This is a genomic window from Thermus sp. LT1-2-5 (genome assembly GCF_040363165.1).
In the GTDB taxonomy this organism is placed as follows: Bacteria; Deinococcota; Deinococci; order Deinococcales; family Thermaceae; genus Thermus.
Genome location: NZ_BSRG01000011.1, coordinates 1 through 56541, shown reverse-complemented (window position 1 = coordinate 56541; position 56541 = coordinate 1). Strand labels below are relative to the sequence as shown.

Annotated in this window: 49 protein-coding genes and 3 pseudogenes; 34 read left to right on the top strand and 18 right to left on the bottom strand. The window is 68.6% G+C overall.

All coding sequences use genetic code 11. The features are described from left to right. Positions 1-929: 929 nt before the first annotated feature. Positions 930-2588 (top strand): hypothetical protein, encoded by a 1659-nt coding sequence (locus tag ABXG85_RS09930; RefSeq protein WP_353513472.1) that lies wholly within the window; start codon positions 930-932, stop codon positions 2586-2588. 54 nt (positions 2589-2642) lie between these two features. Here ABXG85_RS09930 and ABXG85_RS09925 read toward each other — a convergent pair whose 3' ends face one another. Beyond that, on the bottom strand, positions 2643-2858 hold the full coding sequence (locus tag ABXG85_RS09925) for a DUF433 domain-containing protein (protein ID WP_353513471.1): 216 nt from the start codon (positions 2856-2858) through the stop codon (positions 2643-2645). 565 nt (positions 2859-3423) lie between these two features. Here ABXG85_RS09925 and ABXG85_RS09915 point away from each other — a divergent pair. Next, a pseudogene (locus tag ABXG85_RS09915) lies at positions 3424-4071 on the top strand (transposase); the annotation flags it as partial. Between the two features lie 510 nt (positions 4072-4581). On the opposite strand, the gene ABXG85_RS09910 reads toward ABXG85_RS09915, so the two are convergent. The 4 genes from ABXG85_RS09910 to ABXG85_RS09895 are packed head-to-tail and all read right to left on the bottom strand — an operon-like array spanning position 4582 to position 10757. Continuing rightward, the gene (locus ABXG85_RS09910; protein WP_353513469.1) at positions 4582-5421 is read right to left on the bottom strand and encodes a DUF7281 domain-containing protein; all 840 of its coding nucleotides are present in this window, start codon (positions 5419-5421) and stop codon (positions 4582-4584) included. After that, positions 5363-6625 (bottom strand): AAA family ATPase, encoded by a 1263-nt coding sequence (locus tag ABXG85_RS09905; protein WP_353513468.1) that lies wholly within the window; start codon positions 6623-6625, stop codon positions 5363-5365. Before ABXG85_RS09905 ends, ABXG85_RS09910 begins: the two co-directional genes overlap by 59 nt. 2 nt (positions 6626-6627) lie before the next feature. Continuing rightward, the gene (locus ABXG85_RS09900) at positions 6628-7224 is read right to left on the bottom strand and encodes a hypothetical protein (RefSeq protein WP_353513467.1); all 597 of its coding nucleotides are present in this window, start codon (positions 7222-7224) and stop codon (positions 6628-6630) included. Continuing rightward, a complete protein-coding gene (locus ABXG85_RS09895; protein WP_353513466.1) occupies positions 7221-10757 on the bottom strand; it encodes an ATP-binding protein in 3537 nt (1178 codons plus the stop codon). The genes ABXG85_RS09900 and ABXG85_RS09895 overlap by 4 nt, the downstream gene beginning before the upstream one ends. A 159-nt stretch (positions 10758-10916) precedes the next feature. Between ABXG85_RS09895 and ABXG85_RS09890 the strand changes: the two genes are divergently transcribed. Both ABXG85_RS09890 and ABXG85_RS09885 read left to right on the top strand, forming a co-directional pair. Then, positions 10917-11069: a hypothetical protein gene (locus ABXG85_RS09890; protein WP_353513465.1), complete on the top strand. Its 153-nt coding sequence runs from the start codon at positions 10917-10919 to the stop codon at positions 11067-11069. An 886-nt stretch (positions 11070-11955) separates the two neighbouring features. Further along, positions 11956-12642, top strand: a complete 687-nt coding sequence (locus tag ABXG85_RS09885) for a gamma-glutamyl-gamma-aminobutyrate hydrolase family protein (RefSeq protein ID WP_353513464.1) — start codon at positions 11956-11958, stop codon at positions 12640-12642. Positions 12643-12647: 5 nt separating this feature from the next. On the opposite strand, the gene lysA is transcribed toward ABXG85_RS09885, so the two are convergent. From lysA to ABXG85_RS09850, 7 genes are read right to left on the bottom strand one after another with little or no spacing between them, the layout of a single operon-like run. Further along, positions 12648-13802, bottom strand: a complete 1155-nt coding sequence (lysA, locus tag ABXG85_RS09880) for a diaminopimelate decarboxylase (protein WP_353513476.1) — start codon at positions 13800-13802, stop codon at positions 12648-12650. Between the two features lie 5 nt (positions 13803-13807). Further along, complete coding sequence (locus tag ABXG85_RS09875; RefSeq protein ID WP_353513463.1) at positions 13808-14635, bottom strand: carbohydrate ABC transporter permease; 828 nt, start codon at positions 14633-14635, stop codon at positions 13808-13810. Then, positions 14632-15594, bottom strand: coding sequence for a carbohydrate ABC transporter permease (locus tag ABXG85_RS09870; RefSeq protein WP_353513462.1), 963 nt, complete (start codon positions 15592-15594; stop codon positions 14632-14634). Before ABXG85_RS09870 ends, ABXG85_RS09875 begins: the two co-directional genes overlap by 4 nt. A gap of 21 nt (positions 15595-15615) precedes the next feature. Beyond that, entirely contained in the window at positions 15616-16887 is a 1272-nt protein-coding gene (locus ABXG85_RS09865) for an ABC transporter substrate-binding protein (RefSeq protein ID WP_353513461.1), read from the bottom strand. After that, entirely contained in the window at positions 16884-18398 is a 1515-nt protein-coding gene (locus ABXG85_RS09860) for a glycoside hydrolase family 3 N-terminal domain-containing protein (RefSeq protein WP_353513460.1), read from the bottom strand. Before ABXG85_RS09860 ends, ABXG85_RS09865 begins: the two co-directional genes overlap by 4 nt. Beyond that, entirely contained in the window at positions 18395-19255 is an 861-nt protein-coding gene (locus ABXG85_RS09855; RefSeq protein WP_353513459.1) for an N-acetylmuramic acid 6-phosphate etherase, read from the bottom strand. The genes ABXG85_RS09860 and ABXG85_RS09855 overlap by 4 nt, the downstream gene beginning before the upstream one ends. Further along, entirely contained in the window at positions 19252-20235 is a 984-nt protein-coding gene (locus ABXG85_RS09850; protein WP_353513458.1) for a serine hydrolase domain-containing protein, read from the bottom strand. The genes ABXG85_RS09855 and ABXG85_RS09850 overlap by 4 nt, the downstream gene beginning before the upstream one ends. A 126-nt stretch (positions 20236-20361) precedes the next feature. Between ABXG85_RS09850 and ABXG85_RS09845 the strand changes: the two genes are divergently transcribed. From ABXG85_RS09845 to nagA, 3 genes are read left to right on the top strand one after another with little or no spacing between them, the layout of a single operon-like run. Continuing rightward, positions 20362-21042 (top strand): GntR family transcriptional regulator, encoded by a 681-nt coding sequence (locus tag ABXG85_RS09845; protein WP_353513457.1) that lies wholly within the window; start codon positions 20362-20364, stop codon positions 21040-21042. Further along, on the top strand, positions 21039-22094 hold the full coding sequence (locus ABXG85_RS09840) for an anhydro-N-acetylmuramic acid kinase (RefSeq protein WP_353513456.1): 1056 nt from the start codon (positions 21039-21041) through the stop codon (positions 22092-22094). The genes ABXG85_RS09845 and ABXG85_RS09840 overlap by 4 nt, the downstream gene beginning before the upstream one ends. Next, a complete protein-coding gene (nagA, locus tag ABXG85_RS09835) occupies positions 22088-23155 on the top strand; it encodes an N-acetylglucosamine-6-phosphate deacetylase (protein WP_353513455.1) in 1068 nt (355 codons plus the stop codon). The genes ABXG85_RS09840 and nagA overlap by 7 nt, the downstream gene beginning before the upstream one ends. On the opposite strand, the gene nikC is transcribed toward nagA, so the two are convergent. From nikC to ABXG85_RS09815, 4 genes and pseudogenes are all read right to left on the bottom strand, one after another. Beyond that, positions 23152-23976: a nickel transporter permease gene (nikC, locus tag ABXG85_RS09830; RefSeq protein ID WP_353513454.1), complete on the bottom strand. Its 825-nt coding sequence runs from the start codon at positions 23974-23976 to the stop codon at positions 23152-23154. The genes nagA and nikC overlap by 4 nt on opposite strands. Further along, positions 23969-24976, bottom strand: a complete 1008-nt coding sequence (locus ABXG85_RS09825) for an ABC transporter permease (protein WP_353513453.1) — start codon at positions 24974-24976, stop codon at positions 23969-23971. Before ABXG85_RS09825 ends, nikC begins: the two co-directional genes overlap by 8 nt. Positions 24977-25025: 49 nt before the next feature. After that, positions 25026-26588 carry an ABC transporter substrate-binding protein gene (locus ABXG85_RS09820; protein WP_353513452.1) on the bottom strand — a complete coding sequence of 521 codons (1563 nt, stop codon included), beginning with the start codon at positions 26586-26588 and terminating at the stop codon, positions 25026-25028. A gap of 79 nt (positions 26589-26667) precedes the next feature. Next, a pseudogene (locus ABXG85_RS09815) lies at positions 26668-26889 on the bottom strand (hypothetical protein); the annotation flags it as partial. Between the two features lie 303 nt (positions 26890-27192). On the opposite strand from ABXG85_RS09815, the gene ABXG85_RS09810 reads away from it, so the two are divergent. Then, entirely contained in the window at positions 27193-27912 is a 720-nt protein-coding gene (locus tag ABXG85_RS09810) for a cupin domain-containing protein (protein ID WP_353513451.1), read from the top strand. A 582-nt stretch (positions 27913-28494) separates the two neighbouring features. Here ABXG85_RS09810 and ABXG85_RS09805 read toward each other — a convergent pair. Next, entirely contained in the window at positions 28495-29286 is a 792-nt protein-coding gene (locus ABXG85_RS09805) for an SDR family NAD(P)-dependent oxidoreductase (protein ID WP_353513450.1), read from the bottom strand. A 157-nt stretch (positions 29287-29443) separates the two neighbouring features. Here ABXG85_RS09805 and ABXG85_RS09800 point away from each other — a divergent pair, with 157 nt between their 5' ends. The 14 genes from ABXG85_RS09800 to ABXG85_RS09735 all read left to right on the top strand — a co-directional run bounded on the left by ABXG85_RS09800 (position 29444) and on the right by ABXG85_RS09735 (position 47624). Then, positions 29444-30601, top strand: a complete 1158-nt coding sequence (locus ABXG85_RS09800) for a M20 family metallopeptidase (protein ID WP_353513449.1) — start codon at positions 29444-29446, stop codon at positions 30599-30601. 49 nt (positions 30602-30650) lie between these two features. After that, positions 30651-31211 carry a LemA family protein gene (locus ABXG85_RS09795; protein WP_353513448.1) on the top strand — a complete coding sequence of 187 codons (561 nt, stop codon included), beginning with the start codon at positions 30651-30653 and terminating at the stop codon, positions 31209-31211. A 31-nt stretch (positions 31212-31242) separates the two neighbouring features. Then, positions 31243-32343 (top strand): DUF3137 domain-containing protein, encoded by a 1101-nt coding sequence (locus tag ABXG85_RS09790; RefSeq protein WP_353513447.1) that lies wholly within the window; start codon positions 31243-31245, stop codon positions 32341-32343. Between the two features lie 25 nt (positions 32344-32368). Then, on the top strand, positions 32369-33850 hold the full coding sequence (locus ABXG85_RS09785) for an ABC transporter substrate-binding protein (protein ID WP_353513446.1): 1482 nt from the start codon (positions 32369-32371) through the stop codon (positions 33848-33850). Next, on the top strand, positions 33851-34786 hold the full coding sequence (locus ABXG85_RS09780) for an ABC transporter permease (protein WP_353513445.1): 936 nt from the start codon (positions 33851-33853) through the stop codon (positions 34784-34786). Then, positions 34779-35576 (top strand): ABC transporter permease, encoded by a 798-nt coding sequence (locus ABXG85_RS09775; protein WP_353513444.1) that lies wholly within the window; start codon positions 34779-34781, stop codon positions 35574-35576. Before ABXG85_RS09780 ends, ABXG85_RS09775 begins: the two co-directional genes overlap by 8 nt. 17 nt (positions 35577-35593) lie before the next feature. Further along, positions 35594-36979, top strand: coding sequence for a hypothetical protein (locus ABXG85_RS09770; protein WP_353513443.1), 1386 nt, complete (start codon positions 35594-35596; stop codon positions 36977-36979). Positions 36980-37223: 244 nt separating this feature from the next. Then, complete coding sequence (locus ABXG85_RS09765; RefSeq protein ID WP_353513442.1) at positions 37224-39431, top strand: dockerin type I repeat-containing protein; 2208 nt, start codon at positions 37224-37226, stop codon at positions 39429-39431. Positions 39432-39442: 11 nt separating this feature from the next. Then, positions 39443-40201, top strand: a complete 759-nt coding sequence (locus ABXG85_RS09760) for a hypothetical protein (protein ID WP_353513441.1) — start codon at positions 39443-39445, stop codon at positions 40199-40201. Between the two features lie 11 nt (positions 40202-40212). Beyond that, a complete protein-coding gene (locus ABXG85_RS09755) occupies positions 40213-42165 on the top strand; it encodes a hypothetical protein (RefSeq protein ID WP_353513440.1) in 1953 nt (650 codons plus the stop codon). Positions 42166-42169: 4 nt separating this feature from the next. Next, a complete protein-coding gene (locus ABXG85_RS09750; protein WP_353513439.1) occupies positions 42170-44281 on the top strand; it encodes an Agd3-related carbohydrate-binding protein in 2112 nt (703 codons plus the stop codon). Then, positions 44262-45683: a GT4 family glycosyltransferase PelF gene (gene pelF, locus ABXG85_RS09745; RefSeq protein ID WP_353513438.1), complete on the top strand. Its 1422-nt coding sequence runs from the start codon at positions 44262-44264 to the stop codon at positions 45681-45683. Before ABXG85_RS09750 ends, pelF begins: the two co-directional genes overlap by 20 nt. Next, a complete protein-coding gene (locus tag ABXG85_RS09740) occupies positions 45680-46942 on the top strand; it encodes a hypothetical protein (protein WP_353513437.1) in 1263 nt (420 codons plus the stop codon). Before pelF ends, ABXG85_RS09740 begins: the two co-directional genes overlap by 4 nt. Further along, positions 46923-47624, top strand: a complete 702-nt coding sequence (locus ABXG85_RS09735; protein WP_353513436.1) for a hypothetical protein — start codon at positions 46923-46925, stop codon at positions 47622-47624. Before ABXG85_RS09740 ends, ABXG85_RS09735 begins: the two co-directional genes overlap by 20 nt. Here the strand turns inward: ABXG85_RS09735 and ABXG85_RS09730 are convergent. Continuing rightward, positions 47605-48390: a glycoside hydrolase family 191 protein gene (locus ABXG85_RS09730; protein WP_353513475.1), complete on the bottom strand. Its 786-nt coding sequence runs from the start codon at positions 48388-48390 to the stop codon at positions 47605-47607. The genes ABXG85_RS09735 and ABXG85_RS09730 overlap by 20 nt on opposite strands. Positions 48391-48783: 393 nt before the next feature. Between ABXG85_RS09730 and ABXG85_RS09725 the strand changes: the two genes are divergently transcribed. From ABXG85_RS09725 to ABXG85_RS09670, 12 genes and pseudogenes are all read left to right on the top strand, one after another. After that, positions 48784-49593 carry a cyclase family protein gene (locus tag ABXG85_RS09725; RefSeq protein ID WP_353513435.1) on the top strand — a complete coding sequence of 270 codons (810 nt, stop codon included), beginning with the start codon at positions 48784-48786 and terminating at the stop codon, positions 49591-49593. Continuing rightward, positions 49587-50135, top strand: a complete 549-nt coding sequence (locus tag ABXG85_RS09720) for a peroxidase-related enzyme (protein ID WP_353513434.1) — start codon at positions 49587-49589, stop codon at positions 50133-50135. Before ABXG85_RS09725 ends, ABXG85_RS09720 begins: the two co-directional genes overlap by 7 nt. Continuing rightward, positions 50132-50905 (top strand): ABC transporter ATP-binding protein, encoded by a 774-nt coding sequence (locus tag ABXG85_RS09715; RefSeq protein WP_353513433.1) that lies wholly within the window; start codon positions 50132-50134, stop codon positions 50903-50905. Before ABXG85_RS09720 ends, ABXG85_RS09715 begins: the two co-directional genes overlap by 4 nt. Next, entirely contained in the window at positions 50892-51662 is a 771-nt protein-coding gene (locus tag ABXG85_RS09710; RefSeq protein ID WP_353513432.1) for an ABC transporter permease, read from the top strand. Before ABXG85_RS09715 ends, ABXG85_RS09710 begins: the two co-directional genes overlap by 14 nt. Further along, a complete protein-coding gene (locus ABXG85_RS09705; RefSeq protein WP_353513431.1) occupies positions 51659-52648 on the top strand; it encodes an ABC transporter substrate-binding protein in 990 nt (329 codons plus the stop codon). Before ABXG85_RS09710 ends, ABXG85_RS09705 begins: the two co-directional genes overlap by 4 nt. Positions 52649-52673: 25 nt before the next feature. Beyond that, positions 52674-53630, top strand: a complete 957-nt coding sequence (locus ABXG85_RS09700; protein WP_353513430.1) for a TRAP transporter substrate-binding protein — start codon at positions 52674-52676, stop codon at positions 53628-53630. Then, a complete protein-coding gene (locus ABXG85_RS09695; protein ID WP_353513429.1) occupies positions 53627-54088 on the top strand; it encodes a TRAP transporter small permease in 462 nt (153 codons plus the stop codon). The genes ABXG85_RS09700 and ABXG85_RS09695 overlap by 4 nt, the downstream gene beginning before the upstream one ends. Then, the gene (locus tag ABXG85_RS09690) at positions 54085-55386 is read left to right on the top strand and encodes a TRAP transporter large permease (protein ID WP_353513428.1); all 1302 of its coding nucleotides are present in this window, start codon (positions 54085-54087) and stop codon (positions 55384-55386) included. Before ABXG85_RS09695 ends, ABXG85_RS09690 begins: the two co-directional genes overlap by 4 nt. Positions 55387-55444: 58 nt before the next feature. Continuing rightward, positions 55445-55810, top strand: coding sequence for a hypothetical protein (locus ABXG85_RS09685; RefSeq protein WP_353513477.1), 366 nt, complete (start codon positions 55445-55447; stop codon positions 55808-55810). Further along, positions 55726-55965, top strand: coding sequence for a hypothetical protein (locus tag ABXG85_RS09680; protein ID WP_353513474.1), 240 nt, complete (start codon positions 55726-55728; stop codon positions 55963-55965). Before ABXG85_RS09685 ends, ABXG85_RS09680 begins: the two co-directional genes overlap by 85 nt. Positions 55966-55979: 14 nt before the next feature. Then, positions 55980-56339 (top strand): hypothetical protein, encoded by a 360-nt coding sequence (locus ABXG85_RS09675; RefSeq protein WP_353513427.1) that lies wholly within the window; start codon positions 55980-55982, stop codon positions 56337-56339. 57 nt (positions 56340-56396) lie between these two features. Further along, a pseudogene (locus ABXG85_RS09670) lies at positions 56397-56541 on the top strand (helix-turn-helix domain-containing protein); the annotation flags it as partial.

Below are 56541 nucleotides of genomic sequence, written 5' to 3'. Positions count from 1 at the left end.
GAAGCGAGCGTTCTACCACCCCCTCTTGGCCTGGGAACGCCAAGCCCAACCGTTGTGCCAGTTGGTGCGCACCGGGGGACTTCAAAGAGATCGTGGGCTTTCCATCTTCACTCAAGTTGCGCCCTTCAGCCCTGACCTCGGCCATCGTGGCCCTTCCGCAAGCCTCCCTCAAAGCCTTCCTCCTCCTTCTCCGCCAAAGCACCGCCAAGGCCGGGCCCCAGCACAGTCCCACCCAATCCCTTGTTGCCCTCTCCCGCTCCTTCAACCGTTACCCCTGGCGCACCCGGACCCTAGCCCGCCTCGCCCACAAGGAGGGGGAAAATCCCGGGATAAGGCCGGGCAGCAACGAGGCTCCAAGCCCGGGCTCCAGGCGGTCCTGGACCTGGTCTCCCTGGATCAGCCCCGTAGGGGCCATCTGGAGAGGCGGGGCCGCTTTAAGCCTTTGCTCCCCTCCTTCTTCCACAGGAAGTGGGGCCGCCGCTTGGTAGGGGTCTACCGGGTCTACGGAAATTTTCTCATCCCTTGGACCTACCGCCTCTGACGGGGCGCGGGGGAGAAGGCCTTCTCCCTCCTCGCTCTCCGATGCCATCGTTCCTTGGCTCCGCAAAGCCTTCCGCTTCCTGGTGACGGCGGATGCCGCCTTCAGTACCCTTCCCTTCCCAGATGGGGCAAGAGCCATGGGGTTTGAGGGGATCGTGGGAACGCGGTGGGACCACAAGACGGTGGGGGACTTCTCCTCTCCCGGTTGCGCCGCCAAAGGAGCCGGGTGTACCTCAGGGGGTTGCGCTTTCCCGTGTCCGTGTCCTGGTTTCGCTACCCGTTCCCCGAAGGTGGGTAGGGGCGGCGGTAAGGGGCGCTACCTTTCCCCTCTCGGGTACGCCATGGATACAATAGATACGGGGGACCCCCCACGCTATGGAGGTGAAGCGATGCATGGACGTTTGACCCTTCTCGGTGTAGCCCTGGCCCTCGTCCTCGCCGCCTGCGGGGGCCAGGGGGGCACGGGCTCGGGCGGCAGTGGGGGTGGCGGTGGAAGCGGTGGGGGCGGGGGCGGCGGGGGGACGGCCAGCTACACCCTCCAGCCGGCCCAAAGCGCCCTTACCGTGGTTCAGGGGGGCCAGGGACAGGTGGAGGTCGCCGTTGTCCGGCAGAACTTCACGGGGGCGGTTACCCTCTCTGTGGAGGGGAACGCGCCCCTGGCCACGGGCCCGGCTCCGGACAAGATCGCCTGGTCCTTCAACCCGAACCCCGCCGCGGGGAACAGCAGCGCCCTGACCCTGCAGGTGGGGGCGCAGGTGCCCGCGGGGCAGTACAGTCTGACCCTCAAGGGGCGGGCCCAGGGGCAGCCGGATAGGACCGCCACCCTGACCCTCACGGTGCAGGGGGGCGGGGGCGGCGGCAGCGCCACCGTCACCGTGACCCTGGTGGACCCCCAGGGCACCCTCCAGGGGGCCTTCTACCGGGTGGGCTCGGGAAGCTGGCAGGCCCTGAACTTCACAAACGGCCAGGCCACCTTCCAGGCGAGCGGGGAGTACCAGGTGGTGGCCCGGTGCAGGGACGCCTTGTACCAGGACGCCCTTTACCACGTCAAGGCTAACCCCGCGCAGCTGAGCCGGGTGCCGCTCACCTGCTACGCTCCCCAGACCAGCAACTACGTTTCCGCTAGCTTCGTCGTTCAAGTGCCTGCCACCATCGGGAACACCACGGTGCAGGACGGGGACATCGTGGCGCTTAGCTTCAATAGCATGAGGCCGCTGTCTGGAGGCCAAACCACCATCAACGCCTACCACCCGGCTGGCTCCCAAGACCTGGTCTTCACCGTCCACCGGGTGACCGTTGTCAATAACACACCCACGGACGTCCTGCCCCTAGGGTGGAAGCGGGTGAACCTCAACGTGCAGGGCGGGCAGACTTACACCGTGGACAACCAAGGCTGGCAACCCTTCGACGCCGTCCGGGCCATCAGCGCCACCCTCCCCCAGGGAGCCCAGGGTTGGGCCTATGTGCTCTACTTCAAGAACGGCATGAAGGATGCGGCCTTCATGGGGGGCATCAACCGCTACGGAACCCTTTCCAGCGCTGAAGGAGGGGTGTACGTGGGCCTGTTCTCCGCCGAGATCAGCGCTACAGGCGGGGGACAGAACCTGTTCGCCCTCAAGGACACGGGTGGGCAGGACTGGAACGTCGCCGTGCCCCAGCCTTGGCCCTCTGGCTCCCTGAGCGTTTCCGGCTCCACCTTCACCCTGAACCACCCAGACGCTCGCCTCTACGCCCTTCAGGCTTGGGGCTTCCTGAAGGACGCCACCACGGGAGGCTCGATCGTCCTCTACGCCACCTTCTTCCCCGGAAGCAACGGCACCACCTACGCCCCTCCCGATGCGGGCGCACAGCTCGGTTACCAGGAGGACACCACGGCTTCCTCCAGGAGGGTAGCGGCTACGGCCCTGATTCGCAACGCCACGAACTTCGCTTGGGAAGAGCTTTTCATGGGTGGGGTTCTTCCTTCTGAAAGCGCCCTCCAGGGCGTGGACCTCGCCCTGGCAAACGTGGAGGTCAACGGCCTGGGCAACAGCTACACCCTTCCCTAGCCGCCATCGGACGTAAGCCCCCGGCTTGATGACCGGGGGCTTTTCCTTTTGCCCTCAGGAAGCTCGCAGTAGCCCGCCTAGGACCTCCGCCCCACACAAGAGGGCCGCCCGTAGCCCCTCCGGGGTGAGCCGGGGGGGGGCCTCGAGGATCTCCTCAGGGCCCTCCCCAGCGGCCAAGCGGCGGAGGATCTCTTCCACGGTAATGCGGGTGCCCGCCACCACGGCCTTGCCGAGCATGACCTCGGGGTCGGCGGCGATGAGCTCCCTCATGGCCTTCATTCTATCCTCGAGCCCCCGTGACGATGAAAGGGCTAAGCCCCCCCAAACAGGGAGGGGCGTGTAAGGGCAAAGCCTGTGTCCTATTCCTGACGGTAATCGATGTAGCGTACCGCAAAGCCCGAGGGGCGGTTGGGGTCTTCTATGAGGAAGAGCCTACCTCCCCGATCTGCACTTAAAAAGGTGAAGCTCTCGTCCTGTGGCCGCCCGCTTCCGTGGCAATAGAAGTGGAAGGTGTATGGGCTTGCCTTGCAAACTCCACCCCGAGTCATTCATCCTAGAGCCATGGGCAAGCGCGGCTTTCCCCGACGAGAACCAAGCCCCAAGGAGGTCCTCACCCACTGCCTTCGCCTGGCCCAGGAGGTCGCCCCTCCCACCCCCAAGGGCCGAAGGGGCAGACCCTGGCGCTACGCCCACGCCCTCTACCTCGCCCTCCTCCTCTTTCGCGTCTTCTACAAGCTCACCTACCGCAAGACCGAAGCCCTCCTTCATGACCTGATGGAAGAACCCTTCCCCTCCCCTCCATCCCTCGCCCGCTACGCCCTCCACCACCTAGACCCGAGCCTCCTGGAGGACCTCCTCCACCGCCTGGCCCAGGAGGTGGAGGCCCACCTCCCGCCCCAAGACCCTGACCCCCTTTTACCTCATGGACACCACCGGCCTGAGCTACCGGAGCGAGGACCAAATTCTGCGGTACCGCCGGGGGGCGGAGGCGCGGCGGGCGCGGGGGCATAGCCGGCTCCTGGCCCTGGTGCGGTGGGAGCGGCGGAGGAAGCTCCTCTGGCCCTTTGGGGGGAGTGTGGGGGCGGGGTACGCGCCGGACCCTGTTCTGGGGGCTTGGGCCTTGGGGAGGTTTCGTCCCCGTGGGGGAAGGTTGCTGGCGGACGCGGGGTTTGACGGGCGGGAGGTGTGGGAGAGGGTAGCGGAGCTGGGGCTTAGTCCCCAGATCCGGTTGCGGGGCGGAGGCGAGGTGCGGGAGGGGTTGCGGGCCTGGGGGCGGGAGGTGTGGGACCCTGGGGTGTACCGGTTTCGTGGGGTGGTGGAGGGGGTGTTTGGGGGGATGAAGACGCGGCTTGGGGGTGGGTATCTCCTTGAGCGCGAGCCCAAGACGGCGAGGGTGCGTGCGCTCTTGGAGCTTGTGGTCTACGCGCTGAGGGTTCTCCTTTCCCTTCTCCCTCCCCCGCCGGGGTACAAGGCGATTTACTAGGCAAGCCCAAGGTGTATTGACTATGCACGCTCATTAGGGTTACTGCGTAGTACCCCCTACGCTGATAGATCCAAGGACCCTCCCTGTCTATCTCCCCTGGATTTTCTGGAAATATTGCGGGTTTGGTTATGAGGAAGGAGTTTTCGCTTAGCCTGAGTACGGGCGTCAAGAAGTCTGCGCTTGGACCGTCGTCGTAATACACGCCCAAAACCGAGTCCGGTTCCACAATGTCCATGCGAACGAGAATGCCCTCCGGACAGACCTTGGGGTCTTTCGGGTAGTAAAATAGCTCAACATAGTCCGTACGCGCCCAGTTCAGAAGGTTACATCCCCCCAGGAGAAGGGACCCCACCGCAACCAAGACTAGAGAAAGCCTGCGCACAACCCACCTCCTAGATGGTTTCGTACTCCTTCACCATGGCGTAGCGCGTTCCGCCCGGAGGGATAGTGGGACAGTCCCAGGGCTACCTTTTTCATTCTATCCTCGAGCCCCTCACAATCATGGCGCCCTCAGACCAGGTAGCGCTCCTGGGGAACCGCCACCGCCCATTGGGCGAGCTCCTCCCACAAGGAGGCGAAGGGCTCCCGGGCGAAGCGGCCTGGGTCCACCCGCCCCACCTGGCGCCGATACCGCTCCCGCATCTCGGGCTTGGCCGTGGCCTCCCGGTAGAGGGCTTGCCGGAGGGGCCCCTCGGGCACCACCAGGCCCCAGCGGGGAAGCTCCGCCGCTAGCCCCGCCGCCATGGCGAGCCCAGCCGGGTCCAGGTCGAAGGCGAGGAGGACCTCCCCCGGGTGCGCCCTTAGGGCTTCCCCCCAGGGGAGGGGACGGGCCCTGGGGTCGCCCCGGTAAACCAGGACGAAGTCCGCCGGGTGCTCCCGCTCCTCCCCTTCCCCCAGAACCCGAAGCCCCCCGAAGCGGTACCGGAGAAAGGCCTCGAGGTTCTCCACCAGGACCAAGGGGAACCCCCGGATGCGCTCGAGAAACCCCTCCCAGGGGAAGACGGCGTAGGCCCCCTCGGGGAAGGCCGGGGCCAGGCCCAAGGCTTCCCGCCCCCGCCCCACCCCCCGGGCCGCCACCTCGAGGCCCAAAAGGGGGGCGGAGCGCTTGTCGTCCCCCAGGCGCTGGTAGGCCTCCTTCCTGGAGGCGGGAGGGGTTTTGTAAAGGGCCAGGCGCTCCTCCAGGAGGGGAAGGGCCTGGGCGGTGAGCTCCCACCACCCCTCCCGGTAGCGGAGGAACCCCGCTTGGGCCAAGGGAGGAAGAAGGTCCCCCAAGGCCTGCGCCTCCTCCCCGCTAAGCAGGCATCGCCCCTTCCGCTTCAGCTTCTCCCGGATAGCCTGAAGCCTCTTCACGGCGCACCTCCCGGAGCCACAGGGTCCAGCCGTCGCTTTCGGTGACGAAGCGAAGCCCCTTAAGCTCCCCCCTCTCCCCCCGCTCGTACAGGTAGAGGGCTAAGAGGTCCTCCAGGGGTTCCGATAGCCCCCGCTCGGCGGCGAAGGCCCGCAGGGTGGGATGGGAAGAGGCCAAGAACGCCTCGGCAAGCTCCCGGAGGGTTTCCGGCTCCGCCTCCTCGGCGAAGACCGCCTCCGGCTCCAGGACCTGGAGGGGCAGGGGCTCCTCCGGGGCCTCCGTCCAGTCCAGCCGCAGGGCCCCCCAACGCTCCTCCGCCGGTACCAGGAAGCGGGGGGTTTCGGAAAAGAGGGGCACAGCCATCCCCTCGAGGCCCTCCCTCGTCAAACGCTCTAGGCGCTCCCAGACCTCCCGGCGCGCCTGCACCTGCCGGGCGAGGGTTTCGTCCAGGCGCTGGAAAAAGCGGATGGCGTCGTCGATATCCTTCGCCGCCTTGGCCTTGGTGGTGGTCCTGAGCCGGAGGAGGGCTTCCTCCGCCCGCCTCCACTCCGCCCGCAGGGGACCGTCCACCCCGGCGAGGTGCTCCCTGAGGGGGGCCCAGCGGGCCTCCAGGCTCTCCCGCCCCCGGTCCAGCCGCTCCAGGGACTCCTGGACCACCCCCGCCTTCTCCTGCACCTCCCACAAGCGGGCCCAGGCCTCCGTCAGGGTGATCCGCCCGTCGGCCAGCTTGGCCTCCACGTCCACCCGCACCAGCTGGCGCAACCCCTCGGGGATCTGCCGGAGGCGGGCGTCCAGCTCTCCCAGGACCTCCCGGTGCCTCCGCAGGTAGTTCAGGGCGTTGTTGAGGTGCTTCTGCTCCAGGGACTTCTTAAGGCCCTCCAGGGTTTCCTCGGCCCGGGCGAAGGCCCCCAACACCTCGCTGGCCTGCTTCCCCGCATCCACGAAGCTTCGGAGGTAGCCCTTGGAAGCCTCGTGGAAGAACTCCACCAGCCAGCGGGAGGGGCGGAAACCCCCTTCCTCCTGGGCCAGGACCAGGCCGTAGTCCACGAGCCTCCTGAGGAGCTCCTCCTCCGGGGGGGGCGGGGCCTCCTCGTACCCCTCCTCGTGGAGGATGAGGCGGGCGAGGAAGTCCCGCACCTCCAGCCGGGTCAGAAGGCCCAGGGCTTCCTGGAAGCGCCTGCGGGCTAGGCGTACCGCATGCTCCACGCCTACGCCTCCTTCCCCGCCCGGGCCAGGACCTCCTCGTAGAGGAGGGCCAGGCTGGAAAGGGCGTAAACCTCCCCGCCCTCCCGGCGCAGGAGGCCCCAGTCCGTCAGGTCTTCCAGGAGCTTGTCCCAGGCCTTTAGGAGGTCCTCGTCTCCATCCCCTTCCAGATACTTCTCCGCCCGCAGGAAGGCTTCGTACTGGGAGCGGTCCCCACTTAGGAGGAGGAGGTGGCGCACCTGGTCGGCCCGGGGATGGAAGCGGAAGCCTGGGCCCACGTCTGCCCAGCTGGTTCCCAGGAGGAGGTGCTTGAGGAAGAGGTAGGCCTTGAGCCGGGCTTCCGCCCGCTCGCGAAGGGTAGCCCGGTTGGAGCTCCGCAGGAACTCCTCGTAGGAGGGGGATGGAACGAGGACGAACACCATGGGCTCCTCGGGGGGAAGGGCCCAAAGGAGGATCCCCTCCGCCTCCAGGTGGGCCCTCACCTCCGCCTGGTGGCGTTCCAGAAGGGCGAAGGCCCGCCGCTCCTCTCCGTCCCCGTCCTGGCGCACGAATCCCCGCCGCCGCAGGTGAAAAAGGGCTTCAGCCCACTCGGCTTCCCTCATGCCCGCCTCCTCGCCACCGTGCCCACCGCCACGCCCTCGGAGGGCCTCACCGCCATGCTCCGCACCTCCCTTATTTGGAAGTCGACCCGGCCCGCCACCTCCGCCAGGACCTCCTTGCTGGGCACCGCCCCCAGCAGGGTGAGTCCCAACGCCTCCAGCCCCCGGAAGAGGGCCGCGGCGTTTTCCCCGTCCAGGCGCCCCAGCTCGTCCACCAGCAGGGGAAGGCGCACCTGGGCCCCCCCGTCCAGGAGGCTTACCACGGAGGCCGCCAGGGCGTGCCCTAGGGCCACCCCCTGCCCCGTGGACACCACCCCCTTCAGCTTGGCCAGGCTTTCCAGGGGCACCCGCTTCCCTCCCCGCTCCAGCACAAAGGCCAGACGAAAGCTCTGGGAAAGGAGCTCCTCCACAGGGACCTCGGCATAGCGCTTCCCCACCCGCTCCAGGTGGCGCAGGCTTCCTTGGAGGTCCCCCACAGGGAAGAGGGGCTGGAGGTCGGGGTGCTCGAAGTGGTCCACCACCGCCGCCACCCCATCCCTGAGGCGGTCCAGGGCCTCTTCTAGCTCCTTCTCCTGCTCCTCCCCGCCGTCCTTAAGGTGGACCTCCGCCCAGCGGACGCTGGGGAAGGCGAAGCTCGCCAGCCTGGCCCTCATCTCCCCCACCAGCCGGGCCAGGCGCCTCCGGGCGGCCTGGATCTGGGTCAGCTTGGCCTCCAGGAACTGGACCTGGGCAGCCAGGCTCCGGGAGAGGGCCAGGCCCCGGGCCTGGTAGTGCCTCTTGAGCTCCTCGGGAAGGGGGTCTTCCAGGTCCAAGCGCCGGAAGACCCCCTTGAGGCGGTCCCGCAGGTGTCGCACCCGCTCCTCCGCCCGCTCCACCTCCTGCCAAAGTCCCCGCAGGGCCTCCCCCTGGGGTGTTTCCGGGGGGAGCTCGGGGAAGGGGGGCTCCGCTGCCCGGGCAGAGCGGGGTACCTGGAGGGCCAGGCGCTCCCGCACCTCGGCCACCTGGGGCGTGTCCGCCAGGGCTTTTTTCAGGGCCCCAAGCATCGCCCTGGCCGCCTCCGCCTCCCGGCGCACCTCATCCCGCCTGCGCCGGAGGGCTTCCTCCCGCTCCCTGTACTCCGCCCTGAGGGCGTTTTTGCGCTCCTCAAGGCGGGCGAGGTCCGCTTGGACCTGGGCCAGCTCCGCCTTCAGGGCGGGGAGTGCCTCGGCCTCCCGCTCCGCCCGCTTTAGCGCCTCCCAAGCCTCGAGGGCCTTCTCCAGGTTCCGAAGCTCCTCCTCCAAGACCCGGCGGCGCTCCTCCAGGGAGCGGAGCTCCGGAGGGGGCTCCTCCGCCGCGGGCTTATCCAGGGCCTTCGCCTCCTCCTCCAGGGCGGCCAGGCGCTCCCGGAAGGGCCTGCGGGCCCCCTCCAGGGCCTCGGCCAGGCGCTTTTTCCCCTCCTGCCGGAGGCCCTCGAGGCGCTGGGCCAGGGCCTCGAGCTTCGCCTCCACCTCCTTTAGCTCCTTGCCCAGGCGGGCGAGCTCCGCCTCCCGCTCCCTCCGGAACGCCCGCTCTCGCTCCTTCCGCCACCCCTCGAGGTCCTCCAGGCTCTTTCCGAGCTCCCGCTCCCGCCCCTCCAGGGCTTGGACCTCTTCCTCCAGCCCCTTGACCCAGGCTTCGGACTGGGGTAGGGTAGCCTCTCTTTGCCGCAGGGCCGCCTCGGCTTTCTCCAGCTTCGCCTTGAGCTCCGCCAGGGGGTTGGCCGGGGCGGGCAGGGGGGCGGTGTGGAGGGACACCTCCCCCACCCCCACCCGTCCCTGGGGAAGGGGGGGTGGGGAGATGAGCTGGGGCTCCAGGTCGTCCCGCTCCAGGAGTTCCGGGGCGAGGAGCTTCCCCACCCCCTCCTCCCAGCCCGGCACGTTCCGCTCCAGGAAGCGGAGGAGGGAGCCCTCCCGGGCCAGGCGCCCTAGGGCGGCCCGGAGCCTGTCCACCTCTTCCCGCATCCTCTCAAGGTTTTGGCGCTCCCGCTTCAGGTCCTCCCGCGCCGTTTTCAGTTCCGCCCGCTTCCCCTCGAGGGCTTTCTGGAGGAGCCTAAGCTCCTCCTTTAGGGCGTCGATCCGCTCCCGGACCTGGCGCCACTCGGCGTCCTCGGGCTCGAGGGTGGCCTGGAGGCGGGCCCGCTTCTCCCGGAGCCTGAGGCGCGCCTCCTCCAGGGCTTTCCGCTCCGCTTCCAGGCGCCCTTCCTCCTCCCGCTGCCAGGCCTCCAGGCGGGCGCGGGCCGCTTCCTCCGCCTCCTTGAGCTCTTCCAAAAGCTTCTCCCGCCGCCTGGCGAGCTCCTGGAGGCCCTCCGCCCGGAGGCGCTCCCGCTCCGCCCGCCTCCTTTGGCGCTCCGCCTCCCAGGCGGCGTGCCTTTCGGTGGCCTCCCGCGCAAGCAGTTCCAGCTCCCGGCGGACCTCCTCCCGGCGCTGGGGCAGGTAGGGGCCCACGAGGGAGCGCCAGGGGGCTAGGGCCTCTTGGGCTTTATGGAGGGTCTCCTCCCGGGACCTTATGGCCTCGGTGAGGTGCCCTTCCCTTTTGGCGCGCTCCCGGATGGCCCGCTCCAACTCCCCCAGGCGCTCCTCCCGCTCCCCCTCGAGGCGTTCCAGCGCCTCCCCGAGCTGGGCCGCCTCCGCCTCCAAGCGCCTCGCCTTCTCCTCCAGGGAGGGCAAAGCCTCTTCCGCCCGGAGGCGGAGGGCGCCGTAGCGGCGGACGTTGCCCTCGAGGTCCTCCCGGGCCTTGCCGTACTCCTCCACCCGGGGCATGGTCGAGGCCATCTGGGCCACCTCCTCTAGCTCCTGCCGGACCTCCCCCAGGCGCCTTTCGAACTCGGGCGTGGCCTGGGTTTCCTCTTCCGAGGGGGGCAGGGCCAGGCCCACCAGGAATTTCCGGATCCACTCCTCCTTCAGGGTTTCCCCCAGGAAGAGCCCCAGGAACCATCCCAGGGAGCTCCGGCGCCCGGAGGGGAAGGCGTGGCCCCTCAAGGGGGAGCGGGAGCGGTGGGCGAAGAGGCTGGCGTAGGCCTGGGGGCTACGGGCCTCCAGCACGCTTTCCCCCACCAGCCCCCTGGCGGCCAGGCGCTGGCGGAGCTCATCCGGGCTGAGGAAGCGCTCCCCCTCCTTCAGGATCTCGGGCTCGATCTTTCCGGGCAGGACCAGGTAGCGGTACTGGCGCCCCTGGGCGTAGGCGATGACCGTGGTGTAGCCCTCCCGTCCCCGGAAGTGGCCCATGACGTAGCCGCTGTGGCGCCTGTGGGGGCCTTCCTCGGCGGAGGGGTTCAGGTAGAGCTCCAGGAAGCTCCGCCCTCCCCCCACGAGGCTGTCGGGGTCGGGATGCCCGAAGAGGAAGGCCACCAGGCGGAGGATGCTGGTTTTGCCCACGCCGTTGCTCCCCACCAGGACGGTGGGCTTTTGGAGGTCCAAAGCGGAGGGGACCGCCCTCCCGGGCCTTTCGGGGTGAGGGAGGACCCAAAAGAGGCGCTCCAGGCCGTACCGGAACGAGGGTTCGCTCACGTATTCCAGCATACAGAAGTAGATTGAACTATCGGGCCGCCCAGGCTCGAGGGAGGTAACATGGTAGAGCTCAGCCCAGCGGCGAGGCGGGTGATGGAGGCGGGGGCGGAGGTTTCCGCCTTCCTCTACCGCCGCCCCGAGATCACGGCCCTTTTGCCCCAGCGCTAACGTTTGGTGATCCTTCCGCTGGACGACCTCGAGGCCCTGGCCTGGGCCCTGGCCCAGAGGTTCGGGGAGGAGCCCGTGATCTACGCCCTGGTGCGGGGGAAAAGGGTGGAGGGCCTGCTCACTCCCAAGGGGCCCCTGGCTTGGGGGGCGGCGTAGCCTGTTGGGCAAGGAGGCTCGAGGGGACGAGCCCATGGCCACGTCCACCTCAGGAGGCGGATTCCCCAGGGCTAGGCCCGGCTCCACCGCCGCCTTATGGGGGAAGGTTGAGGAACCGTGGCGTCGCCCACGTGGACCCCTTCTCCCTGGCTCCCTAGGAGATGGAGGGGGCGAGCCGCGCCCGGTCAGAGGAGCAATGGAGGGTTGAACCGGGGTCGGTGTGGCCTTTGGACCGGATACCCCTGGGGGATAGGGAGCTTGCTGGAAAAGCGATGGGAGAACATTGGGTCAGGGCTCTGACCCGTGGCCTTCGCCCTCACCTGGCGACGGCGCACCCTTGGGGAGGGAAGCGCCACCGGGTGGCCGCGGAGCGGGAGGAAGAGGGGTTGGGTCTCGAGGGGATTCCCCGCAGGGCTAGATGGGCCAGAGCCCTTGCCTCGCACCCTAACCAACGCTAACCCACTTGCGAAGCGCCCTGGTCCTTGGCCCCCTCCAGGGGACCAGGGGCGATCCTCCTTTTGTGAAGTGAAGCAGGAGAGTTAAGGGGACAAGACGCTTCCTCCCGGTCTAGATCAGCGGCTCCAGGGAGCGTCCGCCTCCCCGGGTCTTTTCTAGGCCCCGCCTGCGGGAGGAGTAGCCCGCGATGAAGAGGACAGCCAGGCCAGGGGTTGGTGGAGGGTGCCCCGCACACATTATTTTGCGTGATCTTGGAACTCCCACACCCCATCCTGCTGAACGGGGCCTTCGGCGGTGGACACGGTTTCGGCCGCGACCTGAACCGAGGTCAGGCGAAGCCTATCTTGTAGCCTCGGACTTCAGTCCGCGGAGGCGTCACTTTAACCCCAGCCGCAACACAAGCGGGGAGACGTCTCGGTAGGATGGAGCCATGCGCCTTATCGGCGTGACCACCCAGTTCCGCATGGCGGAGGGCCTCATGACCTACCGCTTCTATGGGGTCCTGGAGCCCTACCTAAAGGCCCTGGCCCATCACGGACTGGCCTACGTCCTCCTGCCCCCCCAACCCCCCGAGGCCCTGGAGCCCATCCTCCCCCACCTGGACGGCCTCCTCCTCCCCGGGGGCGGGGACGTGGACCCCGGGCATTACGGGGAAAGGCCCCACCCCAAGCTGGGGGAGGTGAGCCCGGAGCGGGACGCCCACGAGCTCTTCCTCGCCCGCTACGCCGCCGAGAAGGGCCTGCCCACCCTGGGGGTGTGCCGGGGCGTCCAGGTGATGAACGTGGCCTTGGGGGGGAGCCTCTACCAGGACCTCCCGTCCCAAGGTTTCGCCCAGGTGGACCACTACCAGAAAAGCCCCCCACCTACCCTGGCCCATGACCTGCGCCAGGTGGCGGAAAGCCCCCTCTCCAATCTCTTCCCCGAACGCTTCCCGGTGAACTCCTACCACCACCAAGGGATCAAGGCCCTGGGAAGGGGCCTAAAGCCCATCGCCATGGCGCCGGACGGCCTGGTGGAGGCGGTGGCGCTAACGGGCCACCCCCTCTTCCTGGGGGTCCAGTGGCACCCTGAGCTCCTCCCGGACCACTGGGCCCTCTTCGGGCTTTTGGCCCGCTAGCCCCCTTAGGGCTCCTCCCCGGCCAAGAGGCTTTCCCAGGCGTCCGGGGCCCGCAAGACTTCCCAGGCCTCCCCCGTCCAGAGGAGCTCTAGGGGCCTAGGGGTGTCCAGGTAGGTCAAGGCCATGGAGGCCCCGTAGGCCCCCGCCTCGAGGAGGGCCAGGGCATCCCCCTCCTTGGGCCGGGGCAGGCGCACCCCGCGGGCCAGCACGTCCCCAGCCTCGCAGGCGGGCCCCGCCAGGTCGTACTCCTCCTCCTCCCCGCCCCGGTAAAGGGGCAGGACCGGGTGGCGGGCCCCGTAGAGGGCGGGGCGCAGCAGGGTGGTCATGCCGGCGTCCAGGAGGAGGTAGCGCCGACGCGTCCTTTTCACCCCCACCACCCGGGCCACCAAGACCCCGGCCTCCGCCACCAGGTAGCGCCCGGGCTCCAGGTAGACCTCCGCCCCGTAGGCCCGGGCCAGGGCCTCCATGGCGGGGGCCAGGGCGGGAAGGTCCAGGCCCAGGCCGAACCCGCCCCCCAGGTCCAGCACGGGAAGCGGCCCCACCTCAGGCCTCAGGGCCTCGAGCAGCCGGTAGCCCTGGAGGAAGTCCATGGGGTCCTCCAGGGCCGAGCCCAGGTGGAGGTGGAGGCCCAGGACCTCCAGGCCTCGCTCCCGCGCCTCCCGAAGCAACGTGGGCACCTCCTCCGGCAGGACGCCGAACTGGCTTTCCCCCCGGCCCGTGGCCAGGTGGCCGTGGGTCTTCACGGGCAGGTCGGGGTTGACCCGGAGGAGGACCCGGGCCCCGGGAAGCTCCTCCGCCACCCGGTGGAGGTCCCCCCTCGAGTCCAGCCCCACCAAGGGCTCCTGGCCCCGAAGGGCCCTCAGGGCCTCCCGGGGCTTCACCGGCCCGTTCCAGAGGACCTCCCCCGGGGAGAAGCCCGCCCGGTAGGCCCGCACCACCTCGCCCAAGGACACCGCCTCCGCCCCCAGGCCCATGGCCCGAAGCCGCCGCAGGAGGCCCAGGCGCGGGTTGGCCTTGATGGCGTAGAGGAGGCGGGCGAAGGGAAAGGCCTCCCGCAGCCTCCCCACCCGCGCCGCCACCGCCGCCCAGTCGTAGGCGTAGAAGGGGGTGGGAAAGCGGCCTAGGGCGTCCTTTAGGGCCTCGAGGAACTCCGGGCGCATCCCCCTCACCCCTTCAGGCTACCCAGGGTGAGCCCCTGGATGAAGTAGCGCTGGGCCAGGAGGAAGACCAGGATGGGGGGGATGGTGCCCAGGGTAAGCCCCGCCATGAGCACGGTCCACTCCGTGGCGAACTGGTTCTGGAAGACCGCCAGGCCCACGGTGAGGGTACGCATCTCCAAGGAGTTGGTGACGATGAGGGGCCAGAGGAAGCTGTTCCAGCCCGCCAGGAAGGTGAAGGTGCCCAAGGTGGCCAAAGCGGGGGCGGCCAGGGGTAGGGCCACCTTCCAGTAGACCTGCCAGGGGGTAGCCCCGTCCACGATGGCCGCCTCCTCCAGCTCCCGGGGCAGTTGCAGGAAGTGCTGGCGCATGAGGAAGATGGCGAAGGCGTCGAAGAGCCCCGGGAGGATTAGGGCGTAGTAGGTGTCCACCCAGCCAAGGGTCCGCATGAGGATGAAGAGGGGGATGATGAGGACGTGCACCGGGACCATCAGGGTGGCGAGGAAGAGGAGGAACAGGGCCCCCTGGCCCCGGAAGCGGAAGCGGGCGAAGGCGTAGCCGGCCAGGGCCCCGCTGGTGAGGTTGAGGAGGGTGAGGCCCAAGGCCACCGCCAAGGAGTTCAGGTACCAGCGACCAAAGGGCACCGAGGTGAGGACCCGCTGGTAGTTTTCCAGGTGGAGCTCCCTGGGCCAAAGCTCCACGGGTAGGTCAAAGACGCTCCCCGGGGCCTTAAAGCTGGTGGAAACCATCCAGAAGAAGGGGACCAGCATGGTGAGCCCCCCCGCCAGGAGGAGAAGGTAGACCAAGAGGTCCCAAAGCTTGCCCAAAAGCCTCATGTTTCCTCCACCACCCAGCGCCGCCTCAGGGTCCACTGCAGGTAGGTGAGGGCGAAGAGGAGGAGGAAAAGAACCCAGGCGATGGCCGAGGCGTAGCCCATCTCAAAGGGGAAGGTGCCGAAAGCCTTGCGGTACAGGTAGAGCATGAGGACGTTGGTGGCGTCCACGGGCCCGCCCCCGGTCATGGTGTAGACCAGGCCGAAGACCTGGAACCCGCCGATCAGGGCGAGAAGGGTGTTGAGGAAGACGGTGGGGGAAAGGAGGGGCAATACCACGTGGAAGAAGCGTTGCAGGCTATTCGCCCCATCCAGGCTCGCCGCCTCCAGGTACTCCTTGTTGATGTTCTGCAACCCGGCCAGGAAGATCAGCATGCGCAGGCCCACCCCCGCCCACACCGAGGCCAGGATCACCCCCCACATGGCCCAGCTGGGGTCGGAAAGCCACCCCGGCCCCTCCCGGGCGAGCCAGAGCACGAGCCCAGGGGGCTCCAGCCCCACCAGGTGGAAGAAGCCAGCGAGCCGCTCTCCCACCCAGCGCAGGAAGAGGTTCACCGGCCCCACGCTGGGGTTCAGCACCCAGCGCCAGAGGAGCCCCACCGCCACCACGCTGGTCACCGTGGGGAGGAGGTAGAGGGTGCGCAGGAGCCTTACCCCGCGCCAGGGACGGTTCAGGCCCAGGGCCAGGAGGAGGGCCAGGACGATCTCCAAGGGCACCGCCACCCCCACGTAGAAGAGGGTGTTCCAAAAGGCCTTGTGAAAGACGGGGTCCTGGAGGAGCCTGCGGTAGTTTTCCAGGCCCACCCAGTTCTCCTGAACGGTGCGCCAGGTGAGGGGGGTGAGACCGTCGTACTCCACGAAGGAGAGGAGGAGGCTCACCAGGATGGGCCCCAGGTTGAAGGCCAGGAAGCCCACCAGAGACGGCAGGAGGAAGAGGAGGGGGAAACGGGCGTAGGCGCGCACGGGGCCTCCCGGCCTAAGGGTTCACCGCTTCCGCTCCGCCTGGACCTCGTCCAGGATCTTCTGCACCTGGGGCGCCACCCCGTCCAGGGCCGCCTTCAGGTCCGCCTTGCCCTGCCAAACGGGCTCCAGGACCTTGTTGATGAGCTGGAGGGCCTCGTTCCAGCGCTCGAAGGTTTCCGTGGGGCGGGCGGTGCGGTTCACGGTGAGGAAGTAGTGCTGGCTCTTGGGCGGCGGGGGCACGAAGAAGTCCTTCAGGTTCTGGACGCTCTTCTCCACGTTGCGCACGTCCACGCCCCGGGCGGGGATGATGAGGCCGGTCTTGGTGAAGACCTGGCTGGCCTCAGGCCCGGCCAGGAAGGCGAGGAGCTTCCAAGCTGCCTCGGGGTTCTTGGTGGCGGCGGAAACCACCCAGCCGGAGCCGTCTATGTCCACGATGCTCCCCGCCTTGCCCCGGGGGAAGGGGACCACGTCGAAGTCAAACTTCGCCCTAGCCTTCAGGGTAGGCACCCGCCAGCGCCCGTCCACGATCATGGCCGTCTGGCCGTTCAGGAACATGGTGAAGGCGCCCCGGTCCTGGGCCTCCTCCGGGGTGGGGGCCACGTGGTGCTTGTAGCGGAGGTCCAGGTAGAACTGGAGGCCCTCGAGGGAGGCGGGGCTATTCAAGAGGAAGCGGGTGTGGTCCGGGCTGTAGAAGCGCCCGCCGGCGCTCCACACCCAGGGCTCCCAGAAGAGGTAGAAGGTCTGGAAGGAAACCCCCCACTGGACCCGCTTGCCGTCCTTCTCCACCGTGAGGGCCTTGGCGTAGCGGAGGAAGTCCTCCCAGGTCCAGTCGGGCTTGGGGTCGGGCAGGCCCGCCTTGCGCAGGAGGGTCCGGTTGTAGAAGACCACCAGGTTGGACACGTCCCGGGGCAGGCCGTACTGCTTCCCCTCCCATTGGAAGGCCTTGAGGATGCCGGGGAAGATGTCCTCGGTGGGGTATCTGTCCCGCTTCAGGAAGCCGTCCAGGGGCAGGAGCACCTTGCGGGAAGCGAGGCCTGGGAAGTCGATGTTGTTGATGAAGAAGACGTCGGGGGGCGTCCCCGCCGCCATCATGGCGGTGATCTTGGCCAGGTACTCGTTGGAGGGGATGTTGATGTATTCCACCTGGAGGCCCGGGTTCCTCTCCTGGAAGAGCTTGAGCACCTGGTTGTAGGCCTGGATCTCCTCCTGGCTCCCCCAGCTGGCCAGCACCAGTTTCTGGGCCGAGGCCAGCCCCAAGAGCAGGACCGCCAACGCCAAAAGCCCCTTTCTCATGGTTCACCTCCAAACACCCATTGCCCCGTGGGGGTGTACACCCCCGCGAGGGCTTCCAACGCGGCCCGCACCTGGACCGCGCGGTAGCCGTGCGTGGCCAGGTAGCCCGTGGGCCTCCCGGGCAGAAAGCGGAAATCGTCGGGGTTGCCCAGGGCCACCACGTAAAGGGGCTTACCCAGGGCGAGGAGCTCCCGCACCAGGGCCCTCTGCCCCTCGGGGAAGCCCCCAAGCCAGCGGTAGGTGGAAACCACCACCCGCTCCGCCTGGGAAGCGGCCCTCACCGCCTGGCGCACCTCCTCGAGGCTGGGGTCTTCGGAAAGGTTGAGGCCCAAGCTTCCCGGCAGGTACCGGGGGGCGAGGTCCGCCAGGGTGGGCTCGGCCCCGTAGCGGGGGGAGAGGCGAAGGCCCAGGACCAAGGTCCCGCGGCCGGGAAGGGGAAGGGGGCCGTGGCGGTGGACCACCCCCTTGCGGGCCGCCTCGAGGGCCAAGGCCTCCTCCGCCTCGGGGGTGAAGGGGCACGCTCCCTTCCCCGCCCGCAGGCGGCTGAGGCGCCGCCGCGCCTCCTCCACCCGGCCCGGGGGGACCTCCCCCGTTCGGAGGGCCTGGGCCAGGCGGCGGTGCACCTGGCGGGTGGCCTCCTCGTCCGGCTCCAAAAGGAGGAGGTCCGCCCCCGCCTTCACCGCCAACAGGGCCGCCTCCGCCGCGCCGAAGTGGCGCTTGATGGCCCCCATGGCCATATCGTCCGTGAGCACCGCCCCGGTAAAGCCCATCTCCCGGCGGAGAAGGTCGGTGAGGATCCTAGGGGAAAGGGTGGCGGGGTAGCTGGGGTCCAAGGCGGGGAAGAGGATGTGGGCGGTCATGAGGGCGGGCATCCCGGCGGCCACGTAGCGGCGGAAGGGAAGGAGCTCCACCCTTTCCAGGACCTCCTTGGGCTTGTCCACCCGGGGCAGGTCCAGGTGGGAGTCCACCCCCGTATCCCCGTGGCCGGGGAAGTGCTTGCCCACGGGCTGGGCCCCGGAGCGCAACACCCCGCGGGCGAAGGCCAGGCCCATGCGGGCCACCCGCTCTGGGTCGGCGCCGAAGGAGCGGATCCCGATGATGGGGTTGTCGGGGTTCACGTTCACGTCCAGCACCGGGGCCAGGTTCACGTCCGCCCCCAGGCGGCGCACCTGGCACCCCAGGGCCCAGCCCACCCGCTCCACCAGGCCCTCGTCCCCGCTGGCGGAAAGGGCCATGGCCCCGGGGAAGCGCACCACGCCTTCCCGGTAGCTGGTGAAGGGCCCCCCCTCCTGGTCCACCAGCAGGAGGAGGTTGGGGTCCAAGACCCGCAGGCGGCGCACCAACCCCTCGGGGTCCCGGCGCAGGTTGGAGGGGTAGAGGATCACCGCCGCGGGGCGCACCTCCCGCAGAAGGGCCACGGGGACTTCCTCCCCCTTAAAGCTCACCGCCATAAAGGCCCCCGCTTGGGCGGCCGCCGCACCCATGCCCACGAACAGGGCCAAGCCCCTCACCCCCCCACCTCCGCCAGCGCCCCCCGCACCCCCTTTGCCTCCAGGAGGGCGAGGGCCTCCTCAGGGCCAAGCCCCCGGTAGACCAAGGCGGCCCAGGCGGGCTCCGGGTAGCGGAGCAAAAGCCCCTCCGCCGCCTCCCTTGGAAGGCCGAAGGCCTCCTCCGCCAGGGCGGCGGCCCGGGCCCGGAGCTTGGCGTTTTGCACCCGCATGCGGGCCATGCGGTTGCCGTAGACCCGCCCCAGGAGGACCATGGTCAAGGTGGAGAAGAGGTTCAAGGCCGCCTTCTGGGCCGTGCCCGCCCCGAGCCGGGTGCTCCCCGCCACCACCTCGGGCCCCGTGTCCAGGAGGACGGGGTGGTCTGCCTCCTGGAGCAGGGGGGTACCGGGGTTGTTCGCCAGGGCCACGGTCAGGGCCCCTTGCCCCTTGGCCCCCCGGAGCGCCCCTAAGGTGAAGGGGGTGGTGCCGCTGGCCGCCACCGCCACCAGGACGTCCTGCGGCCCTAGGCCCCGCCCCAGGGCCAGCCCCCCCTCCAGGTCGTCCTCCGCCCCCTCCACCGCCTCCCAAAGGGCCTTTTCCCCCCCGGCGAGGAGGAAGCGCACCCTGCCGAAGCCGAAGGTGGGCCAAAGCTCCACCCCGTCCATCACCGCAAGCCGCCCGCTGGTGCCGGCCCCGGTGTAGACCAGGGTCCCCCCGGCCCTAAGGCGCTCCGCCGCCTCCAGGGCCGCCCCTTTCAGGGCGGGAAGGGCCCCCTTGAGGGCGGCGAGGGCCCGAAGTTGCCCCTCGTAGAGGGCCTCCAGCACCTCCTCCGCAGGCCAAAGGTCCAGGTCCTGGTAGCGCCGCGCCACGCCTTCCGTCAAGGGGTCACCTCCGCAGCCAGGACGTTCCCCACCGCCCGGCGCAGGGGGGCCAGGGAGGGGCGGTGGCGGGTGGGGTGGACGGCGTTGGTGAGGAGGGCCCAGGCGTAGCCCCGCTCGGGGTCCACCCACATCCCCACCCCCGTGAAGCCCGTGTGCCCGAAGGCCTGTTCCGAGGCCAGGCTCCCCCCATGCCAGCCCGGGCGCTTCCTTTCCCAACCCAAAAGCCGCTCCCCGTGGGGGCGCACCATCTCCTCCAGGGCGGCCCGGGAGAGCCAGCGCCCTTCCAAGATGGCCAAGAGCTGGTCTAAAACCCCCCCGAGGGTGCCGAAGAGCCCCGCATGCCCGGCGGCGCCTCCTAGGGCGAAGGCGTTCTCGTCGTGGACCTCCCCCCGGAGGACCCGGCCCCGCCAGGGACACCGCTCCGTGGCCACGCTCCGCTCCTTAGGCGGGCGGAAGGTGAGCCCCGGGGGGAGGGGGAAGGCCTCGAGGGGCCGCCCCCTTCCCCGCTCCAGGAAGAGGCCAAGGAGGAGGTAGCCTATGTCGGAATAGACCGCCTCGCCCACGGGCCAGGGGTGCTGCAGGATGCGGGCCTTCAGGTCCTCTCCCCTGCCCCAGGTGTAGAGGGCCTCCCAGGCGGGCAGGCCCGAGGTGTGGGCCAGGAGAGCCCTTAGGGTAACCCCCTTGAGGGGGTGGTCCTTGAGCCAGAGGAGGTCGGGGAGGTGGGCGGAAAGGGGGTCGTCCAGGTCCCAAAGCCCCTCCTCCACCCCCTTCAGCACCTCCTTAAGGGTGAAGAGGGGCTTGGTCAGGCTCGCCAGGTCAAAGTAGAAGCCCTCCTCCAGGGGCACCGCCTCCGGCTCCCGCTGGGCCAGCCCCAGGTGGAGGGTTTCCCTCCTGCCGTCGGCGAAGACCACGCCGAAGGCTACCCCGGGAACCACGCCCCGGGCCACCGCCTCCTCCAAAAGGGCCCTGACCCGTTGCACGGTCCCGAGTCTACACCGGTAGGGTATTGGCAGGCAAGTGGTATGCTGAGGGGGTGGTCGGGCGCGGGAGAAGGGGCCCAGGAGGAGGCCTCGGCTTCCGCGCCCGGGCAAAGGGGAGGTGATCCGTTGGCCACCGTAGGACCCAAGTACCTGGACCTGGCCCAGCGGCTAAGGGAGGAGGTGTTGCAAAAGCCTCCCGGGACGCCCTTGCCCCCGGAAAGGGCCCTGGCCGAGGCCTACGGAGTGTCCCGGGACAGCGTGCGGAAGGCTTTGGACCTCCTGGAGGAGGAAGGGCTCGTGGTGCGGCGGCAGGGGAGCGGCACCTTCGTGGCCCGGAGGGCCACCTTCCGCACCCGGCTCCTGGGCTTTAGCGAGGAGATGCGGGCCCTGGGGATGCACCCGGAAACGAGGCTCCTCAAGGCGGAAACGGGCCCCGCCACCCCCGAGGAGGCCCTCGGCCTTGGGCTTTCCCCCGGGGACGAGGTCTTGCGCCTGGTGCGCCTCCGCCTGGCGGACGGGGAACCCATGGCCCTGGAGCGGGCCACCCTGCCCCTTTGGGCCCTGGCCGGGCCCCCGGAGGGCTCCCTCTACCAGGCCCTGGAGGCCAAGGGTCTCCGGCCGGTGCGGGCCCTGCAGCGCCTTAGGGCGGTGGCGGCCCGGGAGGAAGCCAGGGCCCTGGCGGTGGAGCCGGGGAGCCCCCTCCTGCACCTGGAGCGGGTGAGCTACCTGGCGGACGGGCGGCCCGTGGAGCTGGTGCGGAGCTGGTATCGGGCGGACCGATACGAACTCCTGGTGGAGCTCGCATGAGGGTCCTAGGCCTCATGTCGGGAACGAGCGCCGACGGGGTGGACCTGGTCTTGGCGGAGTTTTCGGGCAGGCCTCCGGACCTGGCCTACCGCCTCCTGGCCCACCTGGAAGTTCCCTACCCCGAGGCCCTGAGGAGGCGGGTGCTGCGGGCCATGCGGGGGGCGGAAACCCGGGAGCTGGCCCTCCTCCACCACGACCTGGGCCGCTTCTACCTGGAGGCGGCCCTCCCCTTCAAGGGCCAGGCGGAGCTGGTGGCCCTCTCGGGCCAAACCGTGTGGCACGAGCCGCCCCGGGCCACCTTCCAGCTGGGGGAAGCGAGCCACCTGGCCCTGGGCCTCGAGGTACCGGTGGTCCACGGCTTCCGGTCCGTGGACCTGGCAGCAGGGGGGCAAGGCGCCCCCCTGGTGGCCTACCCCGACCTCCTCCTCTTCGGGGAGGAGGGGGTGCACACGGCGGTGCACAACCTTGGGGGAATCTCCAACCTCACCTACTTCCACGGCAAGGACCCCGCCACCCTCCTCGCCTTCGACACGGGGCCTGGGGTCTGCCTCTTTGACGAGGCCCTGGAGCGCTTAGGCCTCTCCCTGGAGGAAGGGGTGGCCCTGGCCGAAAAGGGCTCCCTGGACGAGGAAGCCCTGGGCCGTTGGCTCGCCCACCCCTACCTTGCCCTCCCCCCGCCCAAGACCACGGGCCGGGAGGTCTGGCGGCTGGAGGCGCTGGCGCCTTTGCCCGAGGAGCCGGCCACCCTTCTGAAGACTCTCCTCGCCTTCACAGCCCAAAGCGTCCACCTCGCCTACCGGCGCTTCGTGCCCCGGGTAGACCGGGTCCTCCTGGCGGGGGGTGGGGCGCGGAACCGGGTGCTGGTGGCCCTCCTGGCCGAGGGCCTCCCGGTTCGGGTCCTGGAAAACCCCAAGGTGCGGGAAGCCTTAGCCTTCGCCCTCTTGGGTTACCTCTACGCCGTGGGCGAGGTGAACGTCCTGGGCCGGGCCACGGGGGGAAAGGACCTGCGGGCAGGGCACCTCGTGGACCCGGGGAGGAAGGCGGGATGGTAGAAGGGCGCATCCTCACCCCCACGGGCTTCCTCCAGGGCCGCCTCCACTTCGGCGAGCGGATTGAGGCGCTGGAGGAGGCCCCGGTGGAGGGCCCCTACATCCTCCCCGGCTTCCTGGACCTGCATGTCCACGGGGGCGGGGGGCACGAGGTCATGGCGGGCAAGGAGGGGGTGGAGGGAACGCTACGCTTCCACCTCCGCCACGGTACCACGGGGCTCCTCGCCACCACGGTCACCGCCCCGCTTCCCGAGCTGGAGCGGGCCCTAAGGGGCATCCAGGAGGCGCAAGAGGGCCCCCTGGGGGAGGCCCTCCTGGGGGCCCACCTCGAGGGCCCCTTCCTCAGCCCCAACCGCCTTGGGGCCCAGCCCCCCTTCCCCCTCCTCCCCGACCTCGAGGCCGCCGCCTTCCTCCTCTCCCTGGCCCCCGTGCGGGGGATCACCCTGGCCCCCGAGCTCCCGGGGGCCCTGGACCTGGTGCGCTACCTGACAGGCCAGGGCGTGCGGGTACAGCTCGGCCACACCGAAGCGGGCTACGAGGAGGCCTTAGCCGCCCTGGAGGCGGGGGCCATGGGCTTCACCCACCTCTTCAACGCCATGACCGCCCTCCACCACCGCGCCCCCGGGGTGGTGGGCCTGGCCCTAGAGCGGGGCGAGTGGGCCGAGCTCATCCCCGACGGGCTTCACGTCCACCCCGCCGCAATCCGGTTGGCCCTTAAGCGCATTCCCGGCCTGTACTTCGTGACGGACGCCGTGGCGGCGGCGGGGATGCCGGATGGGACCTACCCCCTGGGGGCCCACCGGGTGGAGAAGCGGGGGGAAGGGGTTTGGCTTGGGGAGAGCCTGGCGGGGAGCACCCTCACCCTGGACCGGGCCCTCAGGAACCTGGTGGCCTGGGGCCTGCCCCTGGAGGAGGCGGCTAGGCGGCTATCCCTCTACCCCGCCCGCTACCTGGGCCTGGCCGACCGCGGGGAGATCGCCCCGGGGAAGCGCGCCGACCTGGTGGTCCTGGACCAGGACCTCCGGGTGCAAGCGGTCTACCTGGGAGGCAAGCGGGTGGCCTAGCGCCCCCGCGGGTCCAGGACGTCCCTGAGGCCGTCGCCCAGCAGGTTGAAGGCCAAGACGGTGAGGAGGATGCCCACGGCGGGAGCGGTGGCCGCCCAGGGCGCCTCCGCCATGTAGTTTCGGGTTTCCGCCACCATGGCCCCCCACTCCGGGGTGGGGGGTTGGGCGCCAAAGCCGATGAAGGAAAGGCCCGCCGCCGTGAGGATGGCCGCCCCCACCTCGTAGCTGGCCTGGACCAGGACCGGGGTGAGGGCGTTGGGGAGGAGGTGGCGGAAGAGGATGCGCCCCCAACCTGCCCCCAGGGCCCGGGCGGCCTCCACGAACTCCCTTTCCCTTAGGGCCAGAACCTGGGCCCGCACCAAACGGGCGTAGATGGGCCAGGTGACCAGGGCCACGGCCAAGACGGTGTTCCCCAGGTTCGGCCCTAAGGCGGCGGCGATGGCCATGGCCAGGATGAGGGAGGGAAAGGCGAAGAAGACGTCGGTGAGGCGCATGAGGAGGTTGTCCCACCATCCCCCAAGCCCCCCGCTCAAGAGGCCCACCAAGGTGCCGAGGAGGCTGGATAGGGCCACCACGCCAAACCCCACCCCCAGGCTGATGCGGGCCCCGTGGACCACCCGGGCCAGGACGTCCCGCCCCAGCTGGTCCGTGCCCAGGGGGTGCTCGGGGCTTGGGGGCTTGAGGCGCTCCAGGAGGTTTTGCTCCAGGGGGTCCCCCACCAGGCCCGGGCCGAGGAGGGCCACCAGGGCGAGGGCGAGGAGGAGGAAGAGGCCCAGCACCGCCCCGGGGTTTCTGAAAAAGCGCCGCGCCAGCCTACCCATAGCGGATCCTCGGGTCCAAAAGGGCGTAGAGGAGGTCCACCAAGAGGTTCAAAAGGGAGTAGACCACGCCCACCAACAGGGTTACCCCCATCACCGCCGGGAAGTCCAGGCTGGTGGCGGACTGGGTGACGTACCGCCCCAGCCCGGGCCAAGAGAAGATGGTTTCCGTGAGCACCGCACCCGAAAGCAGGCCCCCAAGGAGGCCGCCCAGCAGGGTGAGGACGGGGAGGGCGGCGTTTTTGAGGGCGTGGCGCAGGACCACCTGCCCCTCGGCCAGGCCCTTGGCCCAGGCGGTGCGCACGTAGTCCTGGGAGAGGACCTCCAGCATGGCGGCCCGGGTCATGCGGGCGAGGAGGGCGGCGGAGGCGGAGCCCAGGACGAAGGCGGGGAGGAGGAGGTGGCGCAAAGCATCCCAAAAAGCGGCGAAGTCCCGGGCCAGGAGGGCGTCCAGGGTGACGAGGCCCGTCACCCGAGGCGGGGGAATGAGGTAGGGGTCCAACCGCCCTGGGCCCGGCAGGAGGCCCAGCTGGCGGTGGAGCACGTCGAGAAGGAGGAGGGCCAGGAAAAAGACCGGGGTGGAGCCAAGGAGGAGGGCGAAGAGGCGCACCAAGAGATCCGGCAGGCGGTTCTGCCTGAGGGCGGCGAAGACCCCGGCGGGAAGCCCCAGGGCCACCGCCACCAGGAAGGCCGCCAAGGCGAGCTCCAAGGTGGCGGGGAAGAACTCCTTAAGGTCCTCCGCCACGGGGCGGCCGGTGCGTAGGGAGCGCCCCAGGTCCAGGGCCAAAAGCCGCTTCAGGTAGATGCCGTACTGGACCAGGAGGGGCTGGTCCAGCCCGTAGCGCTCCCGGAACTCCCGGATCTGCTCCTCCCGGGCGTTTTCCCCCAAAGCGGCCACCGCCGGGTCGATGGGGATGACCTGGGCGATAAAAAAGGTCACGAAGGTGATGCCCACGCCCACGAAGAGGACCATGAAGAGCCGTCGGACCAGGTAAGCGGCCATAGGGGAAGCCCGTGGCTTCTAGCCACGGGGTTCACTATACCCCAAGCCCTTAGGGCTGCTTGCTCACCTGCCAAAGGGGGGCGGACATCATGGGGTTCTTCAGGAAACCCTCCACCTTGGCGGAGAGGCCGATGGGCTGGGTCGGCTGGTAGAGGACCACGTAGGGGCCTTCCCGGAGCACCTTTTCCGTGAGCATCTTGTAGAGGGCTTTGCGCTTCTCGGGGTCGGCCTCGAGGGCGGCCTGCCGGGCCAGCTTGGCCGCCACCTCGTCGTTGTAGCTGTTGCGCCAGGCCAAGGAGCGGGCCCCGTAGTCCGCCCAGGGGGTGGCGTTGCCGTCGGGGTCGGGGAAGTCGGGGCTCCAGCCCGCCAGGACCACCTGGTGGTTCTGCGCCCGGTAGGCGGCGAGGACCTCGGCGTTGGCGATGGCGCGGATGCGGGCGCGGAACCCAGCCTTGGCCATGTCCGCCTGGAGCTTGGCCGCCACGTCCGGGCAGGGCACCCCGCCCCCGCAGATGCCGGTGCTCACCAAAAGCTCGAACTCCAGGCCTTGCGGGTAGCCCGCCTCGGCCAGAAGCTTGCGGGCCCGGTTGGGGTCGTAGGCGTAGGGGGTGGCGGGGTTGTAGCCAAGAAGCCCCTTGGGGATGAAGGTCTGGATCTTGAGGGCGTTCCCCTGAAGAAGCCCCTGGATGAGCTCGTCCTGGTTCACGGCGTAGCGCATGGCCTCCCGCACCTTAGCGTTGGCGAAGGGGCTTCCCGCCTTCATGTTCATGCCCAGGTACTGGAGGCGCAGGGTTTCCGCCCGCACCACCTTGAAGCGGGGGTTGGCAGCAATGGCCTTGAGCCCCTCGGGGGTAAGGCCTTCGGCGATGTCGATCTCTCCCGACTCCAAGGCGGTCCGGAGGACCGCCGGCTCCTGGATGTAGCGCAGGACCACCCGGGGGATCTTGGGCTTGACCCGGGCGTAGGGGTTCGCCTCCAGGATCACCTGGTTCCCCCGGTCCCAACGCACCAGGCGATAGGGGCCGGAGCCGGCGGAGTTGTTGGTGAGCCAGTCCTTGCCCAGGTCCCCCCCCTTGGCGTTCTTCTGAACCTCCTCCGAGTCCACCACGCCCCCGAGGGTGAAGGTGAGGATGGAGAGGAAGGACTGGGGGGAGGCGGACTTGGGAATGCGAACCTCCACGGTGTAGGGGTCAAGGGCCTTGGTGGCCCCAGGCTTGAGCTGGGCGATGTCGGTGAAGAGGAAGGATCCCGGGCCCTTTAGGGCCAAGGCGCGCTCAAAGCTAAAGACCACGTCCTTGGCCGTGACCTCCCGGCCCGTGGAGAAGCGGCTTCCGCGCCGGAGCTTGAAGGTGAGGATCCAGTCCGTGGCTCCCCGCTCCACCCTCCAGCTTTCCGCCAGGCCCGGGCGCAGGGTGGCGAGGTCGTTCCCCTCAAAGCGCACCAGGGTTTCATAAAGGTTGTCGGCGATCATCACCCCGCTGAACTCGTAGACCACTTGCGGGTCCAGGGTGATGAGGTCCGTCCAGTCCCCGCCGTAGACCAGCACCTGGGTCCGGTCCTGGGCCAAGGCAAAGCCCGCCAGCAAAAGCAACGTCCATACCCACCGCTGCATACGGCCTCCTTTCGGGCTGCAACCCTTTGCAACCATACTATACAGGAAGCGCCAAAGGGTCAAGCAGACCTGGGCTTGCCTAGTAAATCGCCTTGTACCCCGGCGGGGGAGCGAGAAGGGAAAGGAACACTCTGGTCACGGGCAGAGCCCATATCTTGTGGGCGTAGACCACGAGCTCCAAAAGCGCGCGCATCCTCGCCGTCTTGGGCTTGCGCTCAAGGAGGTATCCGCTCCCAAGCCGCGTCTTCATCCCTCCAAACACCCCCTCCACCACCCCACGAAATCGGCGCATCTTAGGGTCCGTGTAGCTCAGGCCGGTGGCGCCCATGAAGTAAAGGGGGGTCAGGGCCTTGGCCCAGGAGGTGGGCCTTCACCTCCTGGGCCAGGCGAAGGCAGTGGGTGAGGACCTCCTTGGGGCTCGGTTCTCGTCGGGGAAAGCCGGGCTCGCCCGTAGCTCTAGGATGAAGGACTCGGGGTGGAGTTTGCAAGGCAAGCCCCTGGGCAATTGACCATTGCTACCGCCCTGGGGTATGCTATACACGGGTAAGCTATGCTAAGACGCGAGGTTCTTAAGTTGGCCCTTAGCACCGCTTTGGTCACGGCTATGCAGCGGGTTCACGCCCTGGTTCCGGCTACGGGACAAGGGGTATTTCGGCGCTACCCCCAAGATGGCGCGGACCTGATCGTGCCCCAGGATCGGCCCTTCGCCGCCAAGGGATTGGGGGAAACCCCCTTGGGCACCACCTTGCTCATTCGCACCCGCACCGAGCAGCCCCTACACTACCACCGAGAGCGGTTGGAGGTGGCTTTCGTGCTACAGGGGCAGGGCCGCCTGGTCGCCGGCGGTAAGGAAACCCCCATCACTTCGGGGCAAATCATCGTCATACCCCCAATGACCGCCCACGCCTTCATTGGGGAACTGGACCTGCTCTCCCGCTTCAGCCCTAGGCTGATGGGAGATGTGGTCTTTGTGCAAGAAGGCTCCGGTCCCCAAGAGGGAGCCCCCCTGCTCCTCAGCTTCAAGCCGCCAGAGGTTCCGCAAGATCGGCCCTTTGCCGCCTCACCCCTGGCCAACGCCCCCTTAGCCACCGTTTTGGCCGTGGCCACCCGTAGCGGCCAGCCCTGGCATTACCACAAGTCGAAGGACGAGCAAATCTACGTCTTGGGAGGACAGGGGATAGCCCAGGTGGAACTCGATCGGCAGAAGGTTGGTCCGGGGAGTGTGGTTTTGGTGCCTGCAGGGGCCATCCACCAGTTCCAAGGCAACCTCCAATTCCTATCGGTTTTCAGCCCGGCGCTCATGGGCGACGTGGTCTTCCTGTAGCGCCAAGACCTCCGGGGCGTCGGAGGGTTTATCCCATCGGCCTGGGCCGGGGCGCGTTTGTGGAATGGGCCGCAAAAGGGTTCCCCCTTTCTGGTTTTGAGATGGCCCCTAGCAAATTTGGGGAACGTTAGGCAAACCAGGCGCGCCAAGGCGGGACACATGAGCGGCATGCTCGGGCCTCGGTCTGGGCCTTTTCCGTCCCGCCAAGGCCACGGCCCAGCGGGAGAACTTTCCCCTAGCCGCCCCTATTTCGGCGCTGTCCGGGTTCTTGGGCGTGGGACCGGGGTTTCTCTCGATGCCCACCCTGATCCGCACCGGCCACGACCCCAAAAAGGCGGCCGGGATCAACGCCCTCGCCGTGCCCCTCCTTCCTTCTCCGCCTTTTTGCCCCACCTGGCCACGGCGCGGCTCGACCCGGGCCTGACCCTCATCCCGCTTGGGGCCGGGGCGCTTACCTGGGCTCGAGGCTCACCCGCCTCTTCGTCCCCCCTGCCCGGATCAAGCAGATCTTCGGCGTCCTGATCGTCCTGGTGACCCTGTACAAGGTCACCCAGCTTTAGGTGAGGGCCCCCTCCCGCCCCGCTAGAGGGGCGGCCCGTAGCGCCCATCCACCGCCGTCCAACCCCCGTCCACCAGGAAGAGGGTCCCGGTGACGTAGCTGGCGGCGGGGGAAGCCAGGTAGACCACGGCCATGGCCACCTCCTCGGGCCGGCCCCAGCGCCCAAGGGCCGTCTTCTCGGCGTAGGCCCGGTACCACTCCGGGTTCGCCTTGATGGGGGCGGTGAGGGGGGTTTCGATGGGCCCGGGGGCGATGGCGTTGGCCCGCACCCCCTTGGGTCCCAGTTCCGCCGCCAGGGCCCGGACCAGTTGCAAGATCCCCGCCTTGGTGGCGGCGTAAACCCCCTGGCCCGGCTCCACCACCAGGGCGCGGATGGAGGCGAAGGCGATGAGGCTCCCCGAGCCCTGCTCCGTCATCGCCCTCCCCCCGGCCCGGAGGAGGCGCAAGGTGGCCTTGAGGTTCAGGTCCACCACCCGGTCCACCTCCTCGTCCGTGTAGTGCAGGAGGGGCTTGCGCACGTTGATGGCCGGGGTGGCGACCAGGGTGTCCAGCCTGCCGAACCGCTCCAGGGTCCAGGCCACGAGGCGGTCCGCCGCCTCCTTTTCGGCGATGTCCAGGGGGAGCGCGTCCGCCTCGAGGCCCTCCCGCCGCAGGCCCTGCAGGACCTCAAAGAGCCCCGCCGCATCCCGGTCGGCCAGGGCTACCCTGGCCCCGAAGGCGGCCAGGGCCTCCGCCGCGGCCCGCCCGATGCCCGAGGCGGCCCCTACCACCAAGGCCACCTGCCCTCTCAGGTCAAAAAGGCGCCGATAGTCCATAGCGTTGGCCCCATCCTACCCCTGGCCCCGGCCCTTGCCAAGCGCCCCCCGCCGCGGGATGATAGGGCAAAAGGGGGAAAGGCATGCCCAAGAACCTCATTGGCGGCGATGGGCGGATGGTTTCCCACCCCACCCAACGAAAGGGGGCGAAGAGGCGGTGAGCCAAGCCCTGCGGGCGGCGGAGGCGGTGGAGGCGAAGGAGGTGGTGGAGCTCCTCCGGGCCCTGGTGCGCCTCCCAAGCCACTACCCGGGACCCGGGGAAGCGGGGGTAGTGGCCTATCTGGAGGGCTACCTGAAGGAGCGGGGCCTGCCCACCTTCCGCCAGGAGGCGGCCCCGGGGAGGCCCAACCTGATTGCGGACCTGGGGGAGGGGGAAGGCGGCCTGCTCCTCGAGGGCCACACGGACGTGGTTACCCCGGGGGATGAGGCCCTTTGGACCTACCCCCCTTACGCCGGGGTGGTGGAGGGCGGAAGGCTCTACGGCCGGGGAGCCTGCGACATGAAGGGGGGTCTGGCCGCCCTGGTGGGGGCCATGCTGGCGGTGCGGCGGGCCCTGGGCAAGCCCAAGCGCCCCTTGCGCCTCGCCGCCTTGGCGGACGAGGAGGGGATGATGCTCGGGGTGAAGGCCTTTCTCCGGGCCGGGCTCGCCCGGGGCTTCCGCGGGGCCTTGGTGGCGGAGCCCGAGGAGATGGAGGTGTGCCTGTGGCAAAAGGGGGCCTTGCGCCTCCGCCTCCAGTTCCCCGGAAAGATGGCCCACGGGGCCATGCCCTACACCGGGGACAACCCGATCCCTAAGGCGGCCCGCTTCGTCCTGGCGCTCCAGGAACTGGAGGAGCGCCTAAAGCAGGCCCACCCTCACCCCTACCTGGGCCCCCCCTACCTCACCCCCACCCGCTTCCTGGCCAGCGCCGGGGAAGGTCAGCTGAACGTGATCCCCAACCAGGCGGAGGTGGCCCTGGACGTGCGCACCGTGCCGGGGGTAGACCACCAAGCCCTGGTGAAGGCGCTAGAAGCCCTCTCCGGGGTGGGGGTGGAGGTCCTCGAGGACCGCCCCTCTGTGGCCACCCCTCAGAACGACCCCCTGGTGCAGGCGGCGGAGGAGGCCTTGCGGCTCCTGGGCCTGCCCGTGCGGTATGGCGGGGTGCCGGGGGCCACGGACGGCACTTTCCTTAGGGCCTGGGGCGGGCTTCCGGTGGTGGTCATGGGCCCAGGGCAGAAGACCCTCCCCCACCAGGTGGACGAGTGGGTGGACTTGGAAGAGGTGGTGCTGGCGGCGCGGGTCTACGCCGCCTTGGCTGTCTTGTACCTGGAGTGAGCCACGGCGATGACCCGCTCCCGCCAGGTATAAAGGAGTAAGGGACGCCATGAGCTCGGGACTCTTCTTGCTCCTTGCGCTGATCCTTGTGGGGCTTGCCCTGCTTTTGACCTACAACGCCCTTATCGCCCGCAAGAACCAGGTGGAAAACGCCTCCGGAGCGGTGCAGGCCTACCTCAAAAAGCGCCACGACCTCATCCCCAACCTGGTGGAGGCGGTGAAGCGCTACATGGCCCACGAGCGGGAGCTCTTGGAGAAGCTGGTGGAGCTTCGGGAGAGGGCCTCGAGGGCGGGCCCCACCGAGGAGGGATTGAAGCTGGAGGGGGAGCTCTCCCGCCTCCTCGCCCAGGTGCGCCTCCGGGCCGAGGCCTACCCCGACTTGAAGGCGAGCCAGAACTTCCTCCAGCTCCAGGCGGCCCTCACGGAGGTGGAGGACTCCCTGGCCGCCGCCCGGCGCTTCTACAACCAGGCGGTCACCGACTACAACAACGCCATCGAGCAACTGCCGGGCCGCCTCCTCGCCCCCCTCATGGGCCTAGGGCGGAAGCCCGTGTTCACCGTTCCCGAGGAGGAACAGGCGAAGCCCGATTTGGGAAGGCTCTTGGGGTAGCGCGCCCTATAGGGGAAGTCCGCTCGTGGTCATGAACAAGACCGGGATCCTGCAGACCCTCGAGGCCAAGCTCGCCCCTTTGGAAGCGGAACGGCGCCGGGCGCTCCTCTCCGCCGTGGCCCTGCTCCTGGCCACCCCCTTGTGGGCTTACTTCCTCCTCCTGCTCTTCCACACCCTGGGCTTGGGGACTGGGGGGGGCATTTGGCCCCTTCTGGTGGCTCTTCCGCCTAGCCTCGCCCTGGGGCTTCTCGCCTCCTTCCGCCTGCGCCTCAAGCGGGCTCTGGTGACGCCACTAGCGGAAGCCTTGGGCTTCACCCACCGCCCCTTCCCGGGCCTTTCCCGGGAGGAGGCGGAAGCCTCGGGCCTCCTGCCCCGAGCGGACCGCTACGGGAGCGAGGACCTCCTGGAAGGAAAGGTCGGCCCCTTCCCCTTCCGCTCGAGCGACCTCACCCTCTACCGCCGACAACGCACCAAGAACGGCACCCGCCACGTCCGCATCCTCTCCGGGACCCTCTACCGCTTCGCCCTTCCCTTCGCCCTTCCAGGGGAGGTACATCTCGCCCCGCAAGGGGTAGCCCTCCAGGCGGGTGGGGCCCCCCGTTGGGCCGTCCTCCTCTTCCTCGGCCTCTTCTGGGGGATGCTCCTCCTTTTCCTCGCCCTGGGCACCCTGGAGGGGGACGCCTCCAAGGTGGCCCTCGCGGTAGGCCTTTTGGCCCTACTTTCCTTGCCCTTCCTCCTTTACGGCCTGGGGTTCGCCAAGCCCAAGGAGCGGGTGGTCCTGGAATCCGCCGCCTTCGAGCGCCTCTTCGACGTCTACGGGGACCAGATACAGGCGAGGAAACTCCTTACCCCCAGGGCGCAGGAGGCCTTGGTGGCCTTCCGGCACCGCCTCGGCAGGCCCTTCTGGGCCCGCCTTGGGGGAAACGAGGCCTGGTTCCTCATCCCGGGCAAGGACCGTTTCGAGCCGAGCCTCTTCCAGCCCCTAAAGGAAAAGACCCTCCATGCCTACGTCGAGGCCTGGACAAGGGACCTAGAGGAGGCGAGGAGGCTCCTGGAGGCGGTGGGCCTAGACCTGCAGGCCCAAAAACGGGGCCTCTTCGGCGGAGAGGACCTCACGCAAGGGCCCATGTGATACCCTTGCCGTAAGGGAGGAACCCATGAAGCGTACCCTGGCCCTACTCGTCCTCGGATTCTCCCTCGCCCTGGCCCAGACCCGGGGCGGGGAGCTTCGGGTGGCCATCCTGGCCGAGCCCCCGGTCCTGGACCCCACCGCCTCCACCAGCCAGGAAATCCCCCGCATGCTGTACGACAACGTCCTCCAGGGGCTGGTGAGGTTCAACGAGAAGGGGGAGATCGTCCCGGCCCTGGCGGAGCGCTGGCAGGGAAGCCCCACGAGCCTCACCTGGACCTTTTACCTGCGCAAGGGGGTGCGCTTCCACAACGGGAGCCCCTTCACCGCCGAGGACGTGGTCTTCAAGTTCACCCGGGCCCGGGACCCCAAGTCCGGCCACACCCACCCCGAGTACTACCAGGACATCCAGAGCGTGGAGGCCCTGGACCCCTACACCGTGGTCTTCCGCCTGCGCCAGCCCAACCAGGACTTCCTCTTCAACCTGGCCCGCCCCGACTCCGTGATCGGCCCCAAGGGGCGGGTGGAGGAGCAAAAGACGAACCCCATCGGCACCGGACCCTTCCGCTTCGTGGCCTGGGAGCGGGGGGTGGGGGTGCGGCTGGAGCGCTTCGACGGGTACTACGAGCCCGGCCTTCCCTACCTGGACCGGGTCTTCTTCCGCTTCCTCCCCGACCAGAACGCCCAGCTCGCCGCCCTTAGGGCCGGGGACATCCAGGTGATCGGCCTAGGGGTGAGCCCGGAAAACGCTTTGGTGTTGCAGCGGGACCCGGCCTTCAAGGTGGTCACGGGCTTCACCACCACGGAGATCACCGTGGGCATGAACAACAGCCGCCCCCCCTTCAACGACCCCAGGGTCCGCCGGGCCATGCAGTACGCCGTGGACAAGAAGGCCCTGGTGGAGGGGGTGATGCTGGGCTTCGGCACCCCCATCGGGAGCCACCGCTCCCCCGGGGAGCGGTGCTACGAGGACCTCTCCGGCCTCTACCCCTACGACCCCGCCCGGGCCCGGGCCCTGTTGCAGGAGGCGGGCTACGGGCCCAACAACCCCTTGCGCTTCACCTTCACCCTGGCCGCCCCTTACCCCTACGAAAGGCGGCTCGGGGAGGCCATCGCCGCCCAGCTCAGCCAAATCGGGGTCCAGGCGCGGCTGGAGGTGGTGGAATGGGCCACCTGGCTCTCCCGGGTCTTCCGGGGGGCGGACTACCAGATGACCATCATCGGCCACTCCGAGCCCCACGACATCGGAATCTACGCCAACCCCAACTACTATTTCCGCTACGACTCCCCCCGGTTCCGGGAGCTTTACACCCAGTACCTGCGCACCCCTGACCCCAACCGGGCCTGCGAGGTGATGAAGGCGATGCAACGCCTCCTGGCCCAGGATGCGGTGAACCTCTGGGTGATGAACGCCCCCTACATCGCCGCCATGCGCCGCGAGGTCATGGGCTGGTGGCAGAACCAGCCCACCCCTAGCCTCAACGTGACCCGGGTCTACCTGGCGCGCTAGATGCAGGGCTTCCTCCTAAGGCGCCTCCTCCTCGCCCTGGTTACCCTTTGGCTCGCCGCCAGCCTGGTCTTCGCCTTCCTCCTCCTCCTGCCCGGGGACCCAGTGCAGGCCATTTTGGGCCTCGAGGCCTCCCCCGAGGCCCGCGCCGCCCTGGAGCGGACCCTGGGGCTGGACCGCCCACCCCTAAGGCGCTACCTAGACTGGCTCGGGGGGCTCGCCCGCCTGGACCTGGGGGAGTCCATCCGCTACGGCAAGCCCGTGGCGGAGCTCTTGCGGGAGCGGCTTCCCTTGTCCTTGGCCCTGGTCTTCCTGGGGCTTTTGGGGGCCTTGGCCCTGGCCCTTCCCGGTGCGCTATTGGCGGTGCGCTTTTCCCCTTTGGACCTCGCCCTAAGCGGGCTTGTGGCCTTCCTCCAGTCCCTGCCCACCTTCTTCTTGGGGGTGATCCTCCTCTACCTCTTCGCCGTCCACCTCCCCCTCCTCCCCGCAAGCGGCTTCCCCGGCTGGGCCAGCCCCGAAGAGGCCCTGCGCCACCTCCTCCTCCCCGCCCTCACCCTGGCCCTCTCCCGGGCCGCCATCCTCTTCCGCATGGCCCGGGCAAGCCTCCTGGAGGTCCTTTCCCAGGACTACATCCGCACCGCCCGGGCCAAGGGGGTGCCGGAGGCCCTCGTGCTCCTCAAGCACGCCCTGAAGCCGGCGAGCCTCCCCCTGGTCACCCTGCTCGGCCTAGAGGGGGGCTTCCTCCTCACGGGGGCGGTGGTGGTGGAGGCGGTCTTCGCCCTGCCGGGCCTAGGGAGCCTGGCCCTCACCGCCCTGGAGGCCCGGGACTACCCCCTGCTCCAGGGCTTGGTCCTGGCCATGGCAGGCCTCATCGTCCTCTTCAACCTCCTGGTGGACCTCCTCTACGGGCTCTTGGATCCGAGGGTGGAGTATGCGTAGCCCAAGCCTCCTCTTGGGGGGCCTCCTGGTGGGCCTCTTCCTCCTCCTAGCCCTGGCCTCCCTCCTCTACCCCGTGGACCCCAACGCCCCGGACTTCCTCCGCCGCCTAAGCCCCCCCTCCCCTGAGCACCCCCTGGGCACCGACCCCTTGGGCCGGGACCTCCTGGCCCGGGTCCTCCACGGGGCGAAAAACGCCCTCCTGGTGGGCGGCGTCGCCGTGGGGGTGGGGTTTTCCCTGGGGGTGGCCTTGGGGCTTTTCGCCGGGTACCTGGGGGGGCTTGGAGACGGGGCCCTAAGCCTCCTCATGGAGGCCCTTTACGCCCTCCCCGGGCTTCTCCTCGCCCTCCTCTTCGCCGCCCTCCTAGGGCCCGGGGCCTGGAGCAGCATGCTGGCCGTGGGGCTTTCCATGGTGCCCGCCTTCTTCCGCCTGGCCCGGGCCTACGCCCTAAGCCTCCGGAGCGCTCCCTTTGTGGAGGCCGCCCTGGCCTTGGGGGCCTCGAGGGGGCGGATCCTCCTCCGCCACCTCCTCCCCAACCTCCTCGGGCCCCTCATGGTCCAGGCCAGCCTGGCCTTCGCCGCCGCCCTCCTGGCCGAGGCCGCCCTTTCCTATCTGGGCCTCGGCGTCCAGCCCCCCGCCCCGAGCCTGGGGCGGATGCTCCGGGAGGCGCAAAGCTTCCTGCCCCTCTCCCCGTACCCCGCCCTGGTGCCGGGGCTCGCCCTTTCCCTGGCGGTCTTGGGCTTCAACCTTCTGGGGGACGGGCTCAGGGACCGCCTGGACCCCAGGCGCTAAAGGGCTATAGTGGTTCCATGCTCCGAATTTTGCTCGCCCTATTGACCCTGGTTGGTTTGGCTTTGGCCCAAAGGGTGGAGGTGGCCCAAGCCCTGCCCCGTCCCCAAGGGCCTTGGGACGTGGAAGGCTACCCGGGGCTTCCCGAATACCCCCTTCGCCTCACCACCACCTATCCCCCTGAACCCGCCCGCTTTCCCGGGAGCTTCCAGGTGGCCTACGACGGGGAAGCCCTGTACGTGGTGGCGCGCCTGGAGCAGGAGGCGCCGCCCAAGGCGGAGCGGGGCCCGGACGACCCCGAGTGGTGGGAGGACGATACCCTCGAGGTCTTCCTGCGGTGGGACCCCTTTGACGAGGAGGCCCCGGACCTGCACCTGGCGGTGAACCCCAAGGGCGTGCGCTTCCGGCGCTACACCGCTTCCCTACCCTACGAGGCCCGGACCGGGACGTTCCCGGGGGGGTGGTGGGCGGCCCTACGCATCCCCTTCGGGGAAGCCCTGCCTCTCCCCAAGCCCGGAAGCCTGTGGCAACTCAAGGTGGGCCGCGGCCACCCGAGCGCCCAGGAGTACACCCTCTGGCCCATGGGGGGCAGCTTCCACTCCCCCGGCAATTACGGCTACCTGGCCTTCCTCCAGGCTCCACAGGACCTCGAGGCCTTGGCCGCGGAGGTGCGGGCCCGGGAAGCAGCCCTCCCCCCTATCCCAAGCCGCCTCCAGGGGCTGCGGCACTGGGCGCTTTACTACGGGGGCGACCCCGGAACGCTCGCCCGCCTCCGGGCATACGACCTGGTGGTCCTGGCCCGGGAAGCCCCTTTGGGCCTGGTGCGGGGGCTCAAGGAGGGGGGAACGAGGGTGGTGGCTTACTTGCCCCTGGGGATGGTTTCCCGCACGGAGGCGGAGGGACGAGGGTTGCAGAACGCCACCCTCGGATCCAACCCCTACGCCCCGGACACCCTCCTCATGGACCCCGCCTCCCCCGCCTGGCAGGCCCACGTGCACGCCGAAGCGGATCGGCTTCTCGCCTTGGGGTTTGAAGGCTTCTTCCTGGACGGGCTGGACCTGGCGGACCTCTACCCGGAGAAGATCCCCGCCCTGGCCGCCTTGGTGCGTAGCCTGCGCCAGGCCAATCCCGGGGCCCTGTTCCTGCAACACCGGGGGTTCCGGGTCCTCCGGCGCACCGCCCGTTACCTAGACGGGGTCGTCTACTCAGGGCTCTCCCTGGATGCTACGGGAAGGCCGGCCCTGGCCGACCCCAGTCCTGTATGGCCCTTCCGGAGCCGGGGGCTTCTCGCCCTGAGTTTGGACGTGGCCCCAAGCGCCGAGGCCAAGGCCTGGGCGGAACGGCGCGCCTTGGAACTCGGCTTCGTACCCTACGTGGCCTTGGGCCGGCTGACGGAGCTCCCGTAGGGGGCTTAGGACTTCTCGTGTAAAAGACGTAGGATGCTTTCGGCCTTTGGCCTAGGCCTGAAGTCGGAAGACAACTTCCTCACCTCCTTCTAAGCTTGGGATAGCGGGGTGGAAGCAGAGATCCATGGATAATTAATGCCTTCTTCCCCCGCAGCGTGGCGGTTCTCCTTTCCCTTCCTCAGGGGGGCGTGGTCTGTTGTCTTCCATCCCGCTAAAGATTTTGGGGTTGTATTCGGGAGGTGCCATGAAAGAGCGTTGGCGTATCGCATTCGGGTTGGCCCTAAGCCTGTTCCTCGGAGCCTGCTCGCAACCCACCACGAGCCGGGCCCCGGAAACCTGGACCCTGGGGCTCCAGGGTGACGGCGTGCGGGGGGTTTTGGTGGAAGCCACCTTTGACCCCAGCGCATTGCGCTACGTGGGGGCGGAAGGCCCCTACGCCGCCGAGGCTTTCGCCGAAGCGGGGAAGGTCCGGGCGGCGGCAGTGGCCCCCAATGTGCCCTCGGGCGCCATCCTGACCCTCACCTTTGAGGTGCTCCGGCCCGGGGCGAAGCCCACGGTGCGGGTGGTGGAAACCTACCCGGAGGGGCGGGCCGTGAGGCAAACGTGGGGGAGCGGCGGGCTCCGACCCCAGGCCCTGGTCCTGCCGCAGTCTCAGTCTGTGGTACAAGGAATAACCCAGGCAGAGGCCGACCCGAGCTTCGTGCAAAACCCCTTAGGCGACTTGAACGGAAACGGGAGCGTGAGCCTGAGCGATGGCGTCTTGCTTGCGGATCTCTTGGCCGGCAACCTGACTAGCCCCACCGCCTACCAGCGCTACCACGGGGACCTCAACTCCAGCGGCACCCTCACGGGGCAAGACCTGGCCCTTCTCCTACGCAAGATCGTAAACCCGGCCCTCGAGGCCAACCTCGAGCTCGCCCCGCAGGACCTCACCCTGAACCCGGGGTCCTTCGCCTACCTCCTCCTCAACAACTCCGGGAATGGCGCCCTTCCTAGCGTGTCCTGCACCCACCCCCAAGGAATCGCCATGACGGACCAAACCCCCCCGGGGGCCGCGGGCAAGGCCTACAAAGTAGAAGCCCAGGGGAACACCCTGGAGGGGAGCATCCAGTGCCAAGCCGGCGCCGCTGGCACCCGCACCGCCCGGGTCCACGCCCCCTACCCCAGCTTTACCTTGGACCTGGCCGCCCCCAGCACCACCACCACCCCCGGCGGGACCGCCACCCTGGGGTTCACCCTCACCCCGGAAAACGGCTTCACGGGCGCCGTGGGCCTAAGCCTCCTGGACGCCCCCTCCGGGGTAAGCCTGCAAAACCCCTCCACGGTGAACCTGAACAGCCCCTTCAGCGGCACCCTAACCCTCTCCGTGGGGAGCGGGGTAGCCCCGGGCACCTACACCCTGCGCCTTAAGGCGGAAAGCGGAACCCTTGTCCGGGAAAAGCCCTTCGCCCTGGTGGTCCAAGAAAGCCCCGGGTTTGACTTCTACCTGGACCAAAGCACCCTCACCCTGCCCGTGGGGGGAACGGCAAACCTTCAGGCCTTTTTCTCCACCTACGGCGGCTTCAGCGGGAGCGTGAACCTGGCGCTCACCGACGCCAACGGCAACCCAACCTCCCTCACGCTAAACCCGGCTAGCGCCTCCTTACCCACAAGCAATCCCGTGGCCCTAACCGTGGGTGCGGGAAGCGCCACGGCTGGGAGCTACAACCTTCAGGTGCGGGCAATTGGGGGGAGCCTCACCCGCACCCGGCCCCTGAGCGTCACCCTTTACGACTTCACCGTGAGCGCGAACGACATCACCGTGACGCAGGGGGCTTCGGGCACGGTAAGCGTCACCCTCAACCGCACCCACTTCTCTGGGCCCGTAAGCCTGAGCCTGAGCGGAACCATTCTCGGAAACGGGGGCAACCAGGTGGCTTACGCCTTCGCCGAAAACCCCACCACCGGGACCAACGTTTCCCTGGTTCTGAACGTGGGCCCCAACGTTGCTCCCGGCACCTACCCCCTGACGCTCCAAGCCACGGGTGGCGGCCTCACCCGGAACCATACCTTTACCCTCACGGTTAGCGCCGCCCCCAAGGCCCTCCAGCCCACCCTCCTCAGCCGCGCGGGCAACACCTACAGCGTGGGGGTGAACCTGGTGGGCTCCACCGACGCCTACCGCGCCGCCCTCTTTAGCGTGACGCTACCCGCCGGCTTCAGCCTGAGCGCAGGCACGGGCGCCCTGACCTCAGGGTGCACCCTGGACTTCGCCCAGGTGTCCACGAACCCCAACCAGTGGAACGTGGCCCTCATCTGCAACAACGCCTTCAGCGCCCCCGGTCAGGTGGCAGTCCTAACCGTCACGGGCACGGGCGGCGGAACCCTGAGCGTGGCGGATGTAGTCCTCACCAAGCCCGACTACACCGAGGACACCTCGGTTAGCGGAGGAAGCCTCACCTTGGCTCCATGAAGGAAGTTTGGATGCGCGGTTTCCTCGCCCTTTTAGGGCTTACCTCCTGTACCCAGCTTCCCCGGGTGCCTGGCCCCTCCTTCACCCTCTCAGACCCCCTCCCTTCCACCCTCACCCTTCCCCAAGGGAGGAGCCAGGCCACCCGGGTCACCCTCACGCCGGAAGGGGGCTTCGCTAGCGCGGTGCATTTCACCTTGGTCCACTCGGACGGCAGCCCTGCGTCCGGTTTTACCTTGACCCCCTCCTCCGTGTGGCTTTCGGGCAACGCGCTCCATCAGACCCTGGAGGTTTCTGCCCTGGACACGCTTGTTCCCGGAAACTACGCCCTCAAGCTCCGAGCGCAAAGCGACCACCTGGTCCAGGAAAAGGACCTAGGGGTTTCGGTTCGCTTGGCCCTTAGGCCGAAACTCCTGGGGCAGGGGGAGAACGGCTACCTCGTGGCCATCCGCGTGGGCCAGACCCTCTGGACCTACCAAGGAGCGGGGTTTCGCCTCGAGGCCCCCCTGGGCTTTACCCTGTCCCTCAGCCCAGGACTCCTCACCCAGGGATGCCTCACCGACCTCCACCAGGTTTCCCGGAACCCGAACCTTTGGAACGCTCTGGTGGTCTGCGAAGCAACCCAAGCCTTCCAGGGTCCCGGCCAGGTGGGGGTGGTGGCCCTGACGGGGTCGGGCGGGGGCGCGCTCTTCCTAGAAGAAGGGGTCTTGGTGCAAGCAGGCTCCTACGAAGAGGAACCTGTGGCCGGGGGTAGCCTTTCCCTCGGCCCATAAGAGGTGCCCATATGGCAAGACGACCCTACTTGTTCGCCCTTCTCCTCCTCGCCGCCTGCGGGGGTCCACAAGGGGCCAACGGCCCCTCTCACGACACCCTGGTCCTGCGGGGCGAGGCCACGCGGGGCCTGCTTGTGGAAATCACCTTTGACCCTAGCGCCCTCCGCTACCTGGGCCTGCAAAGCCCCCTCCTCACCGAGGCCCACCTGGAGGGGGGCCGGGTGCGCCTGGCAGGGGTTTCCCACCAAGCCCACTCCGGCGAGGTTCTCCGGGTCCGCTTTCAGGTCCTTAGGCCGGGGGCAAGGCCCGAGATCCGCATCCTGGAGGCGGAAGCAGCCCGGCTCGCCCCCTCCTGGGAAACGGGGAACCTGGCCCCTCAAGGCCACCTGGCCCCGCAGGGCTACACCCCCCTTCCTGGCCTAGGCCAGAACGAGGTGGACGCTTCCTTCGCAGAGAACCCCTTGGGGGACTTGAACGGAAGCGGGGGGGTGAGCCTGGCAGACGCCCTCCTCCTCGCCGACCTCCTCACGGGGGCCGCCTCCCCCAACGCCTATCGGCGCTACCACGCCGACCTGGACTCCAGCGGCTATGCGGACGAGCAGGACCTGGTGCGGCTTTTGCGCAAGGTGGTGAACCCGAACCTGGGGCCGGGCCTCGAGGCGGCCCCCCTGTCCTTAACCCTCAACCCCGGCGAAACCGCCCTGGTCCTGGTGGGTAACTCCGGGCAAGGAGCGCTTCCTCCCCTCACCCTCCAGGCGGCCGAGGGGCTTACCGTGGTGGACATCACCCCTTCGGGCTACGCAGGCAGGGTCTACCGGGTTTCCGCCACCCAAAGCGTGAGCCAAGGGGCCATCCTCTTTAGCGCCGGGAGCGCGGGAAGCCGGGCCATTGCGGTGAACAGCACCGCCCCCGATTTCCTCCTGAGCCTTGCGGGCGCCCCCGCTGCCCCCGTGGGCGGCACCGCCCAGGCCACCCTCACCCTTACGCCCCTAAACGGCTTCACCGGGGCGGTCAGCCTGAGCCTGGTCAACCCACCCCCAGGCGTCCTGCTTAGCCCCACCCAGGTAACCCTCGGCCCAAATCCCCTCACCCTTGCCCTTACCCTCGCCCTGGATCCGGGCCTGAGTCCCCAGGATTACCCTCTCACCCTCCGGGCGGAAGGAGAAGGGCGGGTGCGGGAGGCAAGCTTCACCTTGAGAGCCACGGGCTTCACCCTAAGCGGGGATACCGCCCTCACCCTGCCTTGGGGCGGGTCAGGAAGCCTCCAGGTGAGCGTGACGCCGCAAAACGGCTTCAACACCTCCTTGGACCTCGCCCTCACCCGCCAGGATGGAACCCCTCCCCCCTCGGGCATCGCCCTCTCCAGCGCTACCCTTCCCGCAAGCGGCGGAGCCGTGGCCCTGCAGGTGCAAAACCCACCCCCCGGCGCCTACCCTTTGCGCCTCCAGGCCACGCCCCAGGGGGGCGGCACCCCAAGGACCTGGGACTTCACCCTCACGGTGACCTACGCGCCCGAGTGGCGCGTGGTCCTATCCTGGAGCAACGCCGCTGATTTAGACCTCCACCTCTTCTACCCCGACAACCCGGCGGCAAACCACGTCTACTGGAACAACCCGGGCACCTGCCCCCCCGCCGGCCCCGCCTGCCTGGAAGGGGATACCCCCCAAGGCCCCGGGCAGGAAACCCTCCGCTTCACCTACCCAGGAGGAAGCTACCGCGTCTACGTTCACTGGTACTTCGGCGGCGGTAGTTGGAGCACCTCAGGGGCCCAAGTGCAGGTGCTTAACGCCGGCTACCCCGTGGCCAGCTTCCCGGCCCCCGCAGCAAGCGGTAACGGGTACAACACCTGGTGGCACGTCCTAACCTTAGACGCCAACGGGGTTCAGCCGGGAAGCGGCGTGGCAAGCGTGCAGCCGCAGGGCCTGGGGCTAAGCCCCCTGGGCCTGCCCCAGAAGGGAAGGTGAAGCCATGCGCCGCCTCGCCCTCCTCGCCCTGCTCCTCGCCGCCTGTAGCCTCCAAGGCCCTTCCTCCCCAACGCCCAAGGTGCAGGTGAAGGGCCCGCCCCTCGCCCCCCCGGCCTTGCCGGTGCTCCCAAGCCGCCCCTTGCCGGCCCTCGAGGGGCCCGTACCCCTCACGCTTCCCTTGCGGCCCCAGGCCCTCTCTGGGGCCAAGTACGAGGCCCGGATCCTGGTCCTCACCACCTCCACCAACCCCGAGCAAGCACCCCACTTCGCCGCCGCCCGGGACATCCTGGATACCTTGCTCATCCCTTACGAGGTGGTGAACGTGAGCCAGACGCCCTTCAGCCAGGTTTCCCTCACCAACCCCGACGGCACCGGGCGCTTCCAAGGGGTGGTCCTGGCGGAGGGCCAACTGGCCACCTGGTCCGGCTCGGGGGCCACCTTCCACATGTCCCCGGAGGACTGGAACCGCCTTTGGGCCTACGAGCGGGACTATGGGGTGCGGGAACTCGTCCTATACACCTACCCGGGGACCTACCCTGAGGACCGCTGCCTGAGCAACGTGGAGGGCTTCTCCACCCCAAGCCCCGCGGCCAGGGATCCGAACGGGCTGGACCTCGCCACCCAAAGCTACCCCCTTACCCTGACCCCGGAAGGGCAAAGCCTTTTCCCCGACCTCACGGGCACCCTGCCCCTCCGGCACGCCTACGCCTACAAGGCGGCGCCAAGCGGCACCTGCGCCGCCACCTCCCTCCTCACGGACGCCGACGGCAACCTCTTCGGCATCGTGCGCACGACCCTTGACGGGCGGGAGCAGCTCGTCCTCACCTTTGACCAAAGCCCTTATCTCGTCCACACCTGGCTCCTGGCCCCGGGGCTCATCCGCTGGCTCACCCGAGGGGTCTACGTGGGAGAGTACAGCCGTTACCTGAGGGTGGACGTGGACGACTGGTTCCTCTCCACCGAGGTCTGGGGAGAGGGCCGCGGGGTGGGGAACGCCCCCACCTTCCGCCTCAGCGGGGCCGAGGCCCAGGCTGTCGCCGCCAAGCAAGCAACCCTCCGCCAAACCTACCCCGTGGCCCAGGCCTTCACCCTGGACCTGGTGCTCAACGGCTGCGGAGCCGTCTCAGACCCCAACCCCAACGACAACCAAGACCCCTGCGACCCCTCCGGCAACATGGCGCATGAACCCCTGAACCTGGGGGACGACCTGGTCCAGGCCAGCCAGGCCCTCAAGGACACCTTCCGCTTTTACAACCACACCTACACCCACTGGGACATGGACTTCACCGACCTGGCCCAGGCAAAACGCGAGATCGGCGAGAACAACCGGGTGGCGAGCCTCCTCGGGCTACGCTACGAGCACACTGTGTTCAAAAGCGGCCAGTACTCCGGCTTTGGCTGGAAAGGGCAAAACCCCTACGACTTTCCCCGCACGGACTACGGCCTTGGGGCCTCCAATCCCTACTTCCTCCAGGCCCTACTGGAGCACAAGGTGCGCTTCGCCAAGGTCAACTGGTCCGTGAATAGCCAAAAGCCCCCCTGCCGCACCTGCGCCTACCCTCACCCCCTCGCCCCCGGGCTTTACCTGGTGGCGGACTGGCCCACCAACGTCTTCTACAACGTGACCACGGCGCAGGAAGCCCTGAACGCCTACAACAGCGTGTATGGCCCCGGCGGCACGGAGGCCTACTGGCCCCGCGACCTGACCTACGGGGAATACCTGCAGCAGGAAACAAACCTTGCCCTCCTGCACCTCTTCACCGACGGGGGAAGCCACTACTTCCACCAGGCGAACCTCCGCGAGTACGCCCCGGGAAAGAACCTGATCTTCGACTGGGTGGAAACCCTCGTGGCGAAGTACGCCACCTACTCCACCCTTCCCCTTCTCTCCCCCACCTGGGGGGAGTACGGTGAGCACGCCCTCAAGCGCTACCGCCACTTTGAGGCGGTGCGAACAGGAAGCGTGAAAGCGGTGATCGATCCCGCCGCCCGCACCCTCACCCTCCAGGGCAAGCCCGTCTGGGTGACCGGCGTCCAAGGCCCCGCCTGCGAAACCTACGCCGGCCTGAACCGCTGCTTTGTCGGAACGGGTACCTATGCCTTCCAAGCGCCTTAGGGTTCTCTTCATTACCGAGGGCACCTACCCCTACGCCGTGGGGGGCGTAAGCCGTTGGTGCGAGCAGCTCCTTTTCGGTCTAGAGGGCGCGTTCACGGTGCTCGCCCTTTGGGGCCCCCAACAAACTAAGCCCGTCCTGCCCCTTCCCCCCGGAACCGCCTTGCGAACCCTTCACCTCTTCCGCCCGCCCCGGCCCTTCCCCTTTTCCCCCGCTCCCTTGCACGCCCTTCTTCCCGCCTTAGAAAGGCTCTTCTCCTTTCTGGAGCTCGACCTTTCCAGCTTCCAAGAAGGGCTTTGGGAGCTTTTCCTCCTTCGCAAGCGCCACCTTCACGATCTCTTCCTCCATCCCAAGGTCCAAGGGCTCCTCAGCCAACGCCTTGCCCTCCTCCTCGGCCGCCCCCCCACCTTAGGGGAGGGGCTTGCCGTCTTGCACTGGCTTCGCTCCACTCTGCTTCCCCTCCTGGCCTTAGACCCCATTCCCGAGGTGGACCTAGTGCACGCCACCAGCGGGGGCCTGGCCGTGATCCCCGCCTGGCTCGTGTCCCGGCACCTGGGCGTGCCCTTCCTCCTCACGGAGCACGGGGTTTTCTTGCGGGAGCGGTACCTGGCCTTCTCGGAAACCAACCCCTCCCCGGCGGAGCGCCTGGTCCAGGCCCGCTTCTACCACCTCACGAGCCGCCTGGCCTATCAAAAAGCCGACTTCATCACCACGGTGAGCCGCTTCAACCTGCGTTGGGAGGTGGAGCTGGGGGCCGATCCCAAGCGCATCCGGGTGGTGGCCAACGGCATAGACCCCACCCAGTTTCCCGAGGCGCCCCCTCGCCTGGAAGGCCCCCCCACCGCCGTATGGGTGGGGCGGATTGACCCCTTGAAGGACCTCCTCACCCTAGTGGAGGCCTTCAAGAGGGTGCGGGAGGCGCTTCCGGAAGCCAGGCTCCTCCTCTTCGGCCCCGTGCCTCGAGGCAACGAGGGCTACGCCGTCAGCGTCAGGGCCCGGGTGGAAGAACTAGGCCTTGCGGCCAACGTGCGCTTCATGGGGCCGGCAAGCCCTGTGTACCAGGCCTACCACCAGGGGTGGGTGGGGGTGCTTTCCAGCATCTCCGAAGGCTTCCCCTACACGGTGATCGAAAACATGGCCGTGGGCCGCACCCTGGTGGGCACCCGGGTGGGGAGCGTGGGGGAAGTCCTGGAGGACGTGGGCAAGGTGGTGCCCGCCATGGATCCGGAAGCGTTGGCGGAAGGCCTCTTAGGGTTTCTACAAGACCCCGAACGGTGCCTGGAGCTGGGCCAAAAGGCGCGGGAAAAGGTGCTCGCCCTGTATACCCTGGAGCGAATGCTGCAAGAGTTCTCCGCCATTTACGAGGGCCTAGCCTTGCGCGGAGCGGTGGAGGTGCCCGAGTGAGCGCTCGAGGGGAGTACCGCCCCCCCACCTTCCCGCCTCCTGCCCCCCAAGGGCTACAGGACCTGGCCCGTTCCTTGCAAGACCTTCTCGCCCAGGTGAGCGACCCTTACGAGCTCGCCGCCCACCTGGAGGTGCTGGGTTACAACCGCTACCGCGTGGAACGGCTCTTTGACCTTCCCAGTACCTTCGCCCTGGCCCAAGCCCTCTTCGCCCTGGCCCAGCGCGATTTTCGCCCCCGGGCAAAGGCCCCTAGGCCTCGAGGGGGCCTGGGGCTACGGCACCTGGCGGTGGCCCTCACCCTCCTGGGTACCCTGGTGGCCTTTCAAGGCGCCGGGGAGGTGGGGTGGCTTCCTGCCCTCTTCCTCCTGGCCTGGAGTCAGTTGGCCGCCCGGGGCGCCCTCAAGGCAGCGGTGGAGCTCGCCCCGGGGGAGGTCCCAAGCGTCCACACCGCCTTTGCCTGGCTGGGGGTCGTGGGCGCTTCCCTTACCGCCCCTTGGGATTTAGGCCCGGCCGCCTCCTGGAGCGTGGGCGTGGCCTGGGTGGCGGTGGGGGTCCTGACGCTTAAGGGCCTCGAGGGCAAGGCCACAGGGGTAGCCGCCGCCTTTCTCTCGGGGGCGATCGCCCTCCGGCTGGTGGGGGCTTCCCCCCTTTGGGTGGGGCTTCTCCCCCTAGCCTTCCTCCTGTGGGACGTGGGGATGCCAAAACCGCACGGCCTTTTGTTCGTGCACTCCGCCTTCCAAACCGAATGGATCTACGCCGCATACGGCTTGGGGCAAGGCCTTGTGCTCTGGCGCCTCGTGGAAGGGGCAGGGCAAGGAGCGCTTTTGGGCCTCGCCGCCTACCTTCTCGCCGCTTTGCTCATAGAGATGCGCCTCGCCGCCTTCGTACAAGCCTTGGGCGAAACCCTTTGGCAAAAGGCGAGCCCGGAAGCCCTCCTTCTCAGCATCCAACGCGCCTTCTGGACTTACGCCTTTACCGCCTCGGTTCCCGCCATGCTCCTTCTCCTCGCGCTTCCCTGGTCGGACGCCTACGGAAAGGCCCTCCTCGGCTTTGGCTTCTTGGGCTTTACCAGTGCCGTGGCCTTAGGCCTCAACGCCCTTGGGGGCATCCGGGCTAGCGCCCTCGCCCTGCTCGCAAGCGCCCTCCTCCTCCACCTCACGGGAGACCCCTTGATCCTGGGGGCCGTGGGCCTTTCCCTCCTCCTCTACTTCCTGGAGTACTTGCGCCACCCGGAGCGCTATGGCGTCTACCTCCTTTAAGCCCCTCGCCTTTTACTACGGCCAGGGAAGGCTTGCCGAGCTTCGGGCCTTCCGCCGCGTGGTCCTGCAACCTTGGGCCTACACCCCCGAGGAGCTTGACGCCCTGGCCCCCACCGAGCCCCTGGCCTACCTCAGCCTCGGGGAAGACCCAGGCCCCGAGGCCCCGTGGCAGCGGGGCGTGAACCCCCTTTGGAACACGAGGATCGTGGACCCCAACCATCCGGGCTGGGTGGCCAGGGTGGTGGAAAGCGCCTTGCTCTACCTGGCTCGAGGCTTCCGCGGCCTCTTCCTGGACACCCTGGACCAGGGAGCGGCCACGAGCCGGGAAGGCACCCTGCGCCTCCTCTTGGAACTCCGCAAGGCGGTGGGACCTTGCTATCTTCTCGCCAACCGCGGCTTCGCCCTTTTACCCCACCTGGCGGACCTGGTGGACGGAATCGTCTTCGAGGCCTTCTCCACCACCTGGGAAGGGGGCGGGAAACCTCTTCCCCGGACCGTCCTCCGCGCCAACGCCCGCTGGGCCCAAGCGCTTGCCCAATACCCCTGGGAGCGGTTCAGCCTGGACTACGCCCTGGACCCAAGGCTTGCCCGTTTTGCGGAGAGGCGCGCTTTGGCTTACGGACTGACCCCGGTTCTTGCCAAGGAGCGGGACCTCCTGACCCTCACGGACACAAGGGGCTAATCCGGTCCAGGGCCACCACGGTCACGTAGGGCACAAACCCCTCCGCCCGGGACTTCTCGCACGCCGCCCGCACGTTTTCCGGCCGGGTGGCGTAGTCCACCGTGAGGACCAGCTTGCCCGAATCCCGGATGGCCCGGGCGTGGGTGAGGCGCTCCTGGCAACCCGAGTCCGCGCAGGGTTTGTCGGTGGCGTAGAAGAAGAGTTCCTCGAGGCCAATACCATCTATTGCCGAGAGATACCCCTGGCGCATTCTGAGCTCGGGGGCGTTTTGAGGGAAGACCCAGAAGTCCGGCCGCTTGGCCTTAGCATACTGGCTGATCCGCCCCAGGAGGGCCACCATCTTTGCGGCCAGGCTATCGCGGGTTTCTCCCGGGACCAAGCGCAAGCTGATCCCCTCATAGGCGTCCACCAGGTCCAGGTAAACCCCTTTAAACCCCGCCGCCAGGGCCTTGTCCAGCCTCGGCCGCACCGCCAGGTTCCACCAGCGCTCGTCCCAGTACTTGACGTACCACTCCCCGCTCCAGCCCGGCACCGCATTTAGGAGGAGATCGGGCGCCTCTTTTTGGACCAGCGGATACTCCGGCCGATAGTTTTCCATCCCCCCAATCTCCATGTAGGCCAAGGCGGGTTTTCCCTTAAGGGCGGCGAGCTCCGGGCCCGACCACGGCGTTGCCCCATCCTTGGTCAGGTCAATCACGTAAAGGTCAGCGGCCGCGGCTCCCAAGGCGGCCAGTCCCGTAGAAGGATAACCCGTGAGCTGGTAGATCCAAGTGCGCGCGCTCGGAACAGGAAGGGGCGCAGGAGGTGGGTTTGCCGGAGGCTTGGTAAGGCTACCCGCAACCTGGCAAGCCGCAAAGGCGAAAAGCAGCAAACCCAGCCAAGGGACCCTGCGTGCCCACCGCCCAAAGACCGTATGGGATAATCCCCACCCCTCCATTGCCTTCACCATAACGCCTTTCCCTGAGAGCGAGGTCCCGGTTGGATGAGCGCCCACCCCACACATCGGGAGTTTGCCTAGGGTCAGGGTGTGCATGGGCAAAAGGGCGTCCTAGAGAGCGCCAGGGCTGGCCTGGACGAGGCGAAGAACGGCGGGGCCCGCTAGCCCTTGCCTACCTTTTGGGCCCCGTGGTAAGTTTATACGGCAAGAAAGGAGGCAAGCGTGTGCGCGCCTTTGGTGATGGAGGAGGTGGCCCGCACCCTTTCCCGCAGGGCTTTCCTGGGGGCGGGCCTGGGGCTTTTGGCGGGTAAGGCCTTGGCGCAAGCGGAGGTCCAGGGCAAGGCCTTCAGCCGGGCGGTGGACCTCACCCACGAGCTCTCCCCGGAGATCCCCCTCTTCCCCGGGGCCGAGCCCATGCGCATCACCACCCTGGTCACCGTGCGGCAAAACGGCTACTACGGGAACCGCCTGGACCTCTGGGAGCACTCCGGCACCCATATGGATGCCCCCGCCCACTTCGCCGAAGGGGGCCTCACCGCCGAGAAGCTCCCCGTGGCTAGCCTCATCGCCCCCCTGGCGGTGATCCACCTCCACGAAAGGGCGGCCAGAGACCCCGACACCCAGGTGACCGTGGACGACCTCCTGGCCTACGAGCGCCAGCACGGCCGCCTCCCCAAAGGGGCCTTCGTGGCCATGCACTCGGGCTGGGAGGCCCGCTGGCGCGACCCCAAGGCCTTCCTAAACCAGGACGCCTCCGGCACCCTCCACTTCCCCGGCTTCTCCCCCGAGGCGGCGGAGTTCCTGGTGCGGGAGCGGGAGATCGTGGGGGTGGGGGTGGACACCCTCTCCCTGGACCACGGTCCCTCCAAGGACTTCAAGGCCCACGTGATCCTCCTGGGGGCGGGGAAGTACGGGCTGGAGAACCTGGCGAACCTGGCCCAGGTGCCCCCCGCTGGGGCCCTCCTCTTCGTGGGCGGGCCCAAGCACCAAAGGGCCTCCGGCGGCCCGGTGCGGGCGGTGGCGGTATGGTGATCTCCTGGCTCCGGGTGCCCGAGGAGGGGGAGCTTCCCGAGGAGGTGCGGGCCCTTTTCCGGGAGTTCCGGGAGCGGACGGGTTTCGTCCCCAACGTGGCCCGGGCCTTCGCCTTAAGCCCCCGCTTCCTCCTTTGGTTCCGCTACTACCACGCCCTCATGCGGGAGGAGGGCCTCCTGACCCGGGAGGAGCGGGAGGCCATGGCCATCGCCGTGAGCGGGGAGAACCGTTGCGAGTACTGCGTGGCGAGCCACAAGCGCTACCTCAAGGAGCTCACCGGGGACTGGCGGCTTCCCGAGGTCCTGGCCGCTAACCCCCGCCGGGCGGAGCTTCCCCCGAGGATGCGGGCCCTGGTGGACTTTGCCCTGAAGCTTACCCACCAGCACCCCGCCATGACGGAGGAGGACCTAAGGCCCCTTCGGGAGGCGGGGCTTTCGGACGAGGCCATCCTCGAGGCGGCCGAGGTGGCCGCCATGTTCAACTTCACCAACCGCCTCCTGAACGCCCTGGGCATCCGGCCCAACCCCGAGTACTACCCATGAGCCTGCTGGAGTTCCGCCAGGTCGCCGTGGCCTTCGGGGACTACGTGGCGGTGGAAGGGGTTACCCTCCGCCTCGCCCCCGGGGAGTTCGTGAGCCTGGTGGGGCCCACGGGGTGCGGCAAGAGCACCCTCTTGAACGTGGCGGCGGGCCTCCTTTCCCCAAGCCAGGGGGAGGTCCTCCTGGAGGGGAAGCCCCTCAAGGGCCTCAACCCCATGGCGGGCTACCTCTTCCAGCAAGACGCCATCCTCCCCTGGAAGACCGCCTTGGACAACGTGGCCCTTCCCCTGGTCTTCCGCGGCCTCCCCTGGCCCGAGGCCCGACGGCGGGCCAGGGCCTGGCTGGAGAAGGTGGGGCTTGGGCGCTTCCCCCACCACTTCCCCCACCAGCTCTCCGGGGGGATGCGCAAGCGGGTGGGGTTAGCCCAGGTCCTCATCGCCGGCCCTCGGCTCCTCCTTATGGACGAGCCCTTCTCGGCCTTGGACGTGCAGACCCGGCAACTGATGGAGAACGAGCTCCTCCGGCTTTGGCAGGAGGACCGCAAGACGGTGCTCTTCGTCACCCACGACCTGGAGGAGGCCATCGCCCTCTCCGACCGGGTGGTGGTCCTGGCCGCCGGGCCCCGCTCCCGGCCCATCGGGGAGTTTCCCATCCCCTTACCCCGGCCCCGGGACGTGGCGGAGATCCGGCTCACCCCAGAGTTTTTGCGGCTTCACCGGGAGATCTGGGAGCTCCTCAGGGGGGAGGTGATGCGGGCCCATGCGGGGGCTTAGGGTCAGGCTTTGGCAGGCGGGGCTCCTTATAGGCCTCCTGCTCCTTTGGGAGTGGGCCTCGAGGACCGGCCGCCTCGACCCCTTCTTCTTCTCCCTCCCCTCCGAGATCGCCAAGCGCATCTGGCGCTGGTTCGCCACGGGCGAGGTCTACCCCCACCTCTACGTCACCACCGTGGAGATGCTCCTGGCCTTCGCCCTCGGTACCCTCCTCGGGGTGGTCTTCGGGCTGTGGCTCGCCCTGGCCCCCGGCGTGGCGGCGGTGCTGGACCCTTACGTGAAGGCCCTGAACGCCATCCCCCGGGTGGTCCTCGCCCCTATCTTCACCCTCTGGTTCGGCCTGGGCCTCCTCTCCAAGGTGGCCCTGGGGGTGACCCTGGTCTTCTTCGTGGCCTTCTTCAACACCTACCAGGGGGTGAAGGAGGTGAGCCCCCTGGTCCTGCAAAACGCCCGCCTCCTCGGGGCAAGCCGCCGCCACCTCCTGGCCCACGTCTACCTGCCGGCGGCGGCCAGCTGGATCTTCAGCTCCTTAAGGACCTCCATCGGCTTCGCCGTCATCGGGGCGGTGGTGGGGGAGTACCTGGGGAGCGCCGCCGGGCTCGGCTACCTCATCGCCCAGGCGGAAGGGGTCTTTGACACCACGGGGGTCTTCGCCGGGATGGTGGTCCTCATGGCCTTCGTCCTGGTGCTGGACGCCCTGGTGGGCGCCCTGGAGCGAAGGCTCCTGGTGTGGCGGCCAAAGGAAGGAGGACGGACATGAAGCGGTTTTGGGTTTGGGTGCTCGTGGCACTCTTGGCCTTCGGCTTCGCCCAGAAGCGGGTGATCCTGGGCGTGGGGGGGAAGACCGCCGTGGTCTACCTCCCCCTCACCGTGGTGGAGCGGTTGGGCTACTTCAAGGAGGAGGGGCTGGACGTGGTGATCCAGGACCTCCAGGCGGGGTCCCGCGCCCTCCAGGCCCTCATCGGGGGAAGCGTGGAGGTGGTCATGGGCTACTACGACCACACCATCCAGATGCAGGCCCAGGGCCGGGACATCGTGGCCTTCGTGGAGGTGGGGCGCTACCCCGCCATCGTCCTCGGGGTGCGCGCCGACCTGGCCGACCAGATCAAGACGGTGGCCGACCTCAAGGGGCGGAGGGTGGGCGTCACCGCCCCCGGGTCCTCCACCCACTTCTTCCTGAACTACCTCCTGGTGAAAAACGGCCTTAAGCCCACGGACGTGGCGGTGGTGGGGGTTTCCGTGGGGGCGCAAGCGGTGGCGGCGCTGCAGAACAAGCAGGTGGAGGCCCTCTCCAACGTGGAGCCCGCCATCACCCTCCTCCAGGAGCGGGGCCTCCTCAAGGTCCTGGCGGACACCCGCACCACCAAGGGGACTCGGGAGGTCCTGGGCGGGGAGTACCCCGCCGCCGTCCTCTACACCACCCGGGCCTGGCTGGAGCGGAACCCCGACACGGCCCAACGGCTGGTGAACGCCATGGTGCGGGGCCTCCGCTGGATGCAGGGCAAATCCCCCGAGGAGATCGCCGCCGTCTTGCCCGAGGAGTACTTCCTTGGGGACAAGGCCCTGTACCTCAAGGTGTTGAAGAACTCCCTGGAGAGCTTCTCCCCCACGGGCCGCTTCAGCGACACCGCCCCTCTTAGGCCCCTCACGGTCCTTTCCGCCTTCGACCCCAACGTGGCCCGGGCGCGGATCGACCTGAAGCGCACCTACACCAACGCCTTTGTGGACCAGGCCCCCAAACGGTAAACGTGTGCGGGGAAGGTGAGCGTTTATGCGGAACGCCTTGGTTGCCCTGATCGGGTTCCTCCTTGCAGCGCAGGCCCAGACCTGGAACATGGCCACCCCCTACCCCCCGGCCAACTTCCACACCCAGAACATCCTCCAGTTCGCCAAGGAGGTGGAGGAGGCCACGGGAGGGCGGATGAGGATCACCGTCCACCCCGGGGGGTCCCTCTTCCCCCACCCGCACATCCTCCCGGCGGTGCGCAACGGCCAGATCCAGCTGGGGGAGGTTCTCATGTCCCTCCTGGCCAACGAGAACCCCCTCTTCAACCTGGACTCCATCCCCTTCGTGGCCACCAGCTACGAGGAGGCCCGGCGGCTCTACCAGGCCCAGCGCCCCGAGGTGGAAAAGTGGCTGGCCCAGCGGGGGGTGGTCTTCCTCTACGCCGTGCCCTGGCCGCCCCAGGGGCTTTACACCAAGCGCCCGGTGAACTCGGCCCAGGACCTCAAGGGGATGCGCTTCCGCGCCTACAACCCCGCCACGGCCCGGCTGGCGGAGCTCTTGGGCATGACCCCGGTGCAGGTGGAGGCGGCGGACATCCCCCAGGCCTTCGCCACCGGGATCGTGGAGGCCATGATCACCTCCCCCGTCACCGGGGTGGACAGCCAGGCCTGGGACTTCGCCCGCTACTTCTACGACGTCAAGGCCTGGGTCCCGAAGAACATGGTGGTGATCGGGCGCCGGGCCTTTGAGAGCCTCTCCCCGCAGGACCGGGAGGCCCTCTTGCAGGCGGCCAAGCGGGCGGAGGAGCGGGGCTGGCGGCTGAGCCAAGAGCAGGAGGAAAAGGCCCTCCAGACCCTGGCGAGCCGGGGGATGCAGGTGGTGAAGCCCTCGCCCCAGCTCCTCAGCGACCTCAAGAAGGTGGGCCAGACCATGATCCTGGATTGGCAACGCCAGGCGGGGGCCACCGGGGTGAAGATCTACCGCCAGTACCTGGGGCGATGAGGGTCCTCTATCGGCTGGCCGAGCTCCTGGCGGCCCTCATGGCCCTTTTCATCCTCCTGGTCATCCTGGCCCAGGTGGTGGGGCGCCTCCTGGGCTTCGTGGTCCCCTCGGCCCTGGAGCTGGCGGGCTTCGCCACGGCGGGGCTCATCTTCCTGGGCCTCGCCCCCACCCTGCGGGCCGGGGGGCACATCCGGGTAGGGCTTCTCCTGAGGCGGCTTCCCCCTGGGCCGCAGCGGGCCCTAGAGGGGCTTGCCCTCCTCCTCGGCCTGGGCGGGAGCCTCTACGCCACCTACCACGCCTGGGCCCGGGTGGTGGAAAGCTACCGCTACGGGGACCTGGCCCCGGGGCTTCTTCCCCTTCCCCTTTGGCTTCCCCAAAGCTTCCTTGCCCTGGGGCTTAGCGTTTTCAGCCTGGCCCTTCTGGAGGCCTTCCTAAGTACGTTAAGGGGGGCGCGGTGAGCCTCCTCGAGGCCAGCCTGGTCCTCATCCTCGCCCTCTTCGCCCTTTTGGGCCTGGGGGTGTACGTGGGGCTCGCCCTCCTCCTGGTGGGCCTTTTGGCCTTGGCCCTCTACACCACCGCCCCCCTGGGGCCCAACCTGGCCACCGCCCTCTGGACCGCCACCTCCGGCTGGAGCCTGGCCGCCTTGCCCCTTTTCGTCTGGCTCGGGGAGGTCCTTTACCGCTCCCGGCTGGCCCAGGGGCTGTTCCAGGGGCTCGCCCCGCTCCTTTCCCGGCTTCCTGGGGGGCTTCTCCACGTGAACGTGGTGGCGAGCGCCCTCTTCGCCGCGGTGATCGGCTCCTCCGCCGCCACCACCGCCACCGTGGGCCGCTTCACCCTGCCGGAACTCCTGCGGCGGGGCTACCCCAAGGCCCTGGCCCTGGGCTCCCTGGCGGGGGCGGGGACCTTGGGCTTCCTCATCCCGCCCAGCATCGTCATGATCGTCTACGGGGTGATGGCCGAGGTGTCCGTGGCCCGGCTCTTCATGGCCGGGGTGGTGCCCGGGGTGGTCCTGACCCTCCTCTTCATGCTCCTCCTCTCCCTCCTGGCCTTCCTCAGGCGGAACGAGATCCCGAAGGAGGCGGCCAAGCCCTTGGGGGAGGCCCTGAGGGATTTCCTCCAGGTCTTCCCCGTCCTCTTCCTCATCCTCCTGGTGCTGGGTTCCATCTACCTAGGGGTGGCCACCCCCACGGAGGCGGCGGCCATCGGGGTAGCGGGGGCCTTTCTCCTGGCGGCCCTCAACCGGGAGCTCTCCCCTACCCTCTTCTGGGAAAGCCTCCTCGGGGCGGTGCGCACCACCAGCATGATCGGCCTCATCCTGGCGGGGGCCGGGGTGCTCACCCTGGCCATGGGCTTCACCGGCATCCCCCGGGCCCTGGCCGCCTGGGCGGTGGAGGCGGGGATCACCCCCTTGGCCCTCATCTTCTTCCTGAGCCTGGTGTACATCGTCTTGGGCTGGTTTCTGGACGGCATCTCCATCGTGGTCCTGACCATCAGCGTGATCCTGCCCGTGGTGAAGGCTATCGGGGTGGACCCCTTGTGGTTCGGCGTCTACCTGGTGCTCATGGTGGAGCTGGCCCAGATCACCCCCCCGGTGGGCTTCAACCTCTTCGTCCTCCAGTCCCTCACCGGGGAGGACCTCTTCCACATCGCCCGCTACGCCCTGCCCTTCATGGGGGTCCTGCTCCTCATGGTGGCCCTTCTGGTGGCCTTCCCGGAACTGGCCACCTGGCTCCCCCGGACCATGACGGGGGGGTAGCGCAGGGCCTAGGCCCGGCGTCCGGGTGCAGGGCTCCCGGGGCCATTAAACGGGCCCCGTGGGCCACGACCCTCAACCCCATGCCCTGCGTCCGGGGCTTCGTCTGAAAGGCCTCCTCCCCGGGCAAAGCGTGTACGTGGAGCACGTACAGCCCCTCGAGAGCGCCCTCAAGATCACCTACCGCAACGCTCAGGGCAGGCTCGGCGAAACCCTGCTCTACCCCGAGGACCTGGCCCAACTGGAGGTGGAAGAGGACATAGAGGAACAAGAAGAGTTCCCCAGCGAGGAGCTGGAAGGCGCCCCTTGGCCGCCGCCCGCGCCGTCCTCTTCGCCAGCCTGGTGGACGACCTCGGGGAGTACTTACCGCCCCAAGAGGCGGAGAAGGAGCGGGAGCGCCTGTTTGCGCTTTTGGAACGCCTGGTGAACTGGGACCACGTGAAAGATCCCAAGGCGGCCCTAGACCCAAAACGGGCGTCATCGCCGAGGCGCAGTACGAGATCGCCAAAAGCCTCGCCCGCTCCCTGGGCAAAACCCCACCCGCCTCCCCCACCGACCGCAAGCAGATCGAAGCCCTCCTAGCCTTGGCTCCCCCGGTGCTGGACCCCTTCGCCGGGGGCGGCACCATACCCCTCGAGGCCCAGCGCCTGGGCCTTTCCGCACACGCCGGGGACCTGAACCCTGTGGCGGTCCTCATCAACAAGGCCCTGGTGGAAATCCCGCCCCGCTTCTTCGGCCACCCCCCGGTGAACCCGGAATACCGGGCCAAGGCCACCCAAGGCGACAGCTTCTTCGGGGCCCAGGGCCTTGCTTGGGACGTGCGCTACTACGGGCGTTGGGTGCGGGAGGAGGTCAGGACCCGCGTGGGCCACCCTTACAGAAAAGGGGGTGTGGGGGCCATAACGCCCCGGTTTTCAAACCGGGGGGACCCCCACGCGCTCCGAAGGAGCGTGTAGCGGGATAAGCGAAAAGCGCGCTATCCTACGTGGAGGACGGGGACGCGCAAAGCCTTCAAGTACCGCCTCTACCCCACCCAGCCCCAGGCCAAGGACCTGGAGCGCACCCTAGACCTCTGCCGCCACCTCTACAACGCCGCCTTGCAGGAGAGGAGAGAGGCCTACAAGAAGGCGAAGAGAAGCGTGTCCTTCTCCGAGCAAA

Coding starts and splice junctions, on each gene's coding strand:
- ABXG85_RS09930 (WP_353513472.1), top strand. CDS start 930: ATGCATGGACGTTTGACCCTTCTCGGTGTAGCCCTGGCCCTCGTCCTC.
- ABXG85_RS09925 (WP_353513471.1), bottom strand. CDS start 2,858: ATGAGGGAGCTCATCGCCGCCGACCCCGAGGTCATGCTCGGCAAGGCC.
- ABXG85_RS09900 (WP_353513467.1), bottom strand. CDS start 7,224: ATGAGGGAAGCCGAGTGGGCTGAAGCCCTTTTTCACCTGCGGCGGCGG.
- ABXG85_RS09895 (WP_353513466.1), bottom strand. CDS start 10,757: ATGCTGGAATACGTGAGCGAACCCTCGTTCCGGTACGGCCTGGAGCGC.
- ABXG85_RS09885 (WP_353513464.1), top strand. CDS start 11,956: ATGCGCCTTATCGGCGTGACCACCCAGTTCCGCATGGCGGAGGGCCTC.
- lysA (WP_353513476.1), bottom strand. CDS start 13,802: ATGCGCCCGGAGTTCCTCGAGGCCCTAAAGGACGCCCTAGGCCGCTTT.
- ABXG85_RS09875 (WP_353513463.1), bottom strand. CDS start 14,635: ATGAGGCTTTTGGGCAAGCTTTGGGACCTCTTGGTCTACCTTCTCCTC.
- ABXG85_RS09865 (WP_353513461.1), bottom strand. CDS start 16,887: ATGAGAAAGGGGCTTTTGGCGTTGGCGGTCCTGCTCTTGGGGCTGGCC.
- ABXG85_RS09840 (WP_353513456.1), top strand. CDS start 21,039: ATGAGGGTCCTAGGCCTCATGTCGGGAACGAGCGCCGACGGGGTGGAC.
- nagA (WP_353513455.1), top strand. CDS start 22,088: ATGGTAGAAGGGCGCATCCTCACCCCCACGGGCTTCCTCCAGGGCCGC.
- nikC (WP_353513454.1), bottom strand. CDS start 23,976: ATGGGTAGGCTGGCGCGGCGCTTTTTCAGAAACCCCGGGGCGGTGCTG.
- ABXG85_RS09825 (WP_353513453.1), bottom strand. CDS start 24,976: ATGGCCGCTTACCTGGTCCGACGGCTCTTCATGGTCCTCTTCGTGGGC.
- ABXG85_RS09820 (WP_353513452.1), bottom strand. CDS start 26,588: ATGCAGCGGTGGGTATGGACGTTGCTTTTGCTGGCGGGCTTTGCCTTG.
- ABXG85_RS09810 (WP_353513451.1), top strand. CDS start 27,193: ATGCAGCGGGTTCACGCCCTGGTTCCGGCTACGGGACAAGGGGTATTT.
- ABXG85_RS09805 (WP_353513450.1), bottom strand. CDS start 29,286: ATGGACTATCGGCGCCTTTTTGACCTGAGAGGGCAGGTGGCCTTGGTG.
- ABXG85_RS09795 (WP_353513448.1), top strand. CDS start 30,651: ATGAGCTCGGGACTCTTCTTGCTCCTTGCGCTGATCCTTGTGGGGCTT.
- ABXG85_RS09790 (WP_353513447.1), top strand. CDS start 31,243: ATGAACAAGACCGGGATCCTGCAGACCCTCGAGGCCAAGCTCGCCCCT.
- ABXG85_RS09785 (WP_353513446.1), top strand. CDS start 32,369: ATGAAGCGTACCCTGGCCCTACTCGTCCTCGGATTCTCCCTCGCCCTG.
- ABXG85_RS09780 (WP_353513445.1), top strand. CDS start 33,851: ATGCAGGGCTTCCTCCTAAGGCGCCTCCTCCTCGCCCTGGTTACCCTT.
- ABXG85_RS09775 (WP_353513444.1), top strand. CDS start 34,779: ATGCGTAGCCCAAGCCTCCTCTTGGGGGGCCTCCTGGTGGGCCTCTTC.
- ABXG85_RS09770 (WP_353513443.1), top strand. CDS start 35,594: ATGCTCCGAATTTTGCTCGCCCTATTGACCCTGGTTGGTTTGGCTTTG.
- ABXG85_RS09765 (WP_353513442.1), top strand. CDS start 37,224: ATGAAAGAGCGTTGGCGTATCGCATTCGGGTTGGCCCTAAGCCTGTTC.
- ABXG85_RS09760 (WP_353513441.1), top strand. CDS start 39,443: ATGCGCGGTTTCCTCGCCCTTTTAGGGCTTACCTCCTGTACCCAGCTT.
- ABXG85_RS09755 (WP_353513440.1), top strand. CDS start 40,213: ATGGCAAGACGACCCTACTTGTTCGCCCTTCTCCTCCTCGCCGCCTGC.
- ABXG85_RS09750 (WP_353513439.1), top strand. CDS start 42,170: ATGCGCCGCCTCGCCCTCCTCGCCCTGCTCCTCGCCGCCTGTAGCCTC.
- pelF (WP_353513438.1), top strand. CDS start 44,262: ATGCCTTCCAAGCGCCTTAGGGTTCTCTTCATTACCGAGGGCACCTAC.
- ABXG85_RS09735 (WP_353513436.1), top strand. CDS start 46,923: ATGGCGTCTACCTCCTTTAAGCCCCTCGCCTTTTACTACGGCCAGGGA.
- ABXG85_RS09720 (WP_353513434.1), top strand. CDS start 49,587: ATGGTGATCTCCTGGCTCCGGGTGCCCGAGGAGGGGGAGCTTCCCGAG.
- ABXG85_RS09715 (WP_353513433.1), top strand. CDS start 50,132: ATGAGCCTGCTGGAGTTCCGCCAGGTCGCCGTGGCCTTCGGGGACTAC.
- ABXG85_RS09710 (WP_353513432.1), top strand. CDS start 50,892: ATGCGGGGGCTTAGGGTCAGGCTTTGGCAGGCGGGGCTCCTTATAGGC.
- ABXG85_RS09705 (WP_353513431.1), top strand. CDS start 51,659: ATGAAGCGGTTTTGGGTTTGGGTGCTCGTGGCACTCTTGGCCTTCGGC.
- ABXG85_RS09700 (WP_353513430.1), top strand. CDS start 52,674: ATGCGGAACGCCTTGGTTGCCCTGATCGGGTTCCTCCTTGCAGCGCAG.
- ABXG85_RS09695 (WP_353513429.1), top strand. CDS start 53,627: ATGAGGGTCCTCTATCGGCTGGCCGAGCTCCTGGCGGCCCTCATGGCC.